The sequence below is a fragment of the Gottfriedia sp. S16(2024) genome (genome assembly GCF_050473765.1).
Lineage (GTDB): Bacteria > Bacillota > Bacilli > Bacillales > Bacillaceae_G > Gottfriedia.
Genome location: NZ_JBFLUO010000001.1, coordinates 1,784,215 through 1,841,885 on the forward strand (window position 1 = coordinate 1,784,215; position 57,671 = coordinate 1,841,885).

General features: G+C 34.1%; 54 protein-coding genes and 1 pseudogene (2 of these 55 only partly in view). 40 read left to right on the forward strand and 15 right to left on the reverse strand.

The window, feature by feature from the left end; translation table 11 throughout:
- The 3 genes in view from AB1282_RS08385 to AB1282_RS08395 are tightly spaced (at most 18 nt apart) and all read right to left on the reverse strand, a layout consistent with a single transcriptional unit that may run on beyond the window.
- Window positions 1-84, reverse strand: partial view of a TIGR03943 family putative permease subunit gene (locus tag AB1282_RS08385; protein WP_429898886.1) — the start only. 849 nt of this gene lie to the left of the window's left edge; the window shows 84 of its 933 coding nt (coding positions 1-84); it begins with the start codon at window positions 82-84; its stop codon lies beyond the left edge, outside the window.
- A gap of 16 nt (window positions 85-100) precedes the next feature.
- Entirely contained in the window at window positions 101-1,132 is a 1,032-nt protein-coding gene (locus AB1282_RS08390) for a permease (RefSeq protein ID WP_429898887.1), read from the reverse strand.
- An 18-nt stretch (window positions 1,133-1,150) separates the two neighbouring features.
- A complete protein-coding gene (locus AB1282_RS08395) occupies window positions 1,151-2,371 on the reverse strand; it encodes a HupE/UreJ family protein (protein WP_429898888.1) in 1,221 nt (406 codons plus the stop codon).
- Between the two features lie 267 nt (window positions 2,372-2,638).
- On the opposite strand from AB1282_RS08395, the gene AB1282_RS08400 reads away from it, so the two are divergent.
- The 12 genes from AB1282_RS08400 to ytaF all read left to right on the forward strand — a co-directional run bounded on the left by AB1282_RS08400 (window position 2,639) and on the right by ytaF (window position 22,540).
- A complete protein-coding gene (locus AB1282_RS08400; RefSeq protein ID WP_429898889.1) occupies window positions 2,639-11,224 on the forward strand; it encodes an Ig-like domain-containing protein in 8,586 nt (2,861 codons plus the stop codon).
- A gap of 663 nt (window positions 11,225-11,887) precedes the next feature.
- Window positions 11,888-12,481 carry a TerD family protein gene (locus tag AB1282_RS08405; RefSeq protein WP_056468898.1) on the forward strand — a complete coding sequence of 198 codons (594 nt, stop codon included), beginning with the start codon at window positions 11,888-11,890 and terminating at the stop codon, window positions 12,479-12,481.
- A gap of 33 nt (window positions 12,482-12,514) precedes the next feature.
- Window positions 12,515-13,093, forward strand: coding sequence for a TerD family protein (locus tag AB1282_RS08410; protein WP_056468894.1), 579 nt, complete (start codon window positions 12,515-12,517; stop codon window positions 13,091-13,093).
- 259 nt (window positions 13,094-13,352) lie between these two features.
- The gene (locus tag AB1282_RS08415; RefSeq protein WP_429898890.1) at window positions 13,353-13,487 is read left to right on the forward strand and encodes a helix-turn-helix domain-containing protein; all 135 of its coding nucleotides are present in this window, start codon (window positions 13,353-13,355) and stop codon (window positions 13,485-13,487) included.
- Between the two features lie 23 nt (window positions 13,488-13,510).
- Window positions 13,511-15,130, forward strand: a complete 1,620-nt coding sequence (locus AB1282_RS08420; RefSeq protein ID WP_429898891.1) for a YceG family protein — start codon at window positions 13,511-13,513, stop codon at window positions 15,128-15,130.
- Window positions 15,131-15,143: 13 nt separating this feature from the next.
- The gene (locus tag AB1282_RS08425; RefSeq protein ID WP_056468885.1) at window positions 15,144-16,229 is read left to right on the forward strand and encodes a toxic anion resistance protein; all 1,086 of its coding nucleotides are present in this window, start codon (window positions 15,144-15,146) and stop codon (window positions 16,227-16,229) included.
- Between the two features lie 415 nt (window positions 16,230-16,644).
- Window positions 16,645-17,640 carry an iron-siderophore ABC transporter substrate-binding protein gene (locus AB1282_RS08430; RefSeq protein WP_429898892.1) on the forward strand — a complete coding sequence of 332 codons (996 nt, stop codon included), beginning with the start codon at window positions 16,645-16,647 and terminating at the stop codon, window positions 17,638-17,640.
- A gap of 13 nt (window positions 17,641-17,653) precedes the next feature.
- The gene (locus AB1282_RS08435) at window positions 17,654-18,715 is read left to right on the forward strand and encodes a FecCD family ABC transporter permease (RefSeq protein WP_429901089.1); all 1,062 of its coding nucleotides are present in this window, start codon (window positions 17,654-17,656) and stop codon (window positions 18,713-18,715) included.
- Between the two features lie 50 nt (window positions 18,716-18,765).
- Window positions 18,766-19,812 carry a FecCD family ABC transporter permease gene (locus AB1282_RS08440; RefSeq protein ID WP_429898893.1) on the forward strand — a complete coding sequence of 349 codons (1,047 nt, stop codon included), beginning with the start codon at window positions 18,766-18,768 and terminating at the stop codon, window positions 19,810-19,812.
- A gap of 95 nt (window positions 19,813-19,907) precedes the next feature.
- Window positions 19,908-20,738, forward strand: a complete 831-nt coding sequence (locus AB1282_RS08445) for an ABC transporter ATP-binding protein (protein WP_056468877.1) — start codon at window positions 19,908-19,910, stop codon at window positions 20,736-20,738.
- 260 nt (window positions 20,739-20,998) lie between these two features.
- Entirely contained in the window at window positions 20,999-21,709 is a 711-nt protein-coding gene (tatC, locus tag AB1282_RS08450) for a twin-arginine translocase subunit TatC (RefSeq protein WP_286131628.1), read from the forward strand.
- Between the two features lie 189 nt (window positions 21,710-21,898).
- Entirely contained in the window at window positions 21,899-22,540 is a 642-nt protein-coding gene (gene ytaF, locus AB1282_RS08455; RefSeq protein ID WP_056468870.1) for a sporulation membrane protein YtaF, read from the forward strand.
- A 63-nt stretch (window positions 22,541-22,603) separates the two neighbouring features.
- On the opposite strand, the gene AB1282_RS08460 is transcribed toward ytaF, so the two are convergent.
- On the reverse strand, window positions 22,604-23,422 hold the full coding sequence (locus AB1282_RS08460; RefSeq protein ID WP_286131627.1) for a COG4705 family protein: 819 nt from the start codon (window positions 23,420-23,422) through the stop codon (window positions 22,604-22,606).
- A 160-nt stretch (window positions 23,423-23,582) separates the two neighbouring features.
- On the opposite strand from AB1282_RS08460, the gene AB1282_RS08465 reads away from it, so the two are divergent.
- A complete protein-coding gene (locus AB1282_RS08465) occupies window positions 23,583-24,596 on the forward strand; it encodes a S66 family peptidase (RefSeq protein ID WP_429898894.1) in 1,014 nt (337 codons plus the stop codon).
- Between the two features lies 1 nt (window position 24,597).
- Here AB1282_RS08465 and AB1282_RS08470 read toward each other — a convergent pair whose 3' ends face one another.
- Window positions 24,598-24,861: a hypothetical protein gene (locus AB1282_RS08470; RefSeq protein ID WP_429898895.1), complete on the reverse strand. Its 264-nt coding sequence runs from the start codon at window positions 24,859-24,861 to the stop codon at window positions 24,598-24,600.
- A 134-nt stretch (window positions 24,862-24,995) separates the two neighbouring features.
- Between AB1282_RS08470 and AB1282_RS08475 the strand changes: the two genes are divergently transcribed.
- The 3 genes from AB1282_RS08475 to map all read left to right on the forward strand — a co-directional run bounded on the left by AB1282_RS08475 (window position 24,996) and on the right by map (window position 26,955).
- Complete coding sequence (locus AB1282_RS08475; RefSeq protein WP_056468859.1) at window positions 24,996-25,604, forward strand: histidine phosphatase family protein; 609 nt, start codon at window positions 24,996-24,998, stop codon at window positions 25,602-25,604.
- The gene (locus AB1282_RS08480) at window positions 25,601-26,011 is read left to right on the forward strand and encodes an NUDIX hydrolase (protein ID WP_429898896.1); all 411 of its coding nucleotides are present in this window, start codon (window positions 25,601-25,603) and stop codon (window positions 26,009-26,011) included. The genes AB1282_RS08475 and AB1282_RS08480 overlap by 4 nt, the downstream gene beginning before the upstream one ends.
- 197 nt (window positions 26,012-26,208) lie before the next feature.
- Window positions 26,209-26,955, forward strand: coding sequence for a type I methionyl aminopeptidase (gene map, locus AB1282_RS08485; RefSeq protein ID WP_056468854.1), 747 nt, complete (start codon window positions 26,209-26,211; stop codon window positions 26,953-26,955).
- A gap of 54 nt (window positions 26,956-27,009) precedes the next feature.
- On the opposite strand, the gene AB1282_RS08490 is transcribed toward map, so the two are convergent.
- A complete protein-coding gene (locus AB1282_RS08490) occupies window positions 27,010-27,402 on the reverse strand; it encodes a VOC family protein (protein ID WP_429898897.1) in 393 nt (130 codons plus the stop codon).
- A gap of 190 nt (window positions 27,403-27,592) precedes the next feature.
- Between AB1282_RS08490 and AB1282_RS08495 the strand changes: the two genes are divergently transcribed.
- From AB1282_RS08495 to AB1282_RS08505, 3 genes are all read left to right on the forward strand, one after another.
- Window positions 27,593-27,724 carry an RAxF-45 family protein gene (locus AB1282_RS08495; protein ID WP_429901091.1) on the forward strand — a complete coding sequence of 44 codons (132 nt, stop codon included), beginning with the start codon at window positions 27,593-27,595 and terminating at the stop codon, window positions 27,722-27,724.
- A 118-nt stretch (window positions 27,725-27,842) separates the two neighbouring features.
- Window positions 27,843-29,726, forward strand: coding sequence for a ribosomal protection-like ABC-F family protein (gene abc-f / locus AB1282_RS08500; RefSeq protein WP_429898898.1), 1,884 nt, complete (start codon window positions 27,843-27,845; stop codon window positions 29,724-29,726).
- 148 nt (window positions 29,727-29,874) lie between these two features.
- Window positions 29,875-30,300 carry a hypothetical protein gene (locus AB1282_RS08505; protein WP_429898899.1) on the forward strand — a complete coding sequence of 142 codons (426 nt, stop codon included), beginning with the start codon at window positions 29,875-29,877 and terminating at the stop codon, window positions 30,298-30,300.
- 326 nt (window positions 30,301-30,626) lie between these two features.
- Here AB1282_RS08505 and AB1282_RS08510 read toward each other — a convergent pair whose 3' ends face one another.
- Window positions 30,627-31,619, reverse strand: a complete 993-nt coding sequence (locus AB1282_RS08510; protein ID WP_429898900.1) for a Gfo/Idh/MocA family protein — start codon at window positions 31,617-31,619, stop codon at window positions 30,627-30,629.
- A 99-nt stretch (window positions 31,620-31,718) separates the two neighbouring features.
- On the opposite strand from AB1282_RS08510, the gene AB1282_RS08515 reads away from it, so the two are divergent.
- Entirely contained in the window at window positions 31,719-32,303 is a 585-nt protein-coding gene (locus AB1282_RS08515; RefSeq protein ID WP_429898901.1) for a TIGR00730 family Rossman fold protein, read from the forward strand.
- A 352-nt stretch (window positions 32,304-32,655) separates the two neighbouring features.
- Here the strand turns inward: AB1282_RS08515 and AB1282_RS08520 are convergent, their stop codons facing one another.
- Complete coding sequence (locus AB1282_RS08520; protein ID WP_056468839.1) at window positions 32,656-32,898, reverse strand: transporter suffix domain-containing protein; 243 nt, start codon at window positions 32,896-32,898, stop codon at window positions 32,656-32,658.
- Between the two features lie 109 nt (window positions 32,899-33,007).
- On the opposite strand from AB1282_RS08520, the gene AB1282_RS08525 reads away from it, so the two are divergent.
- Together AB1282_RS08525 and AB1282_RS08530 are read left to right on the forward strand one after the other, a co-directional pair.
- Window positions 33,008-33,931, forward strand: coding sequence for an ABC transporter ATP-binding protein (locus AB1282_RS08525; protein ID WP_429898902.1), 924 nt, complete (start codon window positions 33,008-33,010; stop codon window positions 33,929-33,931).
- A complete protein-coding gene (locus tag AB1282_RS08530; protein WP_429898903.1) occupies window positions 33,924-34,889 on the forward strand; it encodes an ABC transporter permease in 966 nt (321 codons plus the stop codon). The genes AB1282_RS08525 and AB1282_RS08530 overlap by 8 nt, the downstream gene beginning before the upstream one ends.
- 41 nt (window positions 34,890-34,930) lie before the next feature.
- Here the strand turns inward: AB1282_RS08530 and AB1282_RS08535 are convergent, their stop codons facing one another.
- Both AB1282_RS08535 and AB1282_RS08540 read right to left on the reverse strand, forming a co-directional pair.
- Window positions 34,931-35,173, reverse strand: a complete 243-nt coding sequence (locus tag AB1282_RS08535) for a hypothetical protein (RefSeq protein ID WP_056468829.1) — start codon at window positions 35,171-35,173, stop codon at window positions 34,931-34,933.
- Between the two features lie 647 nt (window positions 35,174-35,820).
- Window positions 35,821-36,414 carry a TetR/AcrR family transcriptional regulator gene (locus AB1282_RS08540; protein WP_056468826.1) on the reverse strand — a complete coding sequence of 198 codons (594 nt, stop codon included), beginning with the start codon at window positions 36,412-36,414 and terminating at the stop codon, window positions 35,821-35,823.
- A 159-nt stretch (window positions 36,415-36,573) separates the two neighbouring features.
- Here AB1282_RS08540 and AB1282_RS08545 point away from each other — a divergent pair, with 159 nt between their 5' ends.
- The 7 genes from AB1282_RS08545 (at window position 36,574) to AB1282_RS08575 (ending at window position 42,882) form a co-directional block, all read left to right on the forward strand.
- The gene (locus AB1282_RS08545) at window positions 36,574-37,458 is read left to right on the forward strand and encodes an ABC transporter ATP-binding protein (RefSeq protein ID WP_056468823.1); all 885 of its coding nucleotides are present in this window, start codon (window positions 36,574-36,576) and stop codon (window positions 37,456-37,458) included.
- Between the two features lie 6 nt (window positions 37,459-37,464).
- The gene (locus AB1282_RS08550; RefSeq protein WP_056468821.1) at window positions 37,465-38,262 is read left to right on the forward strand and encodes an ABC transporter permease subunit; all 798 of its coding nucleotides are present in this window, start codon (window positions 37,465-37,467) and stop codon (window positions 38,260-38,262) included.
- A gap of 23 nt (window positions 38,263-38,285) precedes the next feature.
- Window positions 38,286-39,080 (forward strand): ABC transporter permease subunit, encoded by a 795-nt coding sequence (locus AB1282_RS08555; RefSeq protein WP_056468818.1) that lies wholly within the window; start codon window positions 38,286-38,288, stop codon window positions 39,078-39,080.
- A gap of 173 nt (window positions 39,081-39,253) precedes the next feature.
- Window positions 39,254-40,528 carry a kynureninase gene (gene kynU / locus AB1282_RS08560; protein ID WP_056468815.1) on the forward strand — a complete coding sequence of 425 codons (1,275 nt, stop codon included), beginning with the start codon at window positions 39,254-39,256 and terminating at the stop codon, window positions 40,526-40,528.
- Between the two features lie 7 nt (window positions 40,529-40,535).
- Window positions 40,536-41,165 carry an arylformamidase gene (kynB, locus tag AB1282_RS08565; RefSeq protein ID WP_056468812.1) on the forward strand — a complete coding sequence of 210 codons (630 nt, stop codon included), beginning with the start codon at window positions 40,536-40,538 and terminating at the stop codon, window positions 41,163-41,165.
- A gap of 12 nt (window positions 41,166-41,177) precedes the next feature.
- Window positions 41,178-41,876 (forward strand): tryptophan 2,3-dioxygenase family protein, encoded by a 699-nt coding sequence (locus tag AB1282_RS08570; RefSeq protein WP_025672328.1) that lies wholly within the window; start codon window positions 41,178-41,180, stop codon window positions 41,874-41,876.
- 121 nt (window positions 41,877-41,997) lie between these two features.
- Window positions 41,998-42,882: a cation diffusion facilitator family transporter gene (locus AB1282_RS08575; protein ID WP_429898904.1), complete on the forward strand. Its 885-nt coding sequence runs from the start codon at window positions 41,998-42,000 to the stop codon at window positions 42,880-42,882.
- A 62-nt stretch (window positions 42,883-42,944) separates the two neighbouring features.
- Here the strand turns inward: AB1282_RS08575 and AB1282_RS08580 are convergent, their stop codons facing one another.
- From AB1282_RS08580 to AB1282_RS08595, 4 genes are all read right to left on the reverse strand, one after another.
- The gene (locus AB1282_RS08580; RefSeq protein ID WP_286131635.1) at window positions 42,945-43,904 is read right to left on the reverse strand and encodes an ABC transporter permease; all 960 of its coding nucleotides are present in this window, start codon (window positions 43,902-43,904) and stop codon (window positions 42,945-42,947) included.
- Window positions 43,905-43,929: 25 nt separating this feature from the next.
- Window positions 43,930-44,847, reverse strand: coding sequence for an ABC transporter ATP-binding protein (locus AB1282_RS08585; RefSeq protein ID WP_056468809.1), 918 nt, complete (start codon window positions 44,845-44,847; stop codon window positions 43,930-43,932).
- The gene (locus AB1282_RS08590; RefSeq protein ID WP_056468805.1) at window positions 44,840-45,658 is read right to left on the reverse strand and encodes a GDSL-type esterase/lipase family protein; all 819 of its coding nucleotides are present in this window, start codon (window positions 45,656-45,658) and stop codon (window positions 44,840-44,842) included. The genes AB1282_RS08585 and AB1282_RS08590 overlap by 8 nt, the downstream gene beginning before the upstream one ends.
- A gap of 115 nt (window positions 45,659-45,773) precedes the next feature.
- Window positions 45,774-46,577, reverse strand: a complete 804-nt coding sequence (locus AB1282_RS08595; RefSeq protein ID WP_056468803.1) for a formate/nitrite transporter family protein — start codon at window positions 46,575-46,577, stop codon at window positions 45,774-45,776.
- A 265-nt stretch (window positions 46,578-46,842) separates the two neighbouring features.
- Here AB1282_RS08595 and AB1282_RS08600 point away from each other — a divergent pair, with 265 nt between their 5' ends.
- Window positions 46,843-47,106, forward strand: coding sequence for a DUF2573 family protein (locus AB1282_RS08600; protein ID WP_056468800.1), 264 nt, complete (start codon window positions 46,843-46,845; stop codon window positions 47,104-47,106).
- Between the two features lie 188 nt (window positions 47,107-47,294).
- On the forward strand, window positions 47,295-48,212 hold the full coding sequence (locus AB1282_RS08605; protein WP_056468798.1) for a proline dehydrogenase family protein: 918 nt from the start codon (window positions 47,295-47,297) through the stop codon (window positions 48,210-48,212).
- A gap of 176 nt (window positions 48,213-48,388) precedes the next feature.
- Here the strand turns inward: AB1282_RS08605 and AB1282_RS08610 are convergent, their stop codons facing one another.
- The gene (locus AB1282_RS08610) at window positions 48,389-48,529 is read right to left on the reverse strand and encodes a YuzL family protein (protein ID WP_098232476.1); all 141 of its coding nucleotides are present in this window, start codon (window positions 48,527-48,529) and stop codon (window positions 48,389-48,391) included.
- A gap of 248 nt (window positions 48,530-48,777) precedes the next feature.
- Between AB1282_RS08610 and AB1282_RS08615 the strand changes: the two genes are divergently transcribed.
- The 9 genes and pseudogenes from AB1282_RS08615 to AB1282_RS08655 all read left to right on the forward strand — a co-directional run.
- On the forward strand, window positions 48,778-51,159 hold the full coding sequence (locus tag AB1282_RS08615; protein WP_172795399.1) for a 3-hydroxyacyl-CoA dehydrogenase/enoyl-CoA hydratase family protein: 2,382 nt from the start codon (window positions 48,778-48,780) through the stop codon (window positions 51,157-51,159).
- A 21-nt stretch (window positions 51,160-51,180) separates the two neighbouring features.
- The gene (locus AB1282_RS08620) at window positions 51,181-52,356 is read left to right on the forward strand and encodes an acetyl-CoA C-acetyltransferase (protein WP_056468795.1); all 1,176 of its coding nucleotides are present in this window, start codon (window positions 51,181-51,183) and stop codon (window positions 52,354-52,356) included.
- A 71-nt stretch (window positions 52,357-52,427) separates the two neighbouring features.
- Window positions 52,428-54,212, forward strand: coding sequence for an acyl-CoA dehydrogenase family protein (locus AB1282_RS08625; protein WP_056468794.1), 1,785 nt, complete (start codon window positions 52,428-52,430; stop codon window positions 54,210-54,212).
- Window positions 54,213-54,623: 411 nt separating this feature from the next.
- Window positions 54,624-54,980: an arsenate reductase family protein gene (locus AB1282_RS08630; RefSeq protein WP_056468793.1), complete on the forward strand. Its 357-nt coding sequence runs from the start codon at window positions 54,624-54,626 to the stop codon at window positions 54,978-54,980.
- Window positions 54,981-55,025: 45 nt separating this feature from the next.
- Complete coding sequence (gene gcvH, locus AB1282_RS08635) at window positions 55,026-55,409, forward strand: glycine cleavage system protein GcvH (protein WP_056468792.1); 384 nt, start codon at window positions 55,026-55,028, stop codon at window positions 55,407-55,409.
- Between the two features lie 177 nt (window positions 55,410-55,586).
- A pseudogene (locus AB1282_RS08640) lies at window positions 55,587-55,703 on the forward strand (IS200/IS605 family transposase); the annotation flags it as partial.
- Window positions 55,704-55,737: 34 nt separating this feature from the next.
- Window positions 55,738-56,871 (forward strand): IS200/IS605 family element RNA-guided endonuclease TnpB, encoded by a 1,134-nt coding sequence (gene tnpB / locus AB1282_RS08645; RefSeq protein ID WP_429898905.1) that lies wholly within the window; start codon window positions 55,738-55,740, stop codon window positions 56,869-56,871.
- Window positions 56,872-57,200: 329 nt separating this feature from the next.
- Window positions 57,201-57,551: a toprim domain-containing protein gene (locus AB1282_RS08650; RefSeq protein WP_088014517.1), complete on the forward strand. Its 351-nt coding sequence runs from the start codon at window positions 57,201-57,203 to the stop codon at window positions 57,549-57,551.
- A gap of 15 nt (window positions 57,552-57,566) precedes the next feature.
- A protein-coding gene (locus AB1282_RS08655) for a thioredoxin family protein (RefSeq protein ID WP_056468789.1) crosses the window boundary here: on the forward strand, window positions 57,567-57,671 show its beginning. 219 nt of this gene lie beyond the right edge of the window; only the first 105 of its 324 coding nucleotides appear in the window; the start codon lies at window positions 57,567-57,569; the stop codon falls past the right edge of the window.

A 57,671-nucleotide genomic window follows, 5' to 3' on the forward strand; every position in this document is an offset into this window, starting at 1 on the left:
TTGAAAAATATAGATAGCAAGACCTAAGAGAATAGCAGCTTTTATAAAATGATGAATCGATGTGGAATTGATTTTATTTTTCAAAGTAGATCACTGCCTTTTATAAATTAATAGACTGTAAAACAAGCGTTCCAATAAAAACAAAAATGAAAACTAGCGTGCTAAGTAATAAAACAAATCGAGATCGGAAAACAGCTAGCATCATCAGGATCCCTTTAATATTGATCATTGGCCCAAAAACCATGAATCCAACTAAAGAGCTCTTTGTAAAAATTGTTTGAAGTGATTGAGCTACAAAGGCGTCTGATGTTGAACAAAGAGATAAAATAAAGCCTAATCCCATCATAAGAAAGTTTGCCGATGGACCACTTTTTCCTAATTCAATTAAACTGCTTTGAGAAATGATAATTTGAAGTAGAGCAACAATGATCGAACCGAAAACTAAGTATTTCCCCATATCAAAAAATTCATTTACTGCATGACCAAAGATTGCAATAAATTTATTATTAGGCGCAGTATTGTGTTTATTGTCATGATGGAGGTGATCTTGCTTTGTTTGATCGACCTGTTCTCGTAACTGATTTGACTTAACAAATTGAAAAACGATCAGTCCTACGATTAGTGCAACTACAAAAGCCAGTCCCATACGATAATATGCAACGGTTGGTTGATTACGAAAAGCTGTTAATGTTGATAAAAAGACAATTGGATTTAAAATCGGTCCTACTAATATAAAAGTGACCGCAACATACAATGGCATTCCTTTCTTAATCAGTTTACGAATAGCAGGTACCATTCCACACTCACATATTGGAAAGATGATGCCTAACACGCTTGCTGCGATAATACCTAATAAAGGATTTTTCGGTATAAATCGTTGAACCATTTGATCTGTAACGAAAACCTGAAGGATCGCTGAAACGAATACACCGATTAAAATAAAAGGCAGAGCTTCGATAATAATGCTAATAAAGATCATCTTAAAGACTTGTAGTTTTGTAGTTGAAAAAACTGAACTTAGTCCTGTCGTAGATGAAATATATAATAAGAATACAAATAGTAAGCAAATAATGATTAGAAAATGTCGATTTGAATTGACTGGCGATTGTTTCTCAGTAGCAATGCTTCGCAAAGGATTCACTCTTTCTGTTTAAGATATGACGCGTTCAAATAACCAAATTCCACCTAATATAAAAGCAATCGTAGATGTGGAAATAGTTGCATTCCTCGAATACTTTGAGCGATGTAATTGAGTTAGTAGTGGTAATAATAAAAGTACAATCGAAAGTTGAACCACTTCAATACCAAGGTTAAAGCTAACTAAATCAGCTGCTAATTCACTTTTTGAAAGATTCATAGCTGTTAATAAATCTGCAAAACCCATTCCATGAATTAATCCAAAAATAAAAGTTAATACCCAACGATGACCAATGTTTTTACGGAATATATTTTCAATTGCTACGTAACAAATACTAAGTGCTATTGCAGGTTCGACAATATAAGAAGGAATTGAAATGATCCCTAAAACAGTGAGTGTCAAAGTTAAACTATGTGCGACTGTAAATGCAGTAATTACTTTAGCAAACTGCTTAAAGCTTTGTCTTGCAATCAGTAGTGAAAGTAAAAATAGCAAATGATCATAACCGGTAAGTATATGGTTCATACCAAGCTTTAAAAATGTAACCCATCCTTTAGATGAAGTATTTGTAGTAGAATCCGAATTGGATTCTTTTTTTATTACGGCCTGTTGCTGTTGTTGTGCAGGTTGAATCTTATTTGGATCATTGCTTAATCCCTCATAAGCACTGTCACTAAGAATCATAGACCAAGCACGGCTTTGATCTGAAAGAGCGGCAGTACTACTTTCTTTTCCGTAGTTCACTTTCAACAAATCAACATAGGTCGTACTAGTATTTGTATCATTTTCATACAAATGATCAGCAAGACTAATAGATTGTGAAGGTTGGATTGCAGGGTAATCAACCTCAAGGATGAGCTGGGTAGCATCACCTTTTCGATTAAGCTCCAATTTATTTACATTTGTCCAGTTTTGTTTTTCTCCATTTATTTTCAGAATAAGATTGCTCTGGAGCGTAGATTCTATTTTCTTCTTTATTGCCTCAAATTCATCTGGATCTAACATTCCATTCTTATTAACATCCCCGCCTGTTAATTCCATGACAGAGACTTCATCTAATGCAAAGTTCATTGTAGTTTTTGATTTTAAGAGATTTAATGTAGTGTAACTAGCACTTAATGAATGAGCTTCAGCTGTTCGAAAAGAGGTACTAAAAAAAATAAGTAAGCAAAAAAATAGGGGAAAAGAACGACTGAGTCTATTAGTTTTTAAGAAAAAAATACTATTTTTCATTTGTTTCCTCCGGGAAATAAAATAAGAATTATATTGTTATGGTACATAGTCAACATTACAGAATTGTTATATAATTGTAAAGAGTTTGTAATTATTGGCTAAATTTGTAGAAATTGCTCGGTAAATCATAATATAGTTAATGGGCGATCACTACATTTTAGTGAGGGGGGGAGCGAAACTGTAATTATTTCCCAATAGTAAAATAGTCTTGTTTTTTGAGAGAAGGTTTTGGTTATTTAGAAATAATAAAAAAGTGGGGAAATTTTCATGCACAAAATAATGCATAGATACAAAAGGTATTTGGGTCTTTTGACGACGATCCTGTTGCTATTATCAACAGTTAGTCCACAAATGGCTAAAGCAGCCACTACAACTACTTTAGCGAAATGGGATTTTAGCAATGGTCAAGTAACTACACCATCGGCTGGAATACCTGAAAATATGAATAGTAATATAACGACCACTGGTTCCAAAGTTACTGGTTATAATGCCGGTCCATCTGGGAATGCAGTTATTAACGCAAACACTTGGTCAAACAATAGTTCATATTGGGAAGTTTCATTATCAACAAAAAACTACGAAAATATAACTCTTTCATCTAAGCAATATAGTTCTACAACGGGGCCAAAAGATTTCAAACTTCAATATAGTTTGGATGAAAACTCATGGGTTGATGTACCTGGTGCTTCTGTTTCAACGGGAAGTGGTACATGGTCAAGTGGGGGACAATTAAATAATGTAGCGTTGCCAACTGAGGTAAGTGACAAGAATTTAGTTTATTTAAGATGGATTGTCAATTCACCATTAGCTGCAAAAAATGACGGTAGTAATTTCAGTACTACAACTGGTACAAGTCGTATTGCTGATATCGTTATTAATGGTGACGCAACAGGATCAACACCGTTAGAAAAAACCGCTACACCTGACGCAGCAAAAATCAATTATTCAACAAACTCAACAGTGACAGGAAATGCTGGGGCAGTCACAAGTAATGCCGTTGTAAAAGTTTATAGTGATAATAATAAACTAGCAGGTACTACTACAGCTGCAGCAGATGGTTCATTTACTGCTACAATTACAAACTCACAATCGGTTGTCTATGTTACTGCACAAGAAAATGGAAAAGCTGAAAGTGATAAAGTTTCAGTCAATTTCTCAGGTTCGATCGTTCAGAAAACAGCCGCTCCAATAGCTACAAAAATTACTTTTAATTCGTATACAAATGTATCAGGTACTGCAGGTGCAGTTGCTGGTAATGCTATCGTAAATGTTTATTTTGATGACAATACAATAGTAGCAACTACAACAGCTACAGCAGATGGTTCATTTAACGTAACATTTTCAAATCCTGGGTCGAAAGCAGTCGTTAACCTAGTTGCTCAGGAAGCAGAAAAGAGTCCTAGTGATCGAACTGCTGTAAACTATACTGGTCAAACTGAAACCCCAAAAGGTATTTCACCAGGTGACGTAGTATTTAGCCAAATCTATGTAAATGGTGGTAATGGGGGAGCATTCTACAAAACTAAGTTTTTTGAACTTTATAATAATACAGATAAAAATATTAATTTAACTGGCTGGTCAATTGCTTATACTTCAGCATCAACAATGAACTTTGGAGCAGGGCAACCACTATCTGGTGTTATTAAAGCACATAGTTACTTCTTAGTAGCAGGTAGTACAGGTACGACAGGACAAGCACTTCCTGTGACTCCAGATATTACAACTACGTTAAATCCAAGTGGTTCAACTGGTGGCGCTTTAGTACTTGCAAAGAAAACGACAGCTGTAACAGGTGTTGATGATCAAGATGCAATTGATTTATTAGCATTTACGAATGGTACAGCAGTTTATAAAAATCCTTTATATTGGGGAAGCCCAATTTCAGACTCTACAATTGGTGGAGGAACGATTCAACGTAAAACAAATATTGGGACAGACCCACGTTCAGCATACGGAATTGGAAACGGTTGGTTTACAAAAGATCCTTCAAAAGATTTCGTTCTGAATAAACCATCAAGTGCGAACTATTCTGATGAGATGGCTGTTCATAACTCAAAATTTATGTCTTCTCCAGATGGTTCTAAAATAACTTATACAAAATCTGGTGGTACAGCAACTGTAACAGGACAAGCTGATTCAGTACCTGCTTCATCTGTTGTAAAGGCTTACATTGAGAATGGTGGTAAATTAACAAGTCAGCAACAAGTAACAGCAGCGGCCGATGGTTCTTTTACATTAAGTTTTGAAGACTCTAGTGATCAGACATCTATCTTCTTAACGGAAACGGATTCTGCACAACCTACTCCAAAGGAAAGCTATTACGCGAGAGTAGATGTGGCTGGTAAGTCAACAACAGTTACTTCAATTGGTGATTTAAGAAAAAATGATGAAAAAGGATTTCCAATCAACAATGGTTACTCAACGACAATTGAGGGAGTAGCGACTACAGATAATCTGCCTAATGGGGATGTGAATACAAATTTCTTTATTCAAGATTCAACAGGCGCAATCAATGTTATTAATCATTTGAATCCTTCTACTACGATTCAAGCAGGAAACAAATATAGCATTGAAGGACGAGTAGTATTTACGGCGGGGATGACTCAATTTATTCCAACAGCTATTCATTTTGTTGGAAATGATCATTTACCGGCAACTACAAATATTACAATCGGTGGGTTAAATGAAGAAACTGAAGGCAAATTAGTATCATTCACTGGAAAAGTAACAAATATTCCATCAGATGGTCCAAATTATGATATTACAGTAAGTGATGAATCAGGCGATAATTTAGCAATCGTACGTATTCAAGGATCTTTAGGGACTATTGAACAAGGTCAAACTTACACTTTTACAGGTATCGTCAATCAATATAAAAAAGCTGCACCTTTTACTAGTGGATATCTACTTATACCTAGAAACGCAAGTGATGTAAAAGGTCAATTAGTGTTAAATCATACTCCGATTACAAAAGCTTATATAGGAATGGATGCTTCGTTTAATGCGATTGCAAAGAACGCAGATTCAGTTACGCTTTATTATAAAGGAGAAAACGAGACTTCTTATCATTCAGTAATTATGGACTCTGCAGACCATATTAATTACAATGGTAAAATTTTAGAAAAGGATGTTCCAAAAGGAAAGTTCTACTATTATATTGAAGCGGAAAATGAAGAAGGCAAACAAGCTGTAGGTAGTTCTTCAAAACCATTTGAAGTGAATGTAGTAGATGATCAAGATGGTCCTAAGTTTTTTAATGAGTTACCTACAAATGGTGATAAAACTGATTCAAGACATCCTGAAATCGTTGTAAAAATGGATGATCCAAGTGGAGTCAATCTTTCGTCAGCAACTATTTCAATCGATGGTCAAGATAAAACTTCAAATGCAACAATTACTGATACAGAAATTAAATTAAATCTTACAACTGCTAATGAATTAACTGAAGGTGAGCATACAATAACTGTGTCTGCAAAGGATAAATTAAATAATCCTTCTACCTTTACATGGAAATTCACAGTTACAGAAAGATTTACTGGTGGAAATCATTACCGTGGAACGACACATAACCATACGAATATTTCACATGATGCAGCAGGTACTCCTGAAGAAGCATTAAAAGCTGCTGAAAAGTATCATTATGATTTCTTTGCATTCTCGGATCACTCTCACGATATCGATGCAAATCTTGTTAATAAAGATACTGTTGATCATAAAGGTTTTAAAGAGAGAACAGGTGGTACTGATTGGCAGTTAACAAAGGATTTAGCAAAACAGTATACAAAAGATGGTAAATTCGTTGTATTCCCTGCGTTTGAAATGACATCAACTACATGGGGTCACTCAAATGTATTCGGAACTGAAAATTTCATTGATCGTGTTGTAGATGGTGGCGCTTATCAAAATTTACAAAAGTATTATGGATGGGTATTAACATATGACAATATCGTTGCTCAATTTAACCATCCAAAAATGTCTGCAAATGCATTTGATAACTTCATCCCTTATAACAAAAATTTAGACAAGCTATTTACAATGCTTGAAGTAGGGAATGGATCAGGAAAATACTCTTATGCGAATGCAGAAGATAGCTACTATGGTGCGCTTGATATCGGCTGGCATGTTGCACCAACTTATGGTGAAGATAACCATGATGCAACATGGGGTCAAACGAAAAAACGTACTGTAATCGTAGCAAAAGATTTAAGTCAAGATGCTCTACTTGATGCAATGAAAAACAGACGTGTTTATATGTCAGAGGATCCAAACTTTTCGTTAGATGTATCTGCAAGTGGCTTTTATATGGGATCAACAGTGGATACTGATACGTTAGATTTTAATATTTCAGGTAAAGATCCAGTTTTAGAACAGGCTAGTGATCCTGATTATAGCTATATTAAAACTGCTTCTAACGATGCAATCGCTAAAGTAGAATTAATTACAAATCATGGAACAGTGGTAGACAAATATGTTCCAACAAACGATTCAACTTCATTTAATTGGAAGCCAAGCTTTACTGTAGTTGGCGGACAACAATGGTTCGTTGTTAAAGTTACACAAAAGGATGGCGATCAAATTTACTCTTCACCAATTTGGTCACAACAAAAAGACTTAGCAGTAAAAGTTAGTGATGTTACGACAAAAGATGGGGCGATTATTGGTGGACTTGCAGCTAATTTAACAGCGGGAATAAGTAACCAAGGATCTTTAGATGTTAAACAAGTAACTGCTCATTTCTATTATGATAGTATAGATGCTAATCATTTTATTGCAGATGCTTCAATCGATTCGCTTCCATCAAATTCATCAGCAAGTGCTAGTGTAACATGGACTGATCCAGTTCCAGGGACACATAAAATCATTGTTGTTTTATCAGCAGCTGATGGACATGATCTTGGTAATAACAAATACGAGCAATCATTTACAATTAAAGCACCATTAAACAAAGTTGTTATGATTGATGGCTCTCACAATAATGAGAACTCGAAACAAGACTCTGGCACATATAAAGATAACTTTAAATTATTTACAACGTTAATGAAGCAACAAGGCTATACTGTAGCAGAAAATTCTTCACCACTTACAGAACAAGTATTAAAGAATGTTAGTGTATTAGTAATTACACATCCAGCTACAGCATATTCTGCTAGTGAAATTTCTGATATTAATAATTTCGTGAAAAATGGCGGTTCATTATTGACGACAGAAAAGAGTAACTTTGGTGCTACAAATCAAAACATAAATAGCATTTTATCTGGTGTAGGATCAAGTATTCTAGTAAACAATGACGGTGTCTTTGATGAAACAACTGAAGGTAACTTCTGGGGTACACCATTGACAGCTAATTATGCTGTTAGATTACACCCAACACCAAATCAAAAAACGACATTAACAGATTTTGTTCCAACGATTGAGTATTATAGTGGATCAAGTCTAGCTAAAAATGATGGTTCGGGCAATAAAGTACCATTAACGGACAGTGATACTGTTACAGTTCTAGCTCAAGGTAATGAGTCTACATTCCAAGATACATCTACCATCAAATCAGATACTGTAAAATATAATGTTCAGACTTCTAATGGAAAAAATGGTCCTGCATTAGATCAAGTTACTGGTGGATCTAGTATTCCGATTATTGCTTCTGAACAAGTTGGTAATGGTCGAGTATTCGTTTCAGGTATGAATATCTTTAATGATAAACAAATGGATCAAACATATAATCCAAAAGGAAATGACCCGTTTGCAGTAAACGTTGTAAACTGGTTAGCTCATCTTGATACGAAAGTAAAGTCAATTGGTGATGCTCGTAAGCTTACAGAAGGAACGAACGCAGTTGTTGAAGGAACTGTAACAGCAATTTCATTCTTTGACGCTGCTTACATTCAAGATGATACTGGTGGAATTATGGCCTTTAATGATGTGCCAGCAGGAAGTTTACAAGTCGGCGATAAGGTACGCATATATGGTCATATAAAAATATTTGAAAATAACTTCGAATTAGAGTTTGGGAGTTTTACAGAAAGCGTTGTAAAGTTAGGCAAAGGAACTCCAGTCGAAGCAAAAGTTGTCAGTACAAAGGATTCAAATAATGAAGAGAATCAAGGTCAATTAGTTAAAGTAACTGGTAAAGTCGTTTCTAAGTATGACGATAATTCCTATGTGATTGATGATGGTTCAGGATCAACATTAGTATTCACAGATGGATACGTTGTAAACCAAAGCGGTCCTGTACCAAACCTAAATATTGGGGATACGTTAGAAGCAACTGGTCTAGCAGGTAAATTCTCAGAAGGAAATCGTATTCGAGTAAGAGATACGAAAGAATTAGTTGGAACTCATGCTGCTGCTCCAAAAGCTCCAGTAGTGAATGCTATTTCTGATCAAGATGAGAAAATTATCGGTACAACTGAAGCGGGAACAAAAGTAATTGCAAAAGTAAAAGGTAATGAAATTGCTAATGCAATAGCGGACAATACTGGTAACTTTGAAATGAAGATTACAAAACAAGTAGCTGGTACGAAAATTGTAGTAACAGCACTTGACTCAGCAAACAATGAAAGCGACGGAGTAGAAGTAATTGTAAGTGATCAGACTGCGCCAAAAGCTCCAGTAGTGAATGCTATTTCTGATCAAGATGAGAAAATTACTGGTACAACTGAAGCGGGAGCAAAAGTAATTGCAAAAGTAAAAGGTAATGAAATTGCTAATGCAATAGCGGACAATACTGGAAACTTTGAAATGAAGATTACAAAACAAGTTGCTGGTACGAAAATTGTAGTAACAGCACTTGACTCAGCAAACAATGAAAGCGACGGAGTAGAAGTAACTGTAAGTGATCAGACTGCGCCAAACGCACCTGTTGTAAATGCTATTTCTGATCAAGATGAGAAAATTACTGGTACAACTGAAGCGGGAGCAAAAGTAATTGCAAAAGTAAAAGGAAATGAAATTGCTAATGCAATAGCGGACAATACTGGTAACTTTGAAATGAAGATTACAAAACAAGTAGCTGGTACGAAAATTGTAGTAACAGCACTTGACTCAGCAAACAATGAAAGCGACGGAGTAGAAGTAATCGTAAGTGATAAAACGGCGCCAGATGCACCAGTTGTAAATGAGGTACACGATAATAGTACGTATGTAACAGGAAAAGCAGAGCCAGGATCAACAATCACAGTTTCAAAAGGGATTGTCATTCTAGGTCAAGCAGTAACAAATCAAGATGGTAACTTCAGCGTTTTATTATCTTCAAAACAAAGCGCAGGAACAAAATTATCTGTTGTTTCAACAGACAAAGCAGGTAACAATAGTTCAATAACTGAAGCAATTGTAGTAGATAAAACTACACCGATTGCCCCTGTTGTAAATGAAGTACACGATAATAGTACTTATGTAACAGGAAAAGCAGAGCCAGGAACAACAATCACAGTTTCAAAAGGGATTGTCATTCTAGGTCAAGCAGTAACAAATGAAGATGGTGACTTCACTGTTCTATTATCTTCAAAACAAAGTGCAGGAACAATATTATCAGTTTTTTCAACAGACAAGGCCGGTAATAATAGTTCAATAACTGAAGTAATTGTAGTAGATAAAACTGCACCGAATGCGCCTGTTGTAAATGCGGTACAAGATAATAGTACTTATGTAACAGGAAAAGCAGAGCCAGGATCAACAATCACAGTTTCAAAAGGGATTGACATACTAGGTCAAGCAGTAACAAATCAAGATGGTAATTTCAGCGTTTTATTATCTTCAAAACAAAGTGCAGGAACAAAATTATCTGTTGTTTCAACGGACAAAGCAGGTAATAAGAGTTCAGTGACGGACGTAATTGTAGTAGATAAAACAGCTCCTATCAAACCAGTTGTTAATGTTGTAAAGGATTCTGATACACATGTAACTGGAACAGCAGAAGCAGGTTCGACGATTATCGTTTCTGTAGGAAATAAAACTCTTGGTTCAGTAAAGACAAATAGTAATGGAAGTTTTGACGCTGTAATTGCAAAACAATCAGCTGGAACAGTATTAACAATTGTTTCTACTGATTCGGCAGGAAATACTAGTGCAACAGCTCAAGTAACAGTAATTGATAAAACTCCTCCAATGAAACCAGTTGTCAATGCAGTAAAAGATTCAGATACGAGAGTAACTGGAACAGCTGAAGCAGGATCAACGATTAAGGTTTCAGTAGGAAAAACAATTGTTGGCCAAGGTGTTGTGGACAAACAAGGAAAATTCAGCATTCAATTAAATTCAAAGCAAAAGGCAGGAACAGTATTAACGGTTGTATCGATTGATAAAGCAGGAAATACTAGTGCGACAGCTCAAGTAACCGTAATCGATAAAACACCTCCAACGAAACCAGTTGTCAATACAGTAAAAGATTCAGATACGAGAGTAACTGGTAAAGGTGAAGTTGGGTCCACAATTAAGGTTTCAGTAGGAAAAACAATTGTTGGGCAAGGTACTGTAGATAAACAAGGGAAATTCAGTATCCTATTAAAAACAAAGCAAAAGGCAGGAACAGTATTAACGGTTGTATCGATTGATAAAGCTGGAAATACTAGTGCAACAGTTCAAGTAAAAGTAATCGATAAAACACCTCCAAAAGCACCAACTGTTAAAGCTGTAACAAATAAAACAAAAGTTATTACAGGAACAGCTGAAGCAGGTTCTAAGATAGTAGTTAAGAATGGTTCTACTAAAATTGGGGAAGCAACTGCTAATAGTAGTGGTAAATTTACGATTAAACTTAAATCTTATTTAAAGACTGGAACGACTTTAAAAATTACTTCTTCGGATAAGAGTGGAAATGTAAGTAATGCGACTACAATTAAAGTAAAGAAGGGTTGATCAAATCGATAAACCACCCCTTAAAAGGGATATTACATTTTCAAGGTAACATTCATTAGATAAAGGATTGGGGCTGTCTCATAAGTCGGGTTAACTGACATAAGGGGCGGCCTCCTTTTAATTTCTTGGACGTCTCAGTAGGTGGAGGGTATCCCGGCTACGATTTTCAATAGGAATTGAAAAAGTTGGCCATTTTTTTGATAATTAGCAGGTTTTTATTCGATTTAGTAAGAATTAACACAAATTTACTAGTTTTCTATTCGAAGATTTCTACTAATTTATAATGTTTAGGTTAAAATACCTTAACTGGTACGGGTAATATTTAATTTTAATTGCTATTCTGTGGAATTTAATTGCGATTCTCAAATTTTAATTGCAGTTTTGCCAATTTTAATTGCGATTTTCAGAATTTATTTGCAGGCCCTGTTTATTAGCACAAATAGACTCCTTAATTGTTATCCCCCAACTATCATCCGAACTTGCACAAATAAATAATCTACAAGGCTACTCAAGACAAACTCACCAAACGGTTTTATCACAAGAAAATGGAACATATTCCACAAAAAACTAAGTTGTTAATAGAATTTCGAAAACTTATATGATAATATTAAACTATGAATCACGCAAGCGTGATTAATACATGATAAGGAGTGTTAATAGCATATGGCAATTTCTTTACAAAAAGGTCAAAAAGTCGACCTTACAAAAGGAAGAGCGGGACTTTCCTCTTTAATTGTAGGTTTAGGTTGGGATCCAGTGAAAAAAAGTGGCGGTTTTTTCGGATTTGGTAAACAAGAAAATATTGACTGTGACGCTTCTGTTTTAATGTTAGATGAAAATGACAGGTTAAGAAGTGCAAGTGATGTAATCTATTTTGGAAACAAAAAAAGCTTATGTGGTAGCGTAGTACACTCAGGAGATAATCTAACTGGTGATGGAAACGGTGATGATGAGCAAGTATTTGTTAACTTAAATAAGGTGCCATCTTATGTACATAAACTTGTATTTGTTGTGAATATCTATGCTTGTGTTCAACGTAAGCAAGATTTCGGTATGATTAAAAACGCATTTATTCGTGTAGTAGACAAGTCAGCAAACTCTGAGTTAGTACACTACAACATTACTGATAATTATTCAGGTTTAACTGCGTTGTTCCCTGGTGAGATTTATCGCCATAATGGAGAGTGGAAGTTCTCTGCAGTAGGAGAGGGAACAAAGGATATAGCAATCGATAAAATTGTTCAACGTTTTCAATAAATAATAATCAAATAAAAAAGGAGTGTATTTAAAATGACAGTAAATTTATTAAAAGGACAAAAGGTTGATTTAACAAAAACAAATCCTGGTTTAACGAACATTGTTGTTGGATTAGGTTGGGACACTAATAAGTACTCTGGTGGAAATGACTTTGACTTAGATTCATCAGTATTTTTATTAAATGGTGCAAGTAAATGTGCATCTGAAAAAGACTTTGTATTTTATAACAATACTGTAGGTGGAAATGGGTCAGTTGAACACAATGGAGATAATAGAACTGGCGCTGGTGATGGTGACGATGAGCAAGTATCAGTTAATCTAGCAAACGTTCCTGCTTCAGTTGAAAAGATTGCATTTGCGATTACGATTCATGAAGCTGATGTACGTAACCAAAACTTCGGACAAGTAAGCAACTCTTATGTTCGTATTTTAAATGAAACGAATGGGGAAGAGTTAATCCGTTATGATTTAGGTGAAGATTTCTCAATTGAAACTTCAGTAGTTGTAGGTGAATTATATCGCCACAATGGCGAATGGAAATTTAATGCGATTGGTAGTGGATACCAAGGCGGTTTAATTTCATTAGTTAGAGATTACGGATTAGACGCTTAATTTTACCTAACAAAAAAGTAGGTTAATAGTTAAAGGGGGAAAGTGTTTATATTTCCCCTTTATTATCATTTAGTACATCTTTAGAAAGATAGTGAGGAATAAGTTTCTAAAGATGTCCTAGATGGTAATTAAGTTTAAAATGTTTTCCTAATGTAATGTTGCATTATTTGGAAGTTCGGGGTGGGATTTTGAATAAACAAAGTAATACGATAAATTTAAATGATCCAAGTTTACTTAGTTCGCGTCAAGCGTGTCATGAATGGGGATCAATGACTCAACATTACGGAAACGAATAAATGATTTTCCAAAAGGTACGATACGTAAATTTGGTTCCTCTTGGGTAGTAACTCGTGAAGGTATGTTAGCAGTTTTCGGACAACCAAAAATGAAATAATGACATCGGAAAGGAGTATCTATATGTCTGTGATCAACCCAAAAGCAATGGATATTAATCAACATGAGTGGTTGAGTATCTTGAAACAACCTTTGAAATTAAGACAATCTTATCAAGTAGAAGGTGAAACCATACAGTTTAATCAAATTGCATGGCGAATTTTAGGAACAAACATTGATGAAGACGAGTATATTGAAAACTTATATGAACTAGTACATGACGAGTCTTTAAATGTCATTCTATTAAGCGATGATTTAAACAAGACAATTTCGAATGATATGTTGCAAGCAGTTCAAAGAATAGTAACAATAAACACTGCTGAAAATGGATTGTCAGTGAACAGACTAATTGCATTCCTTGAAGGTGAGCGATTAATTCCGAAACACGAAAATCAGAACATACATAGACATATTCGAGAGCAAATTAAATCTGTATTATCTATCTTTAAAGATTCACATAAAAATGGATTCCTTGATCCTAATTTTAGAAGGATAATAGTTGATCTCGTGAAATGGTTACATAACCATGTAAATAAATGGATTGAGAGTTTTCCTAACAGTTCTCCACTGATCTTATGGTATGGTGACACAACGTTAAGTGAATGTTATTTCCTTTACTTACTAATCCTTTTAGGTTTTGATGTTGCTATATTTCATCCTGAGGGCAAAGATTCATTATCTCATTTATTGGGTACCAAGAGCGACGGAATTAAAATATTACCTTCAACGACACCTTTAGTACCTTTTCCAATAGAAAAGCCAGTTAGAAAGAGTACAGTTGCCCATAGAGCAACAAAGGAAATTGAGAAATTATTGCATACTGAGGATTCATTATTATATAAACCATGGCAATTTAGAAATTATGCTCCTCGATCAATTACGTTAAAAACAACCTTTGATGAACTATTCATTTTACATAAAGAAAGAGCAATGTTACGTCCTAATTTTCAAGTAAAGGACAATAGTGTTGAAATACCAGTTTTCTTTATGAAGATTTTAGGCGTGACAAAAAATCACCGTGAATACTGGGAAAAGATTGGCCAACTAACTGAAAGCAATTTAACACTTAAAATAGATAAATTTCCATTTACCCAATTAGTTAAAGGAAACCAACAATATCATTATCAAAATGCTTTAGGGCGTGACGGGCTACTTGATCCTGATAAGATGATGGCTAGTAACTGGTGGAGATATAAGGAACTTCCAAGCGGATTACAGTTTGGTCTAGCTTCTGCTATATCCAGATATGTTGACCGAGCTAATATTAAGTCGCTACCAAATGAAACAATGGATCAGACACAACTATTTTTATTTAGCCAATCAATGAATATACCAAATGAAATATTAAGATTACTACAACAGTTTGATTATACACAGCAAGTTCCAAAATTAATTATTTATAATACAGAAAGAGATGGTGAACTAAATAGAAACGACGCAGCACTACTTCTTTTATTAAATGAGTTTGGAGTGGATCTAGTTTTACTTAATCCGACGGGTCAGAATGATATCGAATTATTCGTAGATGACAAATTATTCGATTCTCATTGGCTAGATGAAGTTACTTTTGATACTGAATTTCAAGTGTTGCGAGCATCAGGACAGTCACTAATTAAAAATCTATTTAGAAAAATAGTTAAATAAAGGGGAACTTAAAATGTCTATAAATACACTTACTAGTTTAGAAAAGCAAGATGAAATTTTACAAGCGAATGCAAATGATATGAAATTACAATTAAGAAATGAACCTGAAGTACACCGTTTAGCAAGTTCAATAGACCATAAAAATCAAATAGCTTTATTGGAGTATGGGAAAGAGCCAGCAACTGAAATTTCAACCTTCTCAGGTAAAATATTAAATACAATTAAAGCTTCTAGTATGGAAGAATCTAGCGTTCTATTGAAACAATTAGGGAAAATTATGGACCGCTTTGATGCGAAAGATTTTGCAGAAGAAAAAGGGCTTTTTTCAAAAATTTTTAATCGCGGTCAAAAGTTAATTGATAAATTATTTGATAAATATCAATCAATGGGTACTGAAATTGATAAAGTCTATGTAGAAATTACAAAGTATGAACACGAAATGAAAACATCTACAAATACATTAGAACAACTATACGAGCAAAATGTAACATATTATATGGAGTTAGAAAAATATATTGTAGCTGCAGAAATGAAAGCAGAAGAGTTAAAAACACAGCTGCCTGCTTTAACTGAAAGAGCTGGATCAGGTAATCAACTTGCTATGATGGAGTTAGATTCCTTAAAGAATGCCATCGAGTTACTTGAACAACGAACTTACGATTTAGAAATGGCAAAACAAGTTGCTTATCAATCAGCTCCGCAAATTCGCTTATTACAACGTGGTAATACTAAACTAATTGGTAAAATTAACTCAGCATTTGTAACAACAATTCCAATTTTTAAAACTGCATTAATTAATGCAATAGCAGCTAAGAGACAAAACTTAGTAGCGCAATCAATGAATGAATTAGATAAGAGAACAAACGAATTATTATTACGTAATGCCAATACAATTTCACAGCAAAGTGTTGATATTGCTAGATTATCAGGTTCTCCTAGCATTAAGATTGAAACGATGGAAGAAACTTGGAATATCATCATGAAGGGTATGCAAGAAACAAAAGCGATTGAAGAAGAAAATAAAATTCAACGTGAACAAGGTAAATTGCGTTTAGAACAGCTGCAAGAAAACTACATTAAACTTAAGCAAGGAAAGTAAAGATATTAAGGGTTATTCGATCGTTTTGAAAAGTCAGTGGCCGACAAGCTACTGACTTTTTTTGTATTGGGTTTTTACTGAACGCTTCTTAATTATTTACTTAACACTGAATTAAATAGTGTTTCTTCTTTAGATAATCGGGGAGTCTTTTTAGTAAAATTTGATTCTTTTATGTTAAAAAAATGTTATTATAATATAATGAGATGGAATGAAAAGTTAATGAAAAATACATAGGCGTTGTAAATAAATGGAAGATTAGAATGGTGGCACTTAACTAAATGATTAAAGTTGACAAGTGAATAATTCTGAAAGTTCTGTAACAATGACGAAAATATATTGACAATAAAAGTCTCTTTAGTATAATTAATGATTGAAAATGATTATCAACTTCAATGTTAATTAAGGAGAGAACGAAATGATTAGCAATATCAAAATGCCCAAATTACTTGGGATTTTTATGTCTTTATTTTTATTGATTGGTCTAGTTGGCTGTTCATCAGATTCAAGTAAAAAGTCAGATAAAAAGTCTTCAAATGAATCCGCTGTCACAGTTGATACTAAATTCGGAAAAGTGGAGATCAAAGGGCATCCGAAACGTGTTGTTGCTCTAGGTTGGGGAGATGCAGAGACTGCACTAAGTCTTGGAGTTGAACCAATTGGTGCGAGTGACTGGCTTGCTTTTGGTGGTGACGGTGTAGGACCTTGGTTAAAAGGTGCATATAAAAAATCACCAACTATTCTTGGAACAATGGAACTTGATTATGAGAAAATTGCTTCTCTTAAACCAGATTTAATTCTTGATGTAAAATCTTCAGGTGATGAAGAACGATATAAACGCCTTTCAGAGATCGCACCAACGGTTGGAGTTCCTAAGGGTGGAGATAATTATTTAACGAATACTACAGATCAGGTGCGAATGATTGCACAAGCACTTGGTAAAGTTGATAAAGGTGAACAATTACTTAAGGATGTAGATGTGGCATTTGATAAAGCGGCTAAGGCAAATCCTGAATTTGCAGGTAAAACGGTTGCAGTTGGTGCTTATGATTCTTCAGGTTTTGGTGCATACGTAAAAGGCGATTCTCGTGTTGATTTTGTAACGCGACTTGGATTCAAAAACAAGGAAGAGATTGAAAAATTAGCTAAGGGTAACTTCTTTATTAAAGTTGCTGACGAAAAGTTAGATCTATTAAATGCTGATCTTACGATTGTTTTACCTATTTTTGTTGATCCAAAAGAGATAACAAATAATAAACTTTATCAGAAGATTCCTTCTGTAGCTGATGGAAGATCAATTATACTTGATACAAATTCATCAAACGCATTCTCAACAGGAACGGTTCCTGCATTATTATGGGCAATTGATAATTTACCACCACAGTTTAAAAAAGCATTAGAAGGCGGGGAGTAATACAGTGACAACGATGAAGCAACCAAAAAACAAAACGACTCAAGTAGTTGGGAATAATGCAAAGACAATTACTTCAATGAGGTTGCAACGATTTTTGGGCTTCATCGTAGCACTATTACTTTTAGTAGGCGTAGTGTTCTTGAGTTTAATGATCGGTGCTAAATCAATTCCTTTTGGGGTAGTATGGGATGCGTTGTTTTCACCAAACAATAGCTATGACCACACGATCATTCATAATACTAGGATACCACGAACAGTTATTGCACTAATTGTTGGTCCCGCATTTGGACTAGCTGGAGCATTAATCCAGGTACTGACTAGGAATCCTCTAGCAGACCCTGGAATTCTTGGTGTAAATGCTGGGGCAGCCTTCGCAGTTGCGATAGGGGTTGGTGTATTTTCTGTTACATCGGTGACTGCCTATATGTGGTTTGCACTTGCTGGTGCATTAATAGCGACAGTTGCTGTGTATGTTATAAGTGGAGGAGCTGGTAAAAAGGCTCCTACACCTGTACAAATTACACTTGCTGGAGTAGCACTTGGTGCCACTTTGAGTGGGATTACTACATCATTAACATTAATAAATAGTAAGGCATTTGCACGAATGTTAAACTGGAGTGTTGGGACATTAGCTAGGAGAAGTCTTGATGACCTTTGGCTTGTTCTACCCATTTTAATCGTTGGTGCATTATTAGCTTTTGTCATAACTCCTGCATTAAACGCGATTGCCTTCGGAGATGATCGTGCCTCCTCTTTAGGAGTAAATGTTGGTGTAACTCGAGCAATAGGTTTGATTGCAATCACGCTATTAGCTGGCGGGGCTACTGCGATAGCTGGACCAATTGGTTTTATAGGTTTAATGGTCCCGCATTGTGTACGATGGTTTGTCGGTCCAGACCAATTCTGGATTTTTCTATACTCAATAGTGGTAGCACCGATCATACTCATCCTTTCAGATATTATTGGTAGAGTTGTATTGTTACCTTCAGAAGTTCCAGTAGGAATCATAACAGGACTAGTTGGAGCACCGATTCTACTGATTCTTGTTCGTAGACGTAAAGCGAGTGGATTATAAAATGAAAATGATTTGTGGCATAGGTTTGAATGTAAGAAGGAGTGAATATTATGCGCCCCATTAATTATGGTAGGCACTATCTACAACTGAAATGGCCTGTAAAGGCGCGAATTGATGTGAGGAGCATGATTGTTACGGCAATCCTTCTTATAGCCACGATTGCAATTGCAATGTTTGCATTAATGGTAGGTACACTGAAATTGAGTGTTCACGAAGTTTTTTCTGCTTTAATTGGCCAAGCGACAGGGATGACGAGAACTGTCGTAGTCGAATGGCGTTTACCACGGGTGGTGGCTGCGATTGTTTTTGGAGCAGGTTTAGCAATAAGTGGCATGATTTTTCAATCAATTACTCGGAACCCATTAGGGTCTCCTGATATCATTGGTTTTACCTCAGGCTCTTATACTGGAGCACTTATAGTGCTACTTGTCGCTAAGTCGACTTCCTATATTAGTATAGCCGGTGGGGCTTTGATTGGCGGATTCACAACGGCTCTCCTTATTTATTTGCTTGCTTTTCGAAAAGGAACGCAGAACTTTCGCCTAATTATCGTCGGCATAGCAGTTTCGGCGATTTTAGGAAGCATCAATTCGATGCTGCTTATTAAAAGTGATGCAGAGGTTGCGTTAACTGCAGCGGCTTGGGGAGTTGGATCATTGAATGGAATAGATTGGAAACAAGTAGTCCCTCCAGCAATTGCTGTCATTATTCTCATTATATGTGCTGGGATTATGAACAGACCATTGCGCGAAATGGAGTTCGGCATGGATGCTGCAAAATCTCACGGCGTTCCAATTGAACGATCCCAAATCTTACTGATTCTTATTGCAGTTGCATTGACGGCTGCTCCAACAGCGGTAGTAGGGCCAGTTAGTTTTGTAGCGCTTGTTGCACCACAAATAGCTAAACGTATCACCAAATCAGAAGAGAGTATTTTACCAGCAGCGATGATGGGAGCGTTTCTTTTACTAGGAGCGGATGTTCTTGCGCAAAGAGTAATTCCAGGAACAATTTTTCCGGTAGGTGTAGTAACTTTATCATTAGGTGGAATATACTTAGTTTGGCTATTATTTCGTCAAGCACGATCAGCAGCTTAAACGAAATAAAAATGTACAAGGTTTAGTAGGAACATTCTCGCAAAAGGGGTTTCATGTATTACGATATTCTGATTGAAAGAAGTTGAAAATGAATTATGAAGTTAACAGCGTCAGAAATTCAAAGCCAAAAGACGATTCAAACAGAGTCTAGGCTTTGGACAGAAAACATTACAATCAAATACGATAATCGGGTAATATCCAGAAACCTTTCAGTACAAATTCCAGACGGATCATTTACAGTAATTGTTGGTCCAAATGGATGTGGGAAATCAACCTTACTCCGAACACTTTCAAATTTGTTAAAGCCATCTGAAGGGCAAATTTTACTAGATGGAAAAGCGATTACATCTTATAAGTCAAAGGAAGTAGCTCGTAAACTAGGTTTGTTACCACAATCTTCAACTGCTCCAGACGGTATAACGGTAGCGAATTTGGTCGCACATGGCCGATACCCATATCAGAGTCTTATAAGACAATGGACTGATGAAGATGAAGCAGCAGTGATGTCTGCGATGGAGCTTACAAATACGAGTGATTTGTCACATCGATACGTTGATGAGCTTTCTGGTGGACAAAGACAAAGAGTTTGGGTCGCGATGGTACTTGCCCAACAAACACCAATGCTCCTTCTTGATGAACCAACAACTTACCTTGATATTGCTCATCAAATTGAGTTGTTAGAGTTATTTAAAGATCTTAATCAACAAGGGAATACATTAGTTGCTGTTTTACATGATTTGAATCATGCTGCGAGATATGCAGATAATATTATCGCTATGAAAGATGGCCAAGTTATTGCACAAGGAGATCCTCGGGAGATTATCACTGCAAAACTAGTCGAAGAAGTCTTCGGTTTAAAGTGCATAATAATAGAAGATCCAATAGCTAATACACCACTAGTCGTTCCTTTAGGTAAGGATAGTTAACTTGTGACTTTGGGTTAATATCACTAATAAAAAAATAAGTGAAAATAAATACATTACACTTATTTTTTTATTAGTGATTTTTTGTATAGCTAATTTTTCTAGCTAACTTATTTACAGTCATTCGTTCATCTATTTTTATAACATGATTATTATTAAAAAATTTTAATTTGAACTAATTGTATTTGTTTGAAATAATCAATAGTGGGATCAAAAAGTATTTATTACAATTATTCTAGTAAATGACAAAGCGGAGAATTCATATGAATAAAGAAATGGAAGTAGTCGATCATCTTGAGGAACTGCGTAAAAGAATAATCATTACAGCAGTTACTTTTATTGTTCTATTTATAATTGGACTCGTTTATGTTGAACCAATTTATAAATTCTTAACAAGGGATTTAACATATAAACTAGTCGTACTAAGTCCTGGGGACATATTATGGGTATATTTTTCGATATCTGCCGTTTTTGCGGCCGTTTTTACGATCCCGGTTGCAACTTGGCAAACTTGGTTATTTGTTAAACCGGGTTTACATCCTTCTGAACAAAAAGGGATAGGATTTTATATACCCGCGTTATTTTTTCTGTTTGTTTTTGGATTAGTTATTGGTTATTATTTTGTTTTTCCTAATATCCTTAGATTCCTAACTATAATGGGACAAGGTATGCTTGAACAAAACTACACAGTTGATAAGTATTTCTCTTTTCTATTTAATCTAGTCGTTCCATTTGCTGCATTTTTTGATATGCCAGTCGTAATTATGTTCTTAACAAAGATCGGCATTGTAAAGCCTAGTTACTTACAGAAAGTGAGAAAATATGCATATTTTATCTTAGTAATCGTGGCGTGTTGTATTTCACCACCAGACTTTATTTCACATATTTCAGTCTCGATTCCATTAATTTTATTATATGAACTAAGTATATTAACATCTAAATCGGTATATAGAAAAAAAGAGGTAAATGAGTAAAAGCTCATTTACCTCTTTTTTTTTCACAGCTTTTGTATAAGGTTCATTAAAAAGTCTTAACACTCATAATCTTTTTATTAGTAAATTTTTAAACTTTGAACAAGTTGACTAATCATAAATTCTACATAGGTTATAAAAAGCTAGGCAAATAACTTTTGTCGGAAAAAGATGAAGTAAGGAGCATAAACTATGCATTATTCAATTTGGATCACTGTTTTATTTCTTGCCTTTTCATCTAGTATTGATAATTTTGGAGTAGGAATAACATATGGAATTCGAGGTATAAAGGTTGGTTTATTAGCGAATTTAATTATTTCAATCATAGCGTTTATTTTTAGTGAAGCAGGTATTGTTGCAGGAAAATATTTATCAAAAGTGTTCCCAGGAACACTGTCTAATGTAATCGGTGCATTTTTTTTACTGGTGATTGGACTTAGAATTGTTCTACTTACTTTTCCGAGAAAAGATAAAAAGACTATAGTAAATGAAGATGACGAACCAGTTTCAAATATCGTTACAAATTATTTAAGTTCACCGGAAAAAGCCGATGTTGACCATTCAGGAGACATAAGTAGTTTTGAAGCAATCATACTCGGGACTGCTGTTTCAATGAATGCACTTACGAATGGCTTAGGTGTTGGTTTAATCGGACTTTCACCATTTGCAATATCTATAGCTGCTAGTATTTTTAGCTTTTTGGCCATTTGGTTAGGAGTTCTTTTAGGAAAAAAAGTTGCCAATGTAAAAATTGGTGGATGGTCACTTGGACAGTTTAGTTCCATTATTAGTGGAATAATATTAGTGTTGATTGCGATACACAATTTAATATAAAAATAAAATTCGAAAAGAGCTGATGACAAAATTTCAACATCAGCTCTTTTCTTTAATATGTTATTAAGCGATTGTAGATTGGGCGAAATCATCCTCATTTTGTACATCTTTCTTTGAAAAAGAAAGATATCCAACTAGGATAATGATGATAATCGATAATACTAGGCTTACTGGCCCACCACCGAATCCAAGTCCACCGTGCTTTTGAGATACAGAACTCCAGTCAGAAAATGACGCTCCAACAGGTCTAGTCATAATGTAAGCAAACCAAAATGAGAAAATTTCATTTAGCTTGAAGAATTTTCTACCAATTACTGGTATTGCTAATAACACTGCGAACAGTAGACCTGATGTGAAATAACCTAAATGCATTGTTGATGCCGTCATATCGCCAGCAGCAGTTCCTAAAGCGAAAGTTCCCATAACAACCGACCAATATAAAATCTCACGGCGTCGTGTGTATATACTGTGGATCGAAAGAGTTTTCTCCATCTTATACCAAATCATAAAAATAATTGCCAACGAGACGGCAAAAAACACGGTTGATATTACGTATGGAACGCCAAGACCAACGTGTACCACGTCTGCAGCTACTGTACCAAATACACTAATCATTACAACAACTAACCAATAAATACTAGGTACATATTTACGGACTTTAAATTGTAAGTACAAAGACAGAATTAGGACGATTAAAGCTACTGCAACACCTATTACTGGCGTTAAAGTTTTTACGATATAATCGGAAAAAACTTCGCCCATACCAGTCGTTACTAATTTAGTAAGCCAGAAAAAGATTGTTACTTCTGGGACTTTTTTAAATATATTTTGTATTGGTGCACTTGTTGTCTTATTTGTTTGCTTTTGTTCAATCATTTCCATTTCATAATCCTCCTTACTGGATTTAAATAAAATGTAAACAAGTTTTATGAAAATAGAATGAAAAACGGGTAGGAATTATGAAAAATCCAGGATTTAGAAATTTTGGTTGTATATCCTTTCGCATTCAATTAGAATCAATTAAAAGAAAATGGGTGATAAAATGATTAAGTATCCAGTTTTTAAAAGTGGTGCAACGATCGGAGTGACCGCACCATCATCTGGCTTAAAAGAGCAGTTCCACGAATTGTTGAAGCAGTCGATTCACCGCATGGAAGAAGACGGATTTAAAATGGAATGTGGAGATGTTGTTTGGACACAGGACAAAGCAAAATCAGCGAATGCTAACAAACGTGCAAATGAATTAAATGTAATGATGGATGATGAGAAAATAGATTTAATTTTTCCGCCGTGGGGTGGAGAGCTTGCAATCGAGATTCTTGATCAATTAACATTTGAAAGCTATAAAGATAAATGGATTTTAGGATATTCTGATACGAGTATTATTTTATTAGCATTTACTTTAATAACAGGCATTGCTAGTGCACACGGTACGAATTTAATCGATTTAAGAGGAGAATACTCCGACGAGACAACGGCTATGTGGCAGAAGGTATTAGCAACTAAATCCGGTGGCTCCATCACTCAAACTTCATCAGAATTGTTCCAAGCAAAATGGCAGCATGAAAATCCAACTCCATATGTATTTCTTTTATCCGAAAAAACAAATTGGAAAACTACTTCGAAAAAAGATGAGAAAATTCAAGGAAGATTGCTTGGTGGGTGTATTGATGTGATTAGACATCTTGTCGGAACACCTTATGGTGATGTGCGTTTATTTAGAGGTAAATATATTGGAGAAGAACCAATTATCTGGTATTTTGAGAATTGTGAAATGAATACAACAGATTTAAGAAGATCCTTAGTGCAGATGAAATTAGCCGGATGGTTTGAAAATTGCTCAGGGATATTATTTGGACGTAGTGCGTCAAATCAAACTGTCGATAACTATACAATAGAAGATGTATATAATGAGTTAAATGAAGAATTAGCAATCCCGATTATTTATGATATTGATTGCGGGCATGTACCACCTCAAATTACTTTAATTAACGGAGCATTTGCAGAAGTAGAAGTAAGTGGTGGAAAAGGTAAGATTGTTCAGTCTTTTATTTAATTCAAAACATGAAGCGTTTTTTTTTATAAAAAGAACGCTTATTTTTTAATTTAAAAAAGAAAACAAGAGCCATTATTGTAACAATCACCGTGAAAATACCAATCAATACTTTTGTGTAAAGAATATATCCATCAGAAAGTTCGGGTTCTTCTTTATACATCCACCGTCTACCCCATAATATACTTTCCCTTGTATCAAAAAAGGACCATAACAAAATAGCGTATACAGGAATTAATAAAATAAAGCATACAATTTTACCTACCATAGTTTCGCCTCCTTTTTAGATAAATTTTAATATTTTAGAACACATTTTCATTTGTTTACTGAAAAGTTTGAATATTAATGTTATAATGGCATTCCGTGTCTCAAAAAAGTGTTTATTAAGAGAGGATGGATATTATGGAAATTTTATTAATTCGTCATGGTCAATCTGAGGCAGATTTATTAAATGTACATGAAGGTAGAGCAGATTTTTCTTTAACTGATTTAGGGATTAAACAAGTCCAAAAAATGGCTGAAAGAGTAAAAAATGAATTTGCACCAGAATTAATCTGGTCGAGCACTCTAAAAAGAGCGATAGAAACTGCAACAATACTTTCAGAAAATACAGGATGCGAAATAAAATTTGAAGACGATTTAATGGAACATAATAATGGTGTTCTAGCAGGAGTATCATTTGAAGAAGCAAAAAAGATCCCTATGCCTGAGCATCCTCATGAAAGAGTAGAAAATGGGGAGTCTGCAATCGAATTTCGAATGAGAATGGAAATGATTTTTTCGAGAATTTTAGCAAGTTCAACTAATTTTAATCGAATTGCAATTGTAGCTCACGGTGGTGTTATACATAATTTAATCCATTCATTTTTAAAAATGCCGATTCATACAGACTTTGGATTTTTTACTGGAGATACAGGTATTCACTTACTAGAGATTAATGAAAGAGGTAGATTGATCCGTTTTCTAAATGATACGAATCATATTAAGGATCTAGTAGAGGTGGCAAAATGAAAAAGGTTAATGTAGTTTATACGCTTATTTATGATGATTTAAATAAAAGTGTTTTAATGGTACAAAATGAAAATGAAGTTTGGACCTTACCTGGCGGTGCTGTCGAAGAAAATGAAACGCTAAAACAAGCAGCAGTACGAGAGGCGTATGAGGAAACTGGATTAGAAGTGGAAGTAGGAAATATAGTCGCAATTAACGAAGCTTTTTTTCCTAAAAGAGGGCATCATGCAATTTTAATTACATTTAGTGCAAAAATAATAGGTGGAAATCTAGTCATTTCACAAGAAGAGGAAATCCTACAAATTAAATGGATGGATCTCCAAACGGCAAATCAATTAATGCCCTATCATAAGTCGGGAATCGAAAAATTATTAGAATCATCTGTTCCTTATACATTTCAAGGGTAAGTATGTTAGTTAATTTTTATAGAGATTATGGGGATTACTAAGTGCTTTAGTCTCTTAAAATCGTACTCGTCTCCTAAACCCCCGCATTTAATCCTGCCCTTTTTTGTCTTGTATAAGTGCTTAAAAGACTATAACATAGTAATATTATGGCATAATATAAGAAAGTCAAATTATTAAATAGAATCAGGAGCAATAAAATGATTATCAATAATGAACAAGAATTAGAAGCTTTAAGAAAGATCGGTCGTATCGTTGCGTTAGCGAGAGAGGAAATGAAAGCAAGAGCTGTTGTTGGAATGACAACTAAAGAATTAGATGAAATCGGTAGACAAGTTTTAGAGGAGCATGGTGCAACTTCAGCCCCACAAAAAGAGTATGATTTTCCTGGCACAACTTGTATTAGTGTTAATGAAGAAGTAGCCCATGGAATTCCAGGAGACAGAGTGCTTCAAGATGGTGATTTAGTTAATGTCGACGTGTCAGCAGCATTAGATGGATACTATGCAGACACTGGAATCTCATTCGTAGTTGGGAAAGGTGATTTATTAAAAGAGAAGCTTTGTAAAGTTGCAGAAGATGCATTTTGGGCTGCAATGAAAAAAACAAAAGCAGGTTCAAAACAAAACCAAATTGGAAGAGCAGTATATAATGAAGCAAGTAAAAATGGTTTAAATGTCATTGAAAATCTAACAGGCCACGGAATTGGAAAAAGCCTTCATGAAAGCCCACAACATATTTTAAGTTATTTCGATCCAATGGATAAAGCTTTATTAAAGGACGGTCTTGTATTAGCAGTTGAGCCGTTTATCTCTGCAAATGCAGACCACATTATCGAGTCAGGGGATGGCTGGACTTTTGTGACACCAGATAAAAGTTTAGTTGCCCAATGTGAACATACAATTGTTGTAACAAAAGGTGAACCAATTATTTTAACTCAGATTTAAGAAATAAGAAAAGCGAAGAATTTAAGTTCTTCGCTTTTATTTTTTGGGTTACATTTACTTAGAATAATTTAACTCCCAAGTAAATCCGTTCTTATCTTTTACTACAGCAAATCTAGCATTCCAAAATGTGTCTTGAAGCTCCATATGAATTTCTCCGTCTTTTGATAACTTTTCATAAATCGAATTAATTTCACCTTCAGAACTCATGTCTAGTGTTGTCCAAACATTGTCACCTTTTGTTAATTGTCTAAATGCATCTGCAAAATAAATTACACAGTTTTCATTGATATGTAATTCTGCATGTATATATTTTCCTTCGTGCCCTTTAAACATTTTTATACCATCGCCGGTTTGTGTGTTTTTAATTTCCCCACCAAAGATTTGTTTGTAGTACTCCAGTTCTTCTTTACAGTTTTCAACGTAAATATGAGGTAAAATTTTTTTCATTTTTTTCTCCTCTTTCTTTAGGTCTAATGAATATTTATATATGAATTGCGAACAATAACTCACAGTTTTAAGTATAACCAAATAGAATAAGTATTGTGCTAAAAGTTAAAATATTTTATAATTTAAATAAATTTAAGTTCGAAAGGGAGGTGTAGAAAAGATGTTACGTTTTCAAATGGTTTGCGCACAAATGATAGAATTCTTATATTATTGTCGTGCAAAATTTGCGTTTTTAGCTGTTAACGGGATACGTCTGTCCATTTTTAACAATTTAACAACTCAAATAATACGAAAACGTACTCTTTCCTACGACTTTAATTGATAAAATAATCGTGTGATTACACACTTCTATTTAAAAACATTATTTAAGCCATGGATGGGTTCATTAGTCTATGGCTTTTTTCTATGGATTGGTACGGAAAATAGAAGGAGAATTTATCATGATTGCATGTAGTATAGAAAAAATTTCAAAAATGTTTGGTGGAAATTCACTTTTTACAGAATTATCATTTCAAATACATCAAGGTAGCCGTGTAGGTTTAGTTGGAGCAAATGGAAGCGGTAAAACTAGTATTTTTAAACTTTTAACGGGCATAGAAGCACCTGACACTGGTTCAATTCATTTTAAAAAAGGATTAAAAACAGGTTACTTAGCTCAAATTCCTGTTTTTCCAGATGAGATGACTAGCAGGGATGTATTATTAACGGTTTTTGAAGAATTACGAAAAATAGAAAATGAAATGAAGCAATTAGAAATAAAAATGTCTAATACGGTAGATGAACGTACTTTAGAACAATTGCTAGTAAGTTATGGAACATTACAAGAGAAGTTTAGTAATAACGGTGGTTACGAGATGGAGGCTTCACTTGCGAAAATTGCTAATGGTTTAGGGATTACCGATTTACTTACTAAACAATTTGCTTCTTTAAGTGGTGGAGAAAAAACAAAAATTGGATTAGGAATCGTGCTTTTACAACAACCTGATTTACTATTACTTGATGAACCAACAAATCACCTAGATTTATCTGCTATTGAGTGGTTAGGTTCATACTTAAAGGAGTACGAAGGAACGATTATTGTCATCTCGCATGATCGTTATTTTTTAGATGAAGTTGTCAATCATATTTTAGAATTAGAAGATGGAGAAATTAACGTCTACCATACGAATTATTCACAATATGTTATTCAAAAAGAAGAAAGATTACTAAAAGAATTCCAGGCTTATGAAGAGCAGCAAAAGAAAATACAAAAAATGAAAGAAACGATTAAACGTTTAAGAGAATGGGCTAATCAAGCAAACCCACCGAATGCAGGTTTGCATAGAAGAGCTAGAAGTATGGAAAAAGCGCTAGAACGAATTGAGAGATTAAAACGCCCGATATTACAAAAAAAGAAAATGGCATTTCAATTAGAGGAATCTGGTCGCAGTGGAAAAGATGTAATTGTTGCCGAGAATCTTTCAAAATCATTTGCAGACAAAGTTTTATTTAATCAGCTTAACTTTTCATTATATTATGGCGAAAGAGCAGTAATTGTAGGAGATAACGGGACGGGTAAATCAACTTTGTTGAAGATGATTTTAGGACAGTCATCAATCGAGGAAGGAAAAATTAAACTGGGCAGTAACATAAAGATCGGTTATTTGTCACAACATTACGAACCTGTTCATTCGGATCACACAGTACTTCAGGAATTTAGAGAGGAAGTACATGTTACAGAAGGTGAAGCACGTAATATATTGGCTGGTTTTTTATTTTACGGCTATATGGTCTATCGTAAAGTAAGTCAACTTAGTGGTGGAGAGAGAATGAGATTAAGATTAGCTCAACTTATGTATCAAGATATTAATTTATTGATCGTAGATGAGCCTACTAACCATTTAGATATTGAATCTAGAGAAGTACTAGAAGACGCTCTTGAAAAATTTAAAGGAACGATTCTTTCTGTCTCGCATGACCGTTATTTCATTAACAAGCTATTTTCAAAAATTTATTGGCTAGACAATGGAGAGCTTTTCGAATTTATTGATGAATACCAAATTGCGAAAGAAAAAATGACAATCAATCGAAATAATCGAGAAAAAGAAAAAGTAATCAAAACAAATTCGTATTCTAAACCGATAAAAATAAAAACAAAAATGCTAACGATCGAAGACATTGAAAATGAAATCTATTCTTTGGAAGAAGCAATCAGTGAAATCAATAAACAAATGTTACATGAAAATGATCTAAACATTTTACAGAATTATCATCGAGAACTTGAAGAATTAGAAATGAAATGTACCGCTTTATATAAAGAACTTGAAGAATGTATTGAATATTAAATTAAAGTATCTAATATAGGATTTATAGAAACTTATAGGCAAAAACATCAATTAAATAAATAAGTTAGTTAAATGTCTTAGTACTTGCTCGTGCCATCATCAGAATTAATATGCTATAGGGATATGATTCTATTTAGGTGGTGAGTGCATGATATTTGATGAACTTTATAGCCGAGATCCTGGACCGGGTTATTCTCAACCAGGCCAAGGCCAAGGACAGGGACCGGGATACGGACCAGGTCAAGGGCACGGTCAAATGCCAGGACACGGTCAAATGCCAGGACACGGTCAAATGCCAGGACACGGTCAAATGCCAGGACACGGTCAAATGCCAGGACACGGTCAAGTGCCAGGACATGGTCAAATGCCAGGACACGGTCAAATGCCAGGATATGGGCCAGGTCAAGGACACGGCCATGTGCCAGGATATGGACCAGGGCATGGGCACGGACCAGGATATGGGCCGGGACATGGGTTTCCTGGACCAGGAGGTTATTGGTCTGGAGGGTATTATATCCTTGGTGGTAGAAGATGGTACTTTGTGCCAGGAGTAGGATGGGTTGTTGTATATTAAAAAACAATAAAGCTGATTAATCTTTTTAATCAGCTCTTACATAAAATATTAGTTCCAAAAACATCTATTCCTCAAATGGGTTATTTCGCCTATTTTATTGATAACCAAAGTTTACTTTTAGGATTATCAGAAGAGAATCCTAACGCTTAATTAAGCTATAAAGAAAAATACCAGTATCCACCTAATAGGATAACTGGTATTTTTATTAATTTCTCTAGAAAGTATAAATTGGAAGCGCAGAAGAAAACTCGACGTTAGTTGCCAATTTTAGGAATTAAGTATAAGTGCAACTACGCCTCTGTCTTCACCTAAGGCTCGCCAATCGGCTAGTTTTCTTTATTTTCAACTCCAAATACAATTCCGCCTTGCTTTCTTGCAGTTTCAGTTACTGTTAAAACTAGCTTGCTAAGCTCTTTTAAGTTTTCATATTCTGTTTGATTTGATTCTTTTATTATGCTAGTAATATTTTGGATTTCATATAGCATATCATTCGGGACTTGGCTAAATTCCAAAGACTCACGTTGCATTGATTTATGGTTAATCAAAGTAATTTTTGAAATTGGAGATGGCTTATCAATAACTAAAGTTCCGATTTCACCAGTAATTTCACTTTCAATATATGATTGAGAGACTTTAGAGCATTGGATGCTACAGGTGAAGTTTTCATAATTTAACACTAATGTACCACTACCATCAATACCGGTACGCAATTTAACAGGAGTATAATTTACTGAGGCTGGTTTTCCAAATAAACCAATTACTACGTAAATTGGATAAACACCTAAATCTACTAATGCCCCACCAGAAAATTCTGGAGAGAAAACATTTGGATTCTCACCTCTAAGGAATGCATCATATTTAGAAGAATATTGTAGATAATGCAGATTAGCACTTCTAATTTGGCCGACTTTTTCTAGACCTTTTTTTAAAGCTGTAAAGTTAGGTGAGTGGAAGTTACGAATAGCTTCAAATAAATAAACTCCATTTTCTTCTGCAACTTTAAAGGCATGATCTAACTCATTAATTGTTGAGAAAATTGGTTTTTCACAAATGACATGTTTATTATTTTTTAATAATAAAATGGTTTGTTCATAGTGTAATGAGTTCGGGGATGCTATGTATACTACGTCGATATCAGGGCTTGTAGCTAACTCTTCAATATTCGTAAAATACTTAGGAACGTTGTGCTTTGTAGCAAATGCCCTTGCAGTTTCTTCATTTCTAGAATAAATCGCTGTTAAATTAAGCAATTTACTATCCTTTGAAGCTTCGATAAAACTTTCTGTAATCCAGCTTGTTCCAATAGTACCTAAATTCATTTTTTCAACTCCTAAAAAAATTAGTTAACTTTATCTTTACAATCCTAATCGAAAGATATGTTAAAATAAAGTAAAATACATCGAAGGAAGTGACATTTTATGAAGAAAATTTGTGTTTATGCTGGTTCAAATCTTGGGAATAGAGAGTCATTTAGTCTTCAAGCAAAAAAACTAGGTGCCTTATTTGCTAGTAATAATATAGATTTAATTTATGGTGGATCAAGACTAGGAATTATGGCAGAAATTGCAAATGAAGTGTTAAAACAAGGTGGAAATGTCATTGGCATTATGCCTGGTGGATTATTTCGTGGAGAGGTTGCCCATAAAGGGCTAACGCAATTCATTGAGACAGAATCAATGCATGAGCGAAAAGCTTTAATGAACGAGATGTCCGATGGGTTTATTGCACTGCCGGGCGGAATTGGTACTTTCGATGAATTATTTGAGATTATTTGTTGGGCACAAATTGGAATCCACAATAAGCCAATTGGTTTATTAAATGTTGATAACTTCTTTAGCCCTGTGTTAGATTTGCTTAAACATGCTGTAAAAGAAGGATTTATGAACGAAAATACACTTTCATTATTTGTTATTGCAGAAAATGCAGACGACCTACTAAAACTAATGCATAACTATGAACCACCTGTAATGCAAAATAAATGGAAGCAACTAGAAGGTAAATAATTGTTTTTGGTACTACCCACAAATTTGTGGGTTTTTTTATTGTGAAATTTAATTAAATTTTTGCAGAATTAGAGAGATTCCTAGATCTATTGCTTCACACAATAGATTAACAAAGTTCATAAGTTATCAACAATGTTCGATATAAGTTTGTACTTTTTAGTCTGAATTCACTAGTTATCAACAGACAAAATCGATCTTAATTTGACTCTAATGTCTTTATGAAATAAAAATCATTACTTTATAAACATTGTTAACAACTTTATCAACAAATTTCACATTCTGTCCGCATTCTATCCACAACCAACATTTTGCATAAAAAAAAGGGCTACTTATGAGAGCATCCCTTTATTCATCAATTTTCTTGTTTTCTTCTATTTTTAAACCATTTTGCTGGGCTCAGTTTTTTACGATAGTTCGTCATAACATCTTTCCCTACAAATACTCCACCAATCCAAAACATTCCTTCTCCAAGAATAACTAATAGAGCGATCAGACCGGCTTTTAAGCTCCCAGAAACAGGTAAAAAAGGTAAAGCAAAGATTAATAAATATGGGATAAATGAGCCAAATACTAAGTAATATGGTATTCTTTTCATGATGTTCTCCTTTCAATTCCTTCCATGAGAATAGCATTAATTATTGAGAAAAGGAAGGGGAAAACTTTATAGTTAGTAAGTTATTATTGCAGAAATAGGAGGCCTCAAGATGAATCGAGATATTGTTCTTGAGCTAAAAAGTGTAAATAAGACGATTAGCAATCAAAAGATTATTAAAGATATTAGTTTCGAGTTATATAAAGGGGAAGTTTTAGGTTTACTTGGGCCAAATGGTTCAGGAAAAACGACGACAATGCGAATGATTGTTGGACTTATGAGTATCACGAGTGGTGAGATTTATATCCAAGGCAATTCGATTAAGGAAAACTTTAAAGAATCAATCAAACATATCGGAGCAATGATTGAAACTCCTGCATTTTATCCTTTTTATAGTGGGTATAAAAATTTAATGTATTTTGCTCGAATGTTAGAAGGTGTCTCGAAGGAGAGAGTTCTTGAGGTTATTGATTTACTTGGACTTTCGCATGCTATACATAAAAAGTTTTCAACGTATTCATTAGGGATGAAGCAAAGATTAGGAATTGCTCAAGCGTTATTACATAATCCTTCAATTTTAATTTTAGATGAGCCAACTAATGGATTGGACCCGGCTGGAGTAAGAGAAATCCGTGATTATTTAAAACGTATTGCTGAGGTTGAGCAAACAGCAATCCTACTATCTAGTCATCTATTATCTGAAATAGAATTGATTTGTGATCGCTCAATCATTATTCAAAATGGTCAATTTGTTGAATCAATTGAGCTGAATGATAAAAGTGGTGAGAAGTTTTTTATAGAAATAGTGGTAAAAAGCACGAAAGTTTTTGAAAATAGTTTTACAAATCGAGATAACAAGTACAAATTTGACATTATTAATGATCAATCAATTATTTTTGAAATTGATGAGGAAGATATTCCATCTTTATTGAAAGAGTTGGTACTGGCAGGAATAGAGATCTATTATGTAACACGCAAAAAAGAAAGGTTAGAAGATCTGTTCATTCAATTGACAGGAGGAAATGTCATTGAGTAATTTTATTCGATTAATCGAGAACGAATTACGTAAAATATTCGTTCAAAAATCATTTATCATAACGCTAATTTTACTATTTATCCCAATTATTGTTCTAGGAAGATGGGATTATGTAGAAAAGGAAAGCGGAGCAGCAAAAGCTGAAAACTGGAGAACAGAATTAAAAATAGAAAATAAAAAGATAGAAGAAGTATTAGCAGGGCAAAACTCTTCTGACTTGCCGGCGTTTGCAAAAGAGCAAAAAGAGACATATGAGATCAATAATTATCGTCTTGCACATAATATTTCACCAATTCAACAACACACTGTGTTGGACTTTATGAAAAAAGGTGCAGTCGTAACGAACTTTATTGGAATCCTTCTTATTTATTTTGCAAGTAATATGATGTCAAAAGAACATCAGTGGAAAACGATTAATTTCTTGCTCGTTAAACCATCAACAAGACGAATGATCTATTATGCAAAATTTTTAAGTTTGGTGATATTATATTTCATTTTTTCTTTTGCAATCGTTATCTACTCATTTATTATAGGCAGTGCATTAAACGGTTTAAATTTTAGTGCACAACCGGTATTACAATATGTAAATAATCATGTAGTAGAGCAAGGTATTTTACCAAGTTTACTAAACGATTATTTAATTAATCTACTACCATACTTGTTCTTTGTTGCGGTTGCTTACTTCTTATCAACAGTTTTAAGGACAAGCAGTATTTCTTTATTAATAAGCATAGTCTTACTTGCAACTTCAGATGTGATAGCAACATTATTAAGAACAAAAAGTTGGTCTAAGTTCTTACCATTTATGCACACTGATTTAACAGTTTATACAAAGGGGATCAATATAGAAAACGGCATGAGAATTGAATTTTCTATAGCAGTATTGATCATTTATATTTTAATATTTCTTGTCACCGCTGGCGAACTCTTTAAGAAGAGGGACGTTGCTGGACAATAGAAAAAAGGATAAGGTAAAGCGCCTTATCCTTTTACTCTATTCTATCTCTCCTTCAGCATTGATCCGTATGGAATGGTATTAGTACTAGATGTTTTGTAAATTGAGCAAACGTTGAATTGTGCAGATTTGTTATACTCCCATTTAAGACATGCGTTTTGGTTGTATTCTACTGAGGAATCAGTTGTGAAAAAAATAACAGCTAGACTGAAAATGGTAAATCCACCAATTAAGCCACGTTTAATTTCATCGCAATTTTCTTTAAGCCATAGAATCGTTTTGCGCATATACTCCTCCAAGAGTTTAAAATAAATATAAGTAATTCATTCTATGAACAAAAAGGGTAAGATAATACAAAACTAGGGATAAGTTTGACTAGAAGAATATTCCAAAAAGTAAAGATGCCTTTTAGGTGTTCAAATATAAAACGATCAATAGAGAAAACGGACATTAAATGAACATTTATTAATGATGAAATTTTCATTTTTTGGATGATCTAGCTATTAATGGTTTTAAATTTTATTATGTATGATCAATTTTATGATTCAAATAACACCAGTAATGGTTTTTTCAGAAGTAAAAAATATTATGAGCTAATTTTTATTGATTAGTTTATTAATTAATTCGATATCAATTGACCTACAAACTGATCAATAAACAACTGTTAGGATATTCTAAGTAAAGGCTATTTGATTAGGATTTATTGCAGAATTCTTTTTGATGAATAAGTTGATTGGAACGAAAGGGGTGCTCGACTCCTATGGGATAAGCGGGAAGGCTGAGACCCCGCATCCTGTAGTGGAAATCAACATCGCTCTACTCCTTTACGAAAATTTGGTAAGTTAATTGACAAGGTTGTTTTTCAACAGCGTGAAGGCATCTTTCCCTAAGTAAAGATGCCTTTTTTTATAACTATTCTGCCGATTATTCTATTTTAGTCCTCTTGTTTCAGTAATCCATATAAGAAGATATTCATAATTTCATCTACTACTTCTTTTTGTTGGATATATTGTGAGGTTGTTTGGTCCATATTTAAAAAAGCTTGGCTCAAGACTTGGATATAGATTAATAATGTTTGGTTTTGAACCTCATTTCGAACTAAACCTAATGAACGTCCTTCATCGATTAGCGAGATCAGCATTTTGAATGATTTGTTCATTGTAAAATCTAAAACTAATTCTTGAAGTTCTGAGTCTTTTTTCATTAATGCTGTAAACATTTCAAGATTAATTATATCCAGAGCGTTTTTCTTACGAATAAATAATTCCTTAATTTTTTCATTAAAAGGAATATCACTTGAAATCATTTGTTTTGTTTCTTCGTATTGATGATCCATTAATCGAATAATTGTAGCTTTTAGTAGGGCTTCTTTACTACCATAATAATTGTAAATTGATACTTGTGATACATTCGCTAACTTTGCAATATCTGCTATTTTTATATCATTTAAAGGTAATGACAATAATTTAGTTGTACTTTTTTCAATGCTCTCCATTTTCTGCAGAGTTCGTTTTTTATATCCGTCCAATATTGATACCTCCGTCATTATCTATATAATAGTATACCATGTTTTGAAATATTTCATTAAAATTATTTCAAAACATATTCTCTTTTTTGGGAATGAGGTATATACTAGTTTTGTAATAATAACAAATAAATATTTCAAAACAAAGCGGGAGGTTCATTTATGTACGCGATTGAAATTAATAATTTAACGAAGACCTATGGCAATTCTAGAGGAATTACAGATATAAGTTTCAATATAGAAGAGGGAGAAATATTCGGATTCATTGGTCCAAATGGTGCAGGTAAATCAACTACAATTCGAACATTACTTTCACTAATTTATCCTACGACTGGTAGTGCTAAAATATTTGGAAAGGACTGTGTACAGTTTGCTCCAGAAATAAAAAAAGAAATCGGTTATTTGCCATCTGAAGTTTTTTATTATGACAATATGAAAGTAATGGATTTGTTAAAATACTCAGCTAGTTTTTATAAAAAAGATTGCACGAAAAGAATAAAAGAATTAGCTGAAGTTATGGACCTCGATTTAACGAAGAAGATTGATGATTTATCTTTAGGTAATAAAAAGAAGGTAGGGATTGTCCAAGGATTACTTCATGAACCGAAGTTAATTATATTGGATGAACCGACAAGTGGTCTTGATCCTTTAATGCAGCAAAGATTTTTTGACTTATTAGAGGAGGAAAATAAAAAAGGAGCAACGATTTTATTTTCATCACACATTTTAAGTGAAGTTCAACGTTTATGTGATCGAGTTGCAATTATTAAAGAAGGTAAGATTGTTACAGTAGAAAAAATAAGCACGTTACAAGAAAACAATTACAAACGATTTAAAATAGATATTCAAAACGAAGTAGATCCAAATTTCTTCAATATGCCAGGGGTAAATAATATTGAAATCAAAGGTAAAACGATTAGCTTTATTTTTAAAGGCAATATAAATAAAGTTTTGAAAAAAATAGCGGAAATCGAAATTGAAAATTTATGGATTGAAGAGCCTGACCTGGAGGAAATTTTCTTACATTATTATGAAAAGGAGGCCTAATAAGCAATGAATATTTTTTTACACGAATTAAAAGCTTATCGGAAATCCACCTTCATTTGGACGGCTTCTTTAATAGCAATCGTCGTTTTTTTCTTATCTTTATTCCCAGCTATTGCAAAGGACTATGCAGAGTTTTCAAAAGTGCTAGAGGGTTATCCGGCAGGAGTAAGAAAAGCACTGGGACTTGAGATTGAAAGCTTTGGTAACATATTAGGATTTTACTCGTATGTATTTATCTATATTTCTCTTTGTGGAGCGATTCAAGCGATGACTTTAGGTACTTCAATTATTTCAAAAGAAGTACGTGAAAAAACAGCCGATTTTCTTCTAACAAAACCAGTTACTAGAACAAAAGTTATGACTTCAAAGATTTTTGCAGGTATTGTTTCATTAGCGATTACAAATGTATTCTTTCTAGTAGCAACTATTATAATGGCTGAGTACGTAAAAACAGCGGATTATAGTAGTAAGTCAATTATATTACTATCTGTTTCGTTGTTTATTACGCAGATACTCTTTTTTGGAATTGGCATTTTAATTTCAGTTGTATTTCCAAAAATCAAAGCAGTGCTATCAATTTCACTTGCGATTGTTTTCGGATTTTTTGTAGTTGGAATGGTAGTGGCTACAGATGAAAGCAATGCCAAACGTTTTCTATCACCTTTTAAATATTTTGAACCGAAATATATAATTGCACATTCGAAATTTGAATCACCATTTTTAACTTTGTCGATCGGAATTATTATTGTTTCAATGATTGCAAGCTATGTGATTTATAAGAAGAGGGATGTTCATGCAGTATAAGTTAAAGGAAAGGGAGGGTGGAAATGAACATATTTTTTAGAGAAATGAAGACATATCGTAAATCGATTATTTTTTGGTGTATCGGAATTGTTTTTTTAGTAGGTAGTGGAATGGCGAAATATAAAGCAACAGCTTCGAATGGTCAAATTACTGAACTCTTCAATCAAATGCCGAAATCCCTTCAAGCGATCATGGGCTCAGGAGCGCTAGATTTATCAAAGGCAAGCGGATATTTTGGCATCTTAGTTTTATATTTATATTTAATGGCAACGATTCACGCGGCAATGCTAGGCGCTAATATAATTGCTAAAGAAGAGCGAGATAAAACAGCTGAGTTTTTATTTGTAAAACCTATTTCTAGAATTAAGATCATAACTTCTAAATTAATGAGTGCTCTAGTAAACATTCTTATTTTTAACGGTATTACATGGATATCAAGTGTACTAATAGTAGGAAAGTATAGTAAAGGTGAGAATGTAAATGGTGATATAGCAGTGGTAATGGTCGGGATGTTTATTTTACAGCTATTATTTTTAGTAATTGGTTCGGCTGTAGCTGCAGTTTGTAAAAATTCCAAAAAGGCTGCCTCTTATGCAACTGGTATTCTATTAATCACATTTATTTTATCAATTGCAATTGATTTGAATAATCGGATTGAAGGGTTAAAATATCTTACACCTTTTAAGTACTTTGAGGCGAAAGATATTATGTATGGTCGAGGATTTGATGGGATTTATACAACTATTTCAATCGGATTAATTGTAATATTAACTATTGTCACATATGTTTCGTTTAAGAAACGGGACCTACATTTGTAAGGAAAAGCAATTAAATCGAAGAATAAATTGTGTCAAAATCTAAGATAGGGATATTTTGGATTTGTTGGCACTTTTTTTATTTAATATTATATTCAGAAAATATTGACATATATTATTAATCGCAATACCTTTAATATAGTAGGTTATTTCTTGCAAGGGGGTAAAACAAGGGGATGTTTCAACCAACAAAAGAATTTGCAGAATTTCTAGATCAAAAAGATTCATTATCAAATTATCGTAGTGAGTTCTACTTACAACCCAATACAATCTATTTAGATGGAAATTCTCTAGGGCTTCTTTCAAAAAGAGCAGAACAAAGTTTACTAGATTTATTAGATTCATGGAAGACACTTGCAATTGATGGATGGATGCAGGGCGATCATCCATGGTATTATTTTGCAGAAAAATTGGGAGCATTAAGTGCACCATTAGTTGGGGCAAACGAGAATGAAGTGATTGTAACTGGTTCAACAACTACAAATCTTCATCAATTAATTGCCTCTTTCTATCATCCAACAGGTCAGAAAACGAAAATATTAGCAGATGAATTAAACTTCCCGTCTGATATTTATGCAATTCAAAGTCAATTAAGATTAAAGGGCTTTGATCCAGAAACTCATTTAATTCAAGTTAAAAGCCGTGATTGTCGAACAATTAGAGAAGAAGATATTATTGAAGCAATGACTGATGAAATTGCCTTAATTATTCTTCCGACTGTTTTATACCGAAGCGGTCAATTATTAGATATAGAAAGATTAACAAAAGCTGCACATGAGCGAGGAATAGTAATCGGCTTTGATGGATGCCATTCTGTTGGTGCAATCCCTCATCAGTTCCATGAATGGGACGTCGATTTTGCTTATTGGTGTAATTATAAATATTTAAATAGTGGACCAGGTGGAGTGGGAAGCCTATTTGTTCACGAAAAACATTTTGGGACTATGCCTGGACTAGCTGGTTGGTTCGGTTCAAATAAAGAAAAGCAGTTCGATATGAAGCATGAATTTGTTCCGTCTGATACAGTTGGTGCTTATCAAATTGGTACCCCGCATATTTTAAGCATGGCACCGCTTGTTGGCTCACTTGAAATGTATAAAGAAGCTACAATTGAAAAAATTCGAGAAAAGTCTTTACACAGTACAGCTTACCTAATGAGCTTAATCAATGAAGAATTAAGTGACTTTGGTTTTACAATTGGTAATCCACTTGATGATTCAGATCGTGGTGGACATGTTTGTCTTGAACACGATGATGCTGCAAGGATTTGTAAAGCATTAAAGTTAAATGGGATTGTTCCAGACTTTAGAGCACCAAACGTAATCAGATTAGCACCAATCGCATTTTATACTTCTTATGTGGATGTATGGAATAGTGTACAAATCTTAAAGAAAATCATGGTTGAGAAACAATATGAACAGTTTAAGAATGAACGAGAAATCATCGCTTAGGAGTTGTATGCCAATGACTTTAATTGATATATCAAGAAGACTTGAAGATGGTATGCCTGTATGGCCAGGTGATACAAATTTTTCATTCCAATTGAGTTGGACAAAAGAAGAAAGTGGCTCTGTTAATGTTGGGAGGTTAACTTTCAGTACTCACACAGGAACGCATATTGATGCACCATTTCATTTTGATGAAAATGGTAAGAGAGTCATAGATTTAGATCCTAATTTATATGTAGGGATTGCAAAAGTAATCGAGTTGATTGAAGTAGATAGCATTAAAAAGTCGGATTTAGAATCTTTTCATTTCGATGGTGTAGAACGTTTATTAATTAAAACAAATTCATGGAAAAATGATAGCGTTTTCCCAGAGAGAATTCCACATATTGAAAAGGATGCAGCAGAGTTTTTACATGAAAAAGGCGTTAAATTAGTTGGAGTAGATGTACCTTCAGTAGACCCACTTGATAGTAAGGAACTAGAAGCACATCATGCTCTTCATCATGCGGGTATTCATATTCTTGAATCGATTGATTTAAGAAATGTAACTCCTGGTGAGTATGAGCTTATTGCATTACCGCTACCATTAACAGACGCAGATGGTAGTCCAGTACGAGCAGTTTTACGTAAATTAGTTTAGGGGGATTTAGAAATGACACAAGAGCAAAAAAAACTGACAGATTACGAAAAGTATATTCGAACTGAAGAATTATTAAGTTTACAAAAACCTGACGAAGAATTATTTTGTCCGGATGAATTAACGTTTCAAACGGTTCACCAAATTGCTGAGTTACATTTTAAATTAATCATCCAATCTATTCATTTTGCAGATAAACACATGCGTGCAAAAGAGGTTACGAAAGCAACACATCACTTACAACGCATTAATAATCACCTAGTACATTTACCAGCAGTATTTGATATGGTAAAACTAGTAAGTCCAAGTGACTATCATATTATTCGTTTAGCTTTAGGAAGAGGTAGCGGTCAAGATTCTCCTGGATTTAATGAAATCTTAAAATTAGGTCCAACACTTTGGCAGCCTTTTAAAGATTTATTAGATGAAAATTTACTTACACCTGTTCAATTACATCAAGATGCAGCTAAAAACTTTGAGTTATTCCAATTAATGCAAGAATTAACTTGCTTCGATGAAAGATTCCAATCATTCCGCAGACAGCATATTCAACTTGTTCGACGCATGATTGGTATGAATACAAAGAGCTTAAAAGGAGTACCAGCAGAAGCATTAGAACGTGCTGTACGATTTGAATTTTATCCTGAATTATGGCAAACGGTTTGTGACTTAACAGATTTAACGGGATCAAGCTATAATCCAAAGCCACTTTAATAATAGAGGGATGATAAAAACAGATTCGATTATTCGGATCTGTTTTTTTTACTTAAAATGGAAAAATTGCATTATGGGTATGATAAGCCCATATGATTTTTTAGTAGAGCGGGGTGAGTTCATGGAGAAAAATCTTCAAAAGCAATTAGACTTTGCTGCTTTTTTAAGTGTTATTTCCTACTTAGTTCTTGCGACTGTAAAAGTACTTGTTAGTTTTTATACAGATTCTAGTGCTCTTTTAGCTGATGGACTTAATAATGTAACTGATATTGGTGCGACTTTGGCTGTATTTATCGGAATAAGAATCGCACGAAAACCGAGAGATTTAGACCATCCTTATGGACATTCAAGAGCAGAGCAAATAGCTACTTTAATTGCGTCTTTTATTATGATGTCAGTTGGTTTACAGGTTATTATTGAAAATTTACGATCACTTTTCGTAGGAGAATATGAAACTCCGAATAGACTAGCAGCTGTAGTGGCATTTGCTTCTGGAATTTTTATGTTTGGCATTTACTTTTATAATAATAAAGTTGCTAAGAGAACGAAGAGTAAAGGGCTTGAGGCATCAGCGAAAGATAATTTTTCCGATGCATTAGTTAGCTTCGGAACGACGATTGGTGTTTTAGGTGCTTCGATTGGTTTTCCTATTATCGATCCAATCGCAGCCATTTTAGTAGGTGTCATTATTTGCAAAACGGCATGGGAGATCTTTTATGACGCAACCCTCCTATTAACGGATGGATTCGATCCAGAAGAAATGAATCTTTTTACAGAAACAGTTGATAAAGTACCAGGTGTACATAAAGTTGTAGATCTAAGAGCAAGAATGTACGGAAATACAACAATCGCAGATGTAGTCATAGAAGTAGACGGTGGAATAGATGTGAGTAAAAGTCACGGCATCACAGACCAAATCGAAATGATATTAAGCGAACAACATGGAATTCAATATACACACATTCATGTTGAGCCATTAAGGTCAGGTAGAGCAGGAAAGGATTAAGGTATATAAAACAGGAAAAGGGGATCGGAAAAGAATTTAAACTTTTTCGATCCCCGTTTTATTTAATTCATATCTTGCTTAATAAATACAATGAATGAGATTAGTAAAGCTAATACTCCCCATATGGATAAATTCATTAAAGAGAAGTGCATGTTCAGTCCCTCAATGGAAGGGAGTTGACCGGCCAAGTAGTCAGTTAGGCCAAGGTTTACACTAAAGAAGTATTTTGCCCCTGACCATGATGTAGCTAGTCCACTTAGGACGCTTCCTGTTATTAAAGCGGCTAGCATAATGCCCATTGCAGCGGGTGTAGTTCGAACTAATACCGATACCATAAATGAAAGAGTTCCAATAATAATACAGACAAACCAAGCAAGTCCAAATGCCATTATGATGTATTGCCATTGGGGAATCAGTTGAACGGAATCAGTTAATAGCTGGTTATTTTTGATGACAAATCCTGTTAACACAGGTACTGACCAGCCTTTAAAGCTGAAAACAAATCCTGAAACGACATATGCTAATACACCGTATAGAACGAGAAGAAAAGAGATTAATAAACAAATTGATATGTATTTACTAAGTAAAACCTTCCATCTTTTGATGGGGCGGGTTAGTAGTATTTTTATCGTACCGTCGCTTCGCTCACCAGAAATAATATCGATTGTGATGACCATGACCAATAATGGTAGAAGTAGCCACCCAATACTTTGTTCAATTAATTTTCGTATAAATGTAGGAGCACCAGGCGTAGTAGGATTTATATCGTTATCCAAATAATATTGCTCTTGATCAATTTGAACCTTTAACCAACTTTTCCATTCTTCAGGTATTCCTGATGAGTTTAATCTATTTTGTTGGTCGACTATTTTTTGTTGAAGTGCTACTTTCCAATTATCAGTACCAAGTCTTTTAACTGTTTCTTCAGTTTGCTGTAGTTGAGCATAAACAAAAATAGGGATTAGCACTGCTAAAATGAAAAAGATAACAAGTATTCTTCGTTTCCTTACCATTTTTTCAATTTCGTTAAAGACGAGTCTAATTAGTTCAGCCACGAACTTCGCCTCCAGTCATTTCCATGAATAAATCTTCCAATGTTTCAGACATTGTTTTAACGCCATTCACTTGTATATTTTCTGCTACGAAATGTTGAATGACCTCATTAATTTTGAGAGGCGACATTCGGCATAGGATAAGTTCATCCTTTACTACGATATCTTGAATCGTAGAATCCTTTTTTAATAAATCTAGCGCTTTTTGTAATGGAGAAACTCTCCATTCAACTCTTTCAGCCGCTTCCTTTACTAATTCTTTAACTGTTGAAACTCTAACCATTTTGCCTTTATTTATAATTCCTACTCGATCACAAATCATTTCGATTTCACTTAATAAATGACTTGAAATAAATACACTTATATTTTGCTCTTTTACAAGCATATGAATAAATTCACGTAATTCACGAATACCGGCAGGATCTAATCCATTAGTTGGTTCATCCAAAATAAGAAGTTTTGGGCCTCCAAGTAATGCTTGAGCAATCCCCAATCTTTGTTTCATTCCGAGTGAATATGTTTTTACCTTTTCATGAATCCGCTCAGTTAACTTTACTAAATTTACAACTTCGCTTATTTTTTTATCATCTTTAATTCCTAACATTCTCGCAAATTGATTTAGATTTTCCCATCCGGTTAAATATCCGTATAATTCTGGATTCTCTACAATACATCCAATTTGTCGCATCGCTTCTTTGAAATGCGTTTTAACTGGATAACCAGCGATTTCAATCGTTCCTTTTGTTGGTTTGATTAATCCGACTAGCATTCGAATCGTTGTTGTTTTTCCAGCTCCATTTGGACCTAGAAAGCCAAACACTTCACCTTCATACACTTCAAATGAAATTTTATCGACTAGTACTTTTCCTTTAATGCTTTTTGTAACACCATCTAATTTAAGAACTTTATTCATTCGACTCACCTCGAAGCTGACTTCCTATTTTACTAGTTAAGCGATTTGCCATTTCAATATAACCGTCTTTGTTTGGATGAAAATGGTCAGTGTACAAATATTTCTTTTCTTCATTAAAAAATAAATCGAATGTAGGAATGACGTATGCATTATTAGTTTGAAGTACCGCTAATTCGAGTAGATTATCCCATCTCGATACAAAGCTTGACGATGCATCTAAACCTTGAACATTATGAAATGGATTATAATAACCAAATGCATAAATAGATGCTGTAGGATTTTTTTGACGTATTAGTTTAAAAATTGATTGTAGATTATTTTTGAACGTTTTTTCATCTGGACGATATGTCTTTAAAAATTGTTCGTTTAATTGATTAGCGCCAGGAAATAAATCATTACTTCCAATGGAAAGAACGATTATGTCCGCAGAGCCAATCGTTTCTTGGATATTTTTTTTCTTTATATCGTTAAGTAAATCTGATGTTTTTGCGCCACTAACAGCTAAATTCGTGATTGTTGTTGGTTGTTTATACTCTTTTTGAAGAATGGTTTTTATTCTTCCTACATAACCTGTTCCCTCATCATCACCGACACCACGCGTAAGTGAGTCTCCTAATGCAACAATCTTCAGTTTATTGTTTTTGTGAACACTGTCATTTTGATTATTTTTCTGTGTATTATTATTCACAATTAGTTTGCTTTTTTGAGGATTTAAAACAGTATAAGCACCTTTCACGAAGCCATATGATAATATAAGGAAACATAGTAATGAAATGAACATGATCAACCGAACAAAATTATTGTATTTCAAATTTTACACCACCAAAAAAGGAAAAATTTTCATTATAAAATCATTATTACCATAATAAAATTAGATTTGCACGAAAAAACCTGTCCTCCAAAAAAAGAGGACAGGTAAATTAGGTTTACGAAACACGTTTTAATTCTTTTACTTCTAATTTTCGTTCATTATTTAAGAAGTAATATGCCATTCCGACACCAACTGAACCACCAATAATGTTTCCAATTGTAACTGGAATTAAATTATGCAATACATCACCAAACGTAAAGGCTACATCATGCGGCATAATATAGGATAATGTAAAGACTGCGATATTTGCGATACTGTGTTCATAACCAGAGAAGAAGAACGCAAATACTAATAAAAAAATCAGTAACATTTTTGCTAAATCATCTTTAAATCTAGTTGGTAAAAAACAAGCAAGACAGACAAGCCAGTTACATAAAACACCTTTAAAAAATAAGTGGAAAAATGAAGCGTGAATTTTATGGTCGACTACACCAGTTAGAAAATGATCGGCAGGAAAATCTTTTGCTAAACCTGTTAAAAAGTAAATAATTGCAAAAATAAATGCTCCAAGAATATTGCCTGAATAACATGCGATCCAGTTTTTTACTAAATCTAGTTTTGAAGTTTTTTTAGCTAAAGTTGAAAACGTAAAGTACATCGTATTACTAGTAAATAACTCTCCACCACCATAGATAATCATAACTAATGCTGTAGCGAAAACGAATGGATAAGCTATAGATGTAAATGGTGAACTTTGTAATCTAAATAATTCTGCTAATTTTAAACAAACAATGAGAATAAAGCTTATATAAATAGAAGCTAAAGCAGCGCGTGTTAAATATTTAACTAAGCTTTGATCTAGTATTTTCTTTTTTTTAAGAGCTAAGTCAATACAATATTGGATACTATCTCGTTCCAAATGTTTTCACTCCCTATGCGTTCTTTGATTAACACATTCATAGTATACAAACAAAATACGATTACGAGTTTGTGAAATTATGAACAAATTATGAAATTGAATAAGTTAGATACTATTTATTAATTTTACTTTACATTTTTTAATAATCATCTTACTACTGGTTGAAGATATAATATAATTTCATAGTAAACAGGTTTAGGTAAAAAAAGGAAAGATTCAAATTGGATTTTGAAAACTTAATAATAAAATGGAGAGGTGATTTCAATTGGAAAATGAGTTTGAAGCAAAATTTGATGCGTTACTAAAAAAATATACGGAATTGTTATTAGGAGATTGGTCAGAGGAAAAACAAGCAAAAGTGGAAAAGTGGGTTATGTATACATACATATCAAAATCAATGCCGGCATTAGTAAAACATTGGAATGATACATATCCTCAAGCTAAAGAAGAAGTTGTTAATTTAATAAAAGAGATTAAAACGTTAAATGACCAGCATAGAGAAGCTATGGCTAACAAAAATAAGCAATAATCTTTATCCATAATTTTCAAAGATGACGACATATATAAATTATGATAATATAATATTAAGTAAGGGCATACATTTTTCAATAAACAAAATTCGACAAATTATTAAATAATTGTTTTAACAAATTTCAATAGATGATACATTAGTACTATATAGAGAGAAAAGTAAAGTTTAATTTCGGGGGTAGAGTAATGGAACAAGTTATGAAGAATGCTTTTTTATTTATGTCTAAAAATAAGTTTTTAACTAAAATGGCTAAAAAATATGGCCTAAGATTTGGTGCAGGACGTTTTGTTGCAGGCGAAACAATCGATTTAGCTACAAAAGTTATTCAGGACTTAAATAAAAAGAATTTAAAAGTAACAATTGATTATCTTGGGGAATTCGTTGACACGGTTGAAGAAGCAAATGAAATGGCTGATCACTGTATCGAAGCAATTGAAGCGATTGGAAAAGAAAATTTAAATTCACAATGTTCTCTAAAAATGACTTCTATGGGTCTTGATATTTCTGACGAGTTAGTTTTATCAAACATGCGTCGTATTTTAGAGGCAGCTAAAAAGAATGGTGTATTCGTTACAATTGATATGGAAGATTTCACTCGTTGTGAAAAAACAATCCGTATCTTTAAGCAATTAAGATCTGAGTACGATAATATCGGAACAGTTATCCAAGCTTATTTATACAGAACTGAAAACGATATTACAGATTTAAACAGCTTAAAACCAAATTTACGTTTAGTAAAAGGTGCTTATAAAGAGCCTGCTGAAGTAGCATTCCCAGAGAAAAAAGATGTGGATGAAAACTTCAAAAAAATCATTAAAATGCACTTATTAAACGGTAACTTTACTGCAATCGCATCACATGATGAAGCAATGATTGAGTACACAAAACAATTAGTAAAAGAACATAATATTCCAAACGATCAATTTGAGTTCCAAATGTTATACGGAATTCGTACAGAGCGTCAATTAGAGCTTGTTAAAGAAGGCTATAATATGCGAGTTTATGTTCCTTATGGTACTGACTGGTACGGATACTTTATGCGTCGTCTTGCAGAACGTCCTGCTAACGTGGCGTTCGTATTAAAAGGTATGTTCAGTAAATAATTCTAAAATTAAAGGCTAACTAAAAAGGATTGAGTGAGGATCCTTTTTAGTCAGCCTTTTTCTCTTTATACAGGATTTTTTTGTGATAAGTAAGTTATTAGTAAAACAACATTATTCATATAATTGTTTAAATCAGCAAGATCCTAGCTTTATTATTAAGTTTGAGCGAAAAAAGCTTACTGACCCATATTTTTTTTACCGTACTGCTGATTGTTACTTTGTCTACCTTTTTCTTCTCTTTGATCTCCATGACTTGCATTACCCTGAACACTTGCTGCACTAACTCCACCCTTTGATGGATTTCTTTCACGTTTCATATCTTATCACCTCCATTTCTTAGACTAACCTATTTAAATAAACTTATTAGTAAAAAATGGAGTGTGATAAAAAAAGCAGAGGGAGGAATTTAGATCATAAATAAAATTTATTAATTTGAACTTTTTGTTTATTGCGAAAAATAAGAATTTATCATATAGTGGAAGAAGAGGGCTCATTGATAATGGATTGTTTTATCCAGAAAGTGAATGAGTATTCATTCAAGATATGAGGAGGAGAAATGCATATGATCCAAAAAATTAAAAAAGCCGCTGTACTCGGCTCTGGTGTGATGGGATCTGGTATCGCTGCACACTTGGCAAACATAGGTATTCCAACGTTATTACTTGATATTGTCCCAAGAGAACTATCTGAGGAAGATGCTGCAAAAGGTCTTTCTACTGACTCCAAAGAATTTCGTAATCGATTTAGTCAAACGGCTATTCAGAAATTATTGAAACAAAAGCCAGCTCCTCTTGCATCTAAGAAAAACTTAACGTTAATTCAAGCAGGTAACTTTGAAGATGACATGAGTCGTTTAAGCGAAGTTGACTGGATTATTGAAGTAGTTGTTGAAAATTTAGCAATCAAAAAACAAGTATTAGCTAGTGTTGATGCATACCGCAAACCAGGCTCAATCGTGAGCTCAAATACATCAGGTATTTCAATTGAAGCAATGTCTGAAGACTGTTCAGATGACTTCAAGAAACATTTCTTAGGCACTCACTTTTTTAACCCACCACGTTATTTAAAATTATTAGAAGTTATTCCTACTAAACATACATCTGAAGAAGTACTTACATTTATGAAAAGTTTTGGAGAAGACGTTTTAGGTAAAGGCGTTGTATTAGCAAAAGATACTCCAAACTTTATTGGAAACCGTATCGGAACATATGGATTACTTGTAACTGTACAAGAAATGCTAAAAGGCGGATACAGTGTTGGAGAAGTTGATTCAATTACTGGTCCAATGATTGGGCGCCCTTCTAGTGCTACATTCCGTACATTGGACGTAGTTGGATTAGATACATTTATCCATGTTGCAAACAATGTTTATGAGCTAGTAGAAGGTGAAGAGAAAGAAGTATTTAAAGTTCCAGAATTTATGAAGGAAATGGCTAATCGTAATTGGCTTGGAAGTAAGTCTGGGCAAGGATTCTTCTTAAAGCAAGGTAAAGAAATCTTAGAATTAGATCCAAGCACATTTGAATATGGAGAAAGAAAAAGCTTGAAAACAGCTTCAACTGAAAGCATCAAACAAGTTAAAGGCTTAGCGAATAAGTTGAAAGCGCTTGTATACGCTGATGATCGTGCAGGTAACTTCTTATGGAGCATTATTAGTCCGGTATTAGTTTATTCGGCTGAATTGTCTGGTGAAATTTCTGATAACATCGTCGGAATTGACCAAGCAATGAAGTGGGGATTTGGCTGGGATTTAGGACCATTTGAAATTTGGGATGCAATTGGTGTATCTAAATCGGTCGTACGAATGGAAAGTGAAGGCTTAACTGTACCGAATTGGGTTAAGAATATGATCGATCGTGGTAATGAAACATTTTATAAGCAAGACAATGGAGTTACAAGCTTTTATCATAATGGTCAATTTGAAGAGTTAGTAAGAAATGATAAAGAAGTAAAATTAAGTATTTTAAAAGAACAAGGTCGAATGATTAAACAAAATTCAGGTGCGAGTTTAATTGACCTTGGAGATGGAGTTGCATGTTTAGAATTCCATACAAAGAGCAATGCAATTGGTATGGATATTACGCAAATGATTAATTTCGCAGTTGATGAAGTTTCAAAAAATTTTAAAGGTTTAGTTATTGGTAACCAAGCTAAAAACTTCTGTGTTGGTGCCAATTTAGCAATGATTTTAATGGAAGCACAAGATGATAACTATTTTGAAATTGAAATGGTAGTTAAAGGATTCCAACAAGCAATGATGAAAATTAAGTACTCAGATAAACCGGTAGTTGTAGCTCCTTATGGTATGACACTAGGTGGCGGTGCTGAAATTTGTTTACCAGCTGCTAGTGTAGTTGCCTCTTCTGAAACTTATATGGGCTTAGTAGAAGTTGGAGTAGGCTTAATCCCAGGTGGGGGCGGTAGTAAAGAGCTTTACATTAAACAATTAAAACAGTTCCCAGAAGGTGTAGAGTTTGATCTACAAGGTCTTGCAAATCGAGTATTTGAAACAGTCGCAATGGCAAAAGTATCGACTTCTGCACAAGAAGCATTTGAAAATGGTTTCTTAAATCATGAAGATCGCAAAGTATTTAATGCAGATCATTTAATTTATGAAGCAAAACAACGAGTACTTGAGTTATATGAAGCAGGTTATAGCGCTCCAATTCGTGAAAAAGTACCAGTAGTTGGTGAGTCTGGTTATGCAACTTTATTAGCTGGTGCAAACTCAATGTACTATTCTGGCTATATTAGTGAACATGATTTAACAATTGCTAAGAAATTAGCTTATGTAATTGCAGGTGGAAAAGTACCATTTGGAACGTTAGTAGACGAAGAGTATTTATTAAATATTGAACGTGAAGCATTTTTAAGTTTAATTTCTGAAATGAAATCTCAAGCACGTATGCAACACATGCTTGTAAAAGGAAAACCGTTACGTAATTAATCTAAAGATGGAGGGAAGAACATGAGAGAAGCTGTTATTGTAGCGGGTGCGAGAACACCTGTAGGTAAAGCGAAAAAAGGATCACTAGCAACAGTTCGTCCAGATGATTTAGGGGCATTAGTTGTAAAAGAAACATTAAAGCGTGCAGGAAATTACGATGGTCCAATCGATGATATTATTTTTGGTTGCTCATCCCCGGAAGCTGAGCAAGGATTCAACATGGCGCGCAATATTGGGGCACTAGCTGGATTACCGCATTCAGTTCCAGGAATTACAGTGAACCGCTATTGTTCTTCAGGTTTACAAAGTATTGCTTATGCAAGTGAACGAATTATGTTAGGTCATTCTGAAGCGATTATTGCGGGCGGAGCAGAATCAATGAGTTTACTACCAATGGGAGGGCATGTTGCTCGTTTAAATAGTAGATTAGTAGAAAATGCACCTGAGTATTATATGGGTATGGGGCATACTGCTGAACAAGTTGCCAATCGTTATGGTATTTCAAGAGAAGATCAAGATGCTTTTGCGGTACGTAGTCATAGACGCGCAGCAGCAGCTATTAAAGAAGGGCGTTTTGTAGACGAAATCGTTCCAGTAGATGTAACGCTACGTTCAGTTAACGCAAACAATAAATTAGAAGAAAAGAATTTTACTTTCTCTCAAGATGAGGGTGTTCGTGAAGGTACATCTTCTGAAGTATTAGCTAAATTAAGACCAGCATTTAATGTAAGAGGTTCAGTAACGGCTGGAAACTCTTCACAAACAAGTGATGGGGCTGCAGCAGTCTTAGTAATGGATCGCGAAAAAGCGGAAGCTGAAGGACTAAGTCCATTATTAAAATTCCGTTCTTTTGCAGTCGCTGGAGTAGCTCCTGAGGTTATGGGAATTGGACCAGTTGAAGCAATTCCAAAAGCTCTTAAATTAGCGGGATTAAGCTTATCTGACATTGGAATATTTGAATTAAATGAAGCATTTGCTTCCCAATCAATTCAAATTATTCGTCACTTAGGTCTTGATGAAGAACGTGTAAATGTAAACGGTGGGGCGATTGCATTAGGGCATCCACTTGGCTGTACTGGTACTAAACTAACTTTATCTTTATTACATGAGATGAAGCGACGTGGAGAGCAGTTCGGGATTGTAACGATGTGCGTTGGTGGCGGAATGGGTGCTGCCGGAGTATTTGAATTAGTTTAATAGATGTACGAAAAATAGATTGTTAGAATCATATCTTCAAACTAGTAAATAGAAAATAGGAGGAATTATTGATGGAAAAAACAATCGGTAACTTACTAAAAGGCGGAAGCTTTTTAACAACAGAAGTGACTTTTGATAAAGTTTTTACACCAGAGGATTTTACAGATGAGCATAAATTAATTGCAAAAACAACTGAAGATTTTGTAGTGAATGAAGTTTTACCTGAATTAGAATATTTAGAGCAACACGAATTTGATCGCACTGTAAGATTATTAAAACAAGCTGGTGAGCTAGGATTATTAGCAGCAGATGTGCCAGAAGAGTATGGTGGAATCGCACTAGATAAAATTAGCTCAGCATTAATTACAGAAAAAATTTCTCGTGGTGGTGGATTCTCACTTTCTCAAGGAGCCCACGTAGGGATTGGTACACTTCCAATCGTATTGTTTGGAAATCATGATCAAAAGCAACGTTACTTACCAGGTTTAGCATCAGGTGAGAAATTTGCAGCTTATGCATTAACTGAGCCAGGTTCAGGATCAGATGCATTAGGAGCAAAAACGGTTGCTAAATTAAATGCTGAAGGAACTCACTACGTTTTAAACGGTGAAAAACAATGGATTACAAACTCTGCGTTTGCAGATGTATTTGTTGTTTATGCAAAAATTGATGGAGAGCACTTCTCAGCATTTATCGTTGAGAGAGATTATGAAGGTGTATCGACTGGTCCAGAAGAAAAGAAAATGGGTATTAAATCATCTTCAACTCGTACACTGATTTTAGAAGATGTGAAAGTTCCTGTAGAAAACCTTTTAGGTGAAATTGGAAAAGGTCATGTTATTGCATTTAATATTTTAAATATTGGTCGTTATAAATTAGCTGTAGGTACAGTTGGTGGATCAAAACGTGCTTTAGAATTATCTGCAACGTATGCTAACCAACGCCAACAATTCAAAACACCAATTGCTAAATTTAGTTTAATTCAAGAAAAATTAGCTAGTATGGCTACAAAAGTTTATGCAAGTGAAAGTTCAGCATATCGAACTGTAGGACTTTTCGAAGATCGCTTTAGTCAATTAACTGAAGAGCAAGCAAAAGATCCAAAAGCAGTAGCTGCAGCTGTAGCAGAATATGCGATTGAATGTTCTTTAAATAAATTCTTCTGTTCTGAAGTGTTAGACTATGTTGCTGATGAAGGAGTGCAAATCCACGGTGGATATGGCTTCATGGCTGAATATGAAATTGAGCGTATTTACCGTGATTCTCGTATTAACCGAATTTTTGAAGGAACAAACGAAATTAATCGTTTAATTGTACCAAGTACTTACCTTCGAAAAGCAATGAGCGGAGAGCTTCCATTACTTCAACAAGCACAACAGATTCAAGAAGAGTTAATGATGTTAATGCCTGAAGAAGTGGGAGATGCTCCTTTAGAGCAAGAGAAATATTTAGTTCGTAATGCGAAGAAAATTGCGATCATGATTGCTGGTTTAGCAGTTCAAAAATTTGGTAAAGCATTAAGCAATGAACAAGAGATTCTAGTAAATATTGCAGATATCGTAAGCAATATTTACGCAATGGAATCGACAGTTCTGCGTACTGAAAAGGCAATTAACAAAGTAGGATTAGAAAAATCAAACCAAAAATTACTTTATACTCAAGTATTCTGTCAAGAAGCATTTAATGAAATCGAAGCTCATGCTAAGGAAACACTTGTTGCTGTTGAGTCTGGTGATACATTAAGAATGATGACTTCAGCACTTCGTAAGTTTACACGTCATACGCCAATTAATGTAATTGCGAAGAAACGTGAAATTGCTGCTAATGTATTAGAAGAAGAGCGTTATACGGTTTAATTTTTAAAAAAACTGCCAATCTGTTGATGGGCAGTTTTTTTTATTTAACAATTTGGGATTCGTTTTTTTAAAGACGCTGTAGCACCCTTACTCCAATCGTTTGCATTAAAGAATAAATCGTTCTAGATTCTTAAATAGATAAGGATAATTTTGCCATGACTTGTGCCATACTAGTATAAGTTGAGTAAAATTTAAGAGGTTCATCGAATGATATAGTAAATTACTTTGATATATTAAAAATATTTAAGGTTTTTGTTTAAATCGGTCGAAAAACACGAATGTTCTACTGGTTTAGTATGATGAATATTGCTATAATATTTTTGGAACTAACTTATTACAGAATTTTCGAACGGAACTATTTTAACTCGCATATTCCCTGTGATAAAATAGAATTTGGGAGGAGTTGCTAAAATGAGTATCATTTTTTATACATATCCAAAATGTGGAACTTGTCGAAAAGCCGCTTCTTGGCTTAAAGAACATAATATTCCGGTTGAAGCAATTGATATTACATTAAATCCACCTTCAAAGGAATTACTTGCTGATCTTTATAAAGCAAGTGGAATTTCTATAAATAAATTATTTAATACAAGTGGTGTTAAATATCGTGAGCTTGGATTGAAGGATGTTATTCCAACGAAAACTGAGGACGAGCTATTAGAACTACTAAGTTCGGATGGTAAATTAATTAAAAGACCTCTGCTTTTTAATGGAGATAAAGCGACAGTTGGTTTTAATGAAGAGGTATTTGAAAAGGCTTGGTTATAAAATAACTATATAATTTAAGGTAATTAATCTGAGGAGGATTTCACAATGTCAATTCCAAATGAACTACGTTATTCAGAAGAACATGAGTGGGTAAAAGTTGAAGGTAATAAATACTATATCGGTATTACTCATTTCGCTCAATCAGAGCTTGGAGATATCGTATTTGTTGAGCTACCAGAAGTAGGCGATGAACTTACTATAAATGAGCCATTCGGTAGCGTTGAGTCTGTAAAAACAGTATCTGAACTATATGCTCCAATCAGTGGTAAAGTAATTGAAGTAAACTCTGATCTAGATGAAAATCCTGAATTCGTAAACGAATCTCCATACGAAAAAGCATGGATGGTAGTTGTTGAAGCAACAAATGCTTCTCAACTTGAAGAGTTAATGACTGCTGGTCAATACGAAGAAATGATCAATCAAGATTAATTATCTAAAATTAAGCGTCCAATTTGGGCGCTTTTTTATTATTATCAAACAGAAGACTCCTTCCTCAATTACGGGAAGGGTGAGATAACACCAGTAATAGGTGGGAGATGAATGTCGCTTATGTGTGCGTGAGTCTAAAGGCTTTGCTTTCATAAGTGAAATTAGAAAGCAATAATCATGATCAAATGTGCCTTTCCACAAATTTGAAAAAAGCTATGGTAAGAAATGTTTCGGTCAAGAATTTTTTGCTTACTAACTACTGGTGGTTCTCCGATCAATATAGTTAAGAAATAGATTAAAAATCAAGGGATGAAGTGAGGTGAAAACAATGCTAGTCAATAAAGCATATAAATTTCGTATCTATCCAACCAAAAAACAGGAAACTCTAATTGCTAAAACTATTGGATGTAGTCGTTTTGTATTCAATCACTTTTTAGGACACTGGAACGACTCATACAAAGAAACTGGCAAAGGATTAACGTACAATTCTTGTTCTGCTGAATTAACAAAGTTGAAAAAAGAATTAGTATGGCTCAATGAAGTTGACAGTATCGCTCTTCAATCCTCACTGAAAAACCTCGCAGATTCCTATTCACGATTCTTCAAAAAGCAGAATAACGCACCACGCTTTAAGTCTAAAAAGAATCGCGTTCAATCCTATACAACTAAAGAAACAAACGGAAATATTGCCGTTGTCGGAACCAAAATGAAACTTCCTAAACTTGGTCTTGTTCGCTTTGCTAAAAGTCGCGAAGTACATGGTCGTGTTTTAAATGCGACCGTTAGACGAACTCCAAGTGGTAAATACTTTGTATCCATTCTTGCAGAAGTAGACGTACTACCACTGGAGAAAGCTGAATCATCGATTGGTATCGACTTAGGCATCACTGATTTTGCCATTTTTTCTGACGGAAGCAAAATTGACAACAATAAATTTACTACCAAAATGGAAAAAAAACTAAAACGTGAACAGCGAAAACCTTCAAGACGTGCGTTACATGCTAAACAGAATGGGATTAACCTTTTAGATGCAAAAAACTATCAGAAACAAAAACGAAAAGTCGCTAGATTACACGAAAGAGTATTGAATCAGCGTGAAGATATCCTTAACAAATTGAGTACAGAAATCATCAAAAACCACGATCTAATCTGTATTGAAACCTTGAATACAAAAGGAATGCTACGTAATCGTATATTAGCCAAATCGATCTCTGATGTATCATGGTCTGCTTTTGTAACGAAATTAGAATACAAAGCTACGTGGTACGGTAAAACAATCATGAAAGTGAGTAATTGGTTTCCATCCAGTCAAATATGTTCAGATTGTGGGCACCAAGATGGTAAAAAACCTCTTGAAATAAGGGAATGGACCTGCCCTTTTTGCCACGAACATCACGATCGAGATTTAAATGCCAGTAAAAATATACTAGCTGAAGGCTTACGAACATTGGCTTTGGCCTAAATAATCATAAAACCGTAGGAATCTACGGAGATAGCTTGGTAAATATGAGAAACCTCTGCTGGCAAAGAAATAACACTAGCAAGTATGCTGAGTTCCCAAGAATCTCCCACTTCAAACAACCCGTAAGGTGGTTAAGTGGTGAGTAGTTCAATTTACGTGTATAATTAATGTAATAAAGCTTAACTTATTTACATAAAACATAATTTAAAGGGACATTTTCATTTAGGGGAAAAAAAGGAAACAACTAAGGGGAAATCGAATATACTATATACAAAAGATTTTTAGTCAAAAGTTTTTGAGTCCTATACATTAGGTGATGCCCAGTGAATATTGAAGATCAAAGAAAAGTTATCATTGTCGAAGGTACTACTGATAAGAGGAAAATACAGACAATCATAAAGGAGCCTGTAGATATTATCTGTACGAATGGTACAGTTGGTACTTCAAAGCTAGATGAGCTTGCTGAAATGTTAGATTTAAGAGAAATTTATGTGTTAGTAGATGCAGATGAGGCTGGTGAAAAGCTTAGAAGATTGTTAAAAAGAGAATTTCCACAGGCAGAGCATCTGTACATTGATAGAAGTTATCGAGAAGTGGCAACAGCTCCGAGTCAACATTTAGCTAGTGTATTATTAGGGGCAGATATTTTAGTATTTACAGATTATTTACGTACAAATTAAAGAGGAATAAAGAATATGCAGCAATGGACAAAGAATGAAATAATGCAAAGAATTCAATCAAAAGAGACTACAGTTATTTATATTTATACCGCAATGTGTGGTACATGCCAAGTAGCTTCT

Coding starts and splice junctions, on each gene's coding strand:
- AB1282_RS08395 (WP_429898888.1), bottom strand. CDS start 2,371: ATGAAAAATAGTATTTTTTTCTTAAAAACTAATAGACTCAGTCGTTCT.
- AB1282_RS08400 (WP_429898889.1), top strand. CDS start 2,639: ATGCACAAAATAATGCATAGATACAAAAGGTATTTGGGTCTTTTGACG.
- AB1282_RS08405 (WP_056468898.1), top strand. CDS start 11,888: ATGGCAATTTCTTTACAAAAAGGTCAAAAAGTCGACCTTACAAAAGGA.
- AB1282_RS08410 (WP_056468894.1), top strand. CDS start 12,515: ATGACAGTAAATTTATTAAAAGGACAAAAGGTTGATTTAACAAAAACA.
- AB1282_RS08415 (WP_429898890.1), top strand. CDS start 13,353: ATGGGGATCAATGACTCAACATTACGGAAACGAATAAATGATTTTCCA.
- AB1282_RS08420 (WP_429898891.1), top strand. CDS start 13,511: ATGTCTGTGATCAACCCAAAAGCAATGGATATTAATCAACATGAGTGG.
- AB1282_RS08425 (WP_056468885.1), top strand. CDS start 15,144: ATGTCTATAAATACACTTACTAGTTTAGAAAAGCAAGATGAAATTTTA.
- AB1282_RS08430 (WP_429898892.1), top strand. CDS start 16,645: ATGATTAGCAATATCAAAATGCCCAAATTACTTGGGATTTTTATGTCT.
- AB1282_RS08435 (WP_429901089.1), top strand. CDS start 17,654: ATGAAGCAACCAAAAAACAAAACGACTCAAGTAGTTGGGAATAATGCA.
- AB1282_RS08440 (WP_429898893.1), top strand. CDS start 18,766: ATGCGCCCCATTAATTATGGTAGGCACTATCTACAACTGAAATGGCCT.
- AB1282_RS08445 (WP_056468877.1), top strand. CDS start 19,908: ATGAAGTTAACAGCGTCAGAAATTCAAAGCCAAAAGACGATTCAAACA.
- tatC (WP_286131628.1), top strand. CDS start 20,999: ATGAATAAAGAAATGGAAGTAGTCGATCATCTTGAGGAACTGCGTAAA.
- ytaF (WP_056468870.1), top strand. CDS start 21,899: ATGCATTATTCAATTTGGATCACTGTTTTATTTCTTGCCTTTTCATCT.
- AB1282_RS08460 (WP_286131627.1), bottom strand. CDS start 23,422: ATGGAAATGATTGAACAAAAGCAAACAAATAAGACAACAAGTGCACCA.
- AB1282_RS08465 (WP_429898894.1), top strand. CDS start 23,583: ATGATTAAGTATCCAGTTTTTAAAAGTGGTGCAACGATCGGAGTGACC.
- AB1282_RS08470 (WP_429898895.1), bottom strand. CDS start 24,861: ATGGTAGGTAAAATTGTATGCTTTATTTTATTAATTCCTGTATACGCT.
- AB1282_RS08475 (WP_056468859.1), top strand. CDS start 24,996: ATGGAAATTTTATTAATTCGTCATGGTCAATCTGAGGCAGATTTATTA.
- AB1282_RS08480 (WP_429898896.1), top strand. CDS start 25,601: ATGAAAAAGGTTAATGTAGTTTATACGCTTATTTATGATGATTTAAAT.
- map (WP_056468854.1), top strand. CDS start 26,209: ATGATTATCAATAATGAACAAGAATTAGAAGCTTTAAGAAAGATCGGT.
- AB1282_RS08490 (WP_429898897.1), bottom strand. CDS start 27,402: ATGAAAAAAATTTTACCTCATATTTACGTTGAAAACTGTAAAGAAGAA.
- AB1282_RS08495 (WP_429901091.1), top strand. CDS start 27,593: ATGATAGAATTCTTATATTATTGTCGTGCAAAATTTGCGTTTTTAGCT.
- abc-f (WP_429898898.1), top strand. CDS start 27,843: ATGATTGCATGTAGTATAGAAAAAATTTCAAAAATGTTTGGTGGAAAT.
- AB1282_RS08505 (WP_429898899.1), top strand. CDS start 29,875: ATGATATTTGATGAACTTTATAGCCGAGATCCTGGACCGGGTTATTCT.
- AB1282_RS08510 (WP_429898900.1), bottom strand. CDS start 31,619: ATGAATTTAGGTACTATTGGAACAAGCTGGATTACAGAAAGTTTTATC.
- AB1282_RS08515 (WP_429898901.1), top strand. CDS start 31,719: ATGAAGAAAATTTGTGTTTATGCTGGTTCAAATCTTGGGAATAGAGAG.
- AB1282_RS08520 (WP_056468839.1), bottom strand. CDS start 32,898: ATGAAAAGAATACCATATTACTTAGTATTTGGCTCATTTATCCCATAT.
- AB1282_RS08525 (WP_429898902.1), top strand. CDS start 33,008: ATGAATCGAGATATTGTTCTTGAGCTAAAAAGTGTAAATAAGACGATT.
- AB1282_RS08535 (WP_056468829.1), bottom strand. CDS start 35,173: ATGCGCAAAACGATTCTATGGCTTAAAGAAAATTGCGATGAAATTAAA.
- AB1282_RS08545 (WP_056468823.1), top strand. CDS start 36,574: ATGTACGCGATTGAAATTAATAATTTAACGAAGACCTATGGCAATTCT.
- AB1282_RS08550 (WP_056468821.1), top strand. CDS start 37,465: ATGAATATTTTTTTACACGAATTAAAAGCTTATCGGAAATCCACCTTC.
- AB1282_RS08555 (WP_056468818.1), top strand. CDS start 38,286: ATGAACATATTTTTTAGAGAAATGAAGACATATCGTAAATCGATTATT.
- kynU (WP_056468815.1), top strand. CDS start 39,254: ATGTTTCAACCAACAAAAGAATTTGCAGAATTTCTAGATCAAAAAGAT.
- kynB (WP_056468812.1), top strand. CDS start 40,536: ATGCCAATGACTTTAATTGATATATCAAGAAGACTTGAAGATGGTATG.
- AB1282_RS08570 (WP_025672328.1), top strand. CDS start 41,178: ATGACACAAGAGCAAAAAAAACTGACAGATTACGAAAAGTATATTCGA.
- AB1282_RS08575 (WP_429898904.1), top strand. CDS start 41,998: ATGGAGAAAAATCTTCAAAAGCAATTAGACTTTGCTGCTTTTTTAAGT.
- AB1282_RS08585 (WP_056468809.1), bottom strand. CDS start 44,847: ATGAATAAAGTTCTTAAATTAGATGGTGTTACAAAAAGCATTAAAGGA.
- AB1282_RS08605 (WP_056468798.1), top strand. CDS start 47,295: ATGGAACAAGTTATGAAGAATGCTTTTTTATTTATGTCTAAAAATAAG.
- AB1282_RS08610 (WP_098232476.1), bottom strand. CDS start 48,529: ATGAAACGTGAAAGAAATCCATCAAAGGGTGGAGTTAGTGCAGCAAGT.
- AB1282_RS08620 (WP_056468795.1), top strand. CDS start 51,181: ATGAGAGAAGCTGTTATTGTAGCGGGTGCGAGAACACCTGTAGGTAAA.
- AB1282_RS08625 (WP_056468794.1), top strand. CDS start 52,428: ATGGAAAAAACAATCGGTAACTTACTAAAAGGCGGAAGCTTTTTAACA.
- AB1282_RS08630 (WP_056468793.1), top strand. CDS start 54,624: ATGAGTATCATTTTTTATACATATCCAAAATGTGGAACTTGTCGAAAA.
- gcvH (WP_056468792.1), top strand. CDS start 55,026: ATGTCAATTCCAAATGAACTACGTTATTCAGAAGAACATGAGTGGGTA.
- tnpB (WP_429898905.1), top strand. CDS start 55,738: ATGCTAGTCAATAAAGCATATAAATTTCGTATCTATCCAACCAAAAAA.